This window comes from Mycobacterium colombiense, from assembly GCF_001672755.1.
Classification (GTDB): Bacteria; Actinomycetota; Actinomycetes; order Mycobacteriales; family Mycobacteriaceae; genus Mycobacterium; species Mycobacterium colombiense_C.
The window spans coordinates 1-56,173 of the sequence record NZ_LZKI01000056.1 but is presented as its reverse complement, the minus strand read 5'-3'; the positions used below and the strand labels follow the sequence as shown (position 1 = coordinate 56,173).

59 protein-coding genes and 1 pseudogene (1 of these 60 cut by a window edge) are annotated in these 56,173 nt (G+C 68.5%); 30 read left to right on the top strand and 30 right to left on the bottom strand.

Annotation, left to right across the window (positions count from 1 at the left end; all coding sequences use genetic code 11):
* The 3 genes from A5708_RS07585 to mqo all read right to left on the bottom strand — a co-directional run.
* Nucleotides 1-1,267, bottom strand: the 5' portion of a protein-coding gene (locus A5708_RS07585) for a magnesium chelatase subunit D family protein (RefSeq protein WP_065028029.1). 575 nt of this gene lie to the left of the window's left edge; the window shows 1,267 of its 1,842 coding nt (coding positions 1-1,267); the start codon lies at nt 1,265-1,267; its stop codon lies off the left edge, out of view.
* The gene (locus A5708_RS07580) at nt 1,264-1,734 is read right to left on the bottom strand and encodes a GNAT family N-acetyltransferase (RefSeq protein ID WP_064954410.1); all 471 of its coding nucleotides are present in this window, start codon (nt 1,732-1,734) and stop codon (nt 1,264-1,266) included. Before A5708_RS07580 ends, A5708_RS07585 begins: the two co-directional genes overlap by 4 nt.
* 93 nt (nt 1,735-1,827) lie before the next feature.
* Nucleotides 1,828-3,315, bottom strand: a complete 1,488-nt coding sequence (mqo, locus tag A5708_RS07575; RefSeq protein WP_065028028.1) for a malate dehydrogenase (quinone) — start codon at nt 3,313-3,315, stop codon at nt 1,828-1,830.
* Nucleotides 3,316-3,461: 146 nt separating this feature from the next.
* Here mqo and A5708_RS07570 point away from each other — a divergent pair, with 146 nt between their 5' ends.
* Nucleotides 3,462-4,475: an alpha/beta hydrolase gene (locus A5708_RS07570; RefSeq protein ID WP_065028042.1), complete on the top strand. Its 1,014-nt coding sequence runs from the start codon at nt 3,462-3,464 to the stop codon at nt 4,473-4,475.
* 4 nt (nt 4,476-4,479) lie between these two features.
* Complete coding sequence (gene mtr, locus A5708_RS07565) at nt 4,480-5,859, top strand: mycothione reductase (protein ID WP_065028027.1); 1,380 nt, start codon at nt 4,480-4,482, stop codon at nt 5,857-5,859.
* Nucleotides 5,860-5,861: 2 nt separating this feature from the next.
* On the opposite strand, the gene A5708_RS07560 is transcribed toward mtr, so the two are convergent.
* Nucleotides 5,862-6,353, bottom strand: a complete 492-nt coding sequence (locus tag A5708_RS07560) for a Fur family transcriptional regulator (protein ID WP_065028026.1) — start codon at nt 6,351-6,353, stop codon at nt 5,862-5,864.
* Nucleotides 6,354-6,510: 157 nt separating this feature from the next.
* Here A5708_RS07560 and A5708_RS07555 point away from each other — a divergent pair, with 157 nt between their 5' ends.
* The 22 genes and pseudogenes from A5708_RS07555 (at nt 6,511) to A5708_RS07455 (ending at nt 26,729) form a co-directional block, all read left to right on the top strand.
* Nucleotides 6,511-7,623 (top strand): HoxN/HupN/NixA family nickel/cobalt transporter, encoded by a 1,113-nt coding sequence (locus tag A5708_RS07555; protein WP_065028025.1) that lies wholly within the window; start codon nt 6,511-6,513, stop codon nt 7,621-7,623.
* A 102-nt stretch (nt 7,624-7,725) separates the two neighbouring features.
* Entirely contained in the window at nt 7,726-8,061 is a 336-nt protein-coding gene (locus tag A5708_RS07550; RefSeq protein WP_065028024.1) for a hydrogenase maturation nickel metallochaperone HypA, read from the top strand.
* 12 nt (nt 8,062-8,073) lie between these two features.
* Nucleotides 8,074-8,853, top strand: a complete 780-nt coding sequence (hypB, locus tag A5708_RS07545; RefSeq protein ID WP_065028023.1) for a hydrogenase nickel incorporation protein HypB — start codon at nt 8,074-8,076, stop codon at nt 8,851-8,853.
* 257 nt (nt 8,854-9,110) lie between these two features.
* Nucleotides 9,111-10,166 carry a hydrogenase expression protein HypE gene (locus tag A5708_RS07540; RefSeq protein ID WP_065028022.1) on the top strand — a complete coding sequence of 352 codons (1,056 nt, stop codon included), beginning with the start codon at nt 9,111-9,113 and terminating at the stop codon, nt 10,164-10,166.
* A 104-nt stretch (nt 10,167-10,270) separates the two neighbouring features.
* Nucleotides 10,271-12,073, top strand: coding sequence for a nickel-dependent hydrogenase large subunit (locus A5708_RS07535; RefSeq protein WP_065028021.1), 1,803 nt, complete (start codon nt 10,271-10,273; stop codon nt 12,071-12,073).
* Between the two features lie 56 nt (nt 12,074-12,129).
* Entirely contained in the window at nt 12,130-13,062 is a 933-nt protein-coding gene (locus A5708_RS07530) for a NifU family protein (RefSeq protein WP_065028020.1), read from the top strand.
* A complete protein-coding gene (locus A5708_RS07525; protein WP_065028019.1) occupies nt 13,059-13,703 on the top strand; it encodes a DUF5947 family protein in 645 nt (214 codons plus the stop codon). Before A5708_RS07530 ends, A5708_RS07525 begins: the two co-directional genes overlap by 4 nt.
* Nucleotides 13,700-14,359 (top strand): DUF6084 family protein, encoded by a 660-nt coding sequence (locus A5708_RS07520; protein ID WP_065028018.1) that lies wholly within the window; start codon nt 13,700-13,702, stop codon nt 14,357-14,359. Before A5708_RS07525 ends, A5708_RS07520 begins: the two co-directional genes overlap by 4 nt.
* A pseudogene (locus A5708_RS07515) lies at nt 14,356-15,721 on the top strand (hypothetical protein). Before A5708_RS07520 ends, A5708_RS07515 begins: the two are co-directional and overlap by 4 nt.
* Nucleotides 15,709-15,828 (top strand): DUF6893 family small protein, encoded by a 120-nt coding sequence (locus tag A5708_RS27930; RefSeq protein WP_419538309.1) that lies wholly within the window; start codon nt 15,709-15,711, stop codon nt 15,826-15,828. The pseudogene A5708_RS07515 and the gene A5708_RS27930 overlap by 13 nt, the downstream one beginning before the upstream one ends.
* Nucleotides 15,829-15,844: 16 nt before the next feature.
* Nucleotides 15,845-16,342, top strand: coding sequence for a hydrogenase maturation protease (locus tag A5708_RS07510; protein WP_065028016.1), 498 nt, complete (start codon nt 15,845-15,847; stop codon nt 16,340-16,342).
* Nucleotides 16,343-16,345: 3 nt separating this feature from the next.
* Nucleotides 16,346-16,612, top strand: coding sequence for a HypC/HybG/HupF family hydrogenase formation chaperone (locus A5708_RS07505; protein ID WP_065028015.1), 267 nt, complete (start codon nt 16,346-16,348; stop codon nt 16,610-16,612).
* Between the two features lies 1 nt (nt 16,613).
* Entirely contained in the window at nt 16,614-18,989 is a 2,376-nt protein-coding gene (hypF, locus tag A5708_RS07500) for a carbamoyltransferase HypF (RefSeq protein WP_065028014.1), read from the top strand.
* On the top strand, nt 18,986-19,705 hold the full coding sequence (locus A5708_RS07495; RefSeq protein ID WP_065028013.1) for a HypC/HybG/HupF family hydrogenase formation chaperone: 720 nt from the start codon (nt 18,986-18,988) through the stop codon (nt 19,703-19,705). The genes hypF and A5708_RS07495 overlap by 4 nt, the downstream gene beginning before the upstream one ends.
* Complete coding sequence (locus A5708_RS07490; protein WP_065028012.1) at nt 19,702-20,376, top strand: D-sedoheptulose-7-phosphate isomerase; 675 nt, start codon at nt 19,702-19,704, stop codon at nt 20,374-20,376. Before A5708_RS07495 ends, A5708_RS07490 begins: the two co-directional genes overlap by 4 nt.
* 49 nt (nt 20,377-20,425) lie before the next feature.
* Nucleotides 20,426-21,538 carry a hydrogenase expression/formation protein HypE gene (gene hypE / locus A5708_RS07485; RefSeq protein ID WP_065028011.1) on the top strand — a complete coding sequence of 371 codons (1,113 nt, stop codon included), beginning with the start codon at nt 20,426-20,428 and terminating at the stop codon, nt 21,536-21,538.
* 66 nt (nt 21,539-21,604) lie between these two features.
* Nucleotides 21,605-21,877, top strand: a complete 273-nt coding sequence (locus A5708_RS07480) for a HypC/HybG/HupF family hydrogenase formation chaperone (protein ID WP_065028010.1) — start codon at nt 21,605-21,607, stop codon at nt 21,875-21,877.
* Nucleotides 21,878-21,888: 11 nt separating this feature from the next.
* Entirely contained in the window at nt 21,889-23,028 is a 1,140-nt protein-coding gene (gene hypD, locus A5708_RS07475; RefSeq protein ID WP_065028009.1) for a hydrogenase formation protein HypD, read from the top strand.
* 3 nt (nt 23,029-23,031) lie between these two features.
* Complete coding sequence (locus tag A5708_RS07470) at nt 23,032-23,778, top strand: DUF6390 family protein (protein WP_081292852.1); 747 nt, start codon at nt 23,032-23,034, stop codon at nt 23,776-23,778.
* Nucleotides 23,779-23,799: 21 nt separating this feature from the next.
* The gene (locus A5708_RS07465) at nt 23,800-24,924 is read left to right on the top strand and encodes an alkaline phosphatase family protein (RefSeq protein ID WP_065028008.1); all 1,125 of its coding nucleotides are present in this window, start codon (nt 23,800-23,802) and stop codon (nt 24,922-24,924) included.
* 306 nt (nt 24,925-25,230) lie between these two features.
* On the top strand, nt 25,231-25,620 hold the full coding sequence (locus tag A5708_RS07460; RefSeq protein WP_231117839.1) for a hypothetical protein: 390 nt from the start codon (nt 25,231-25,233) through the stop codon (nt 25,618-25,620).
* Between the two features lie 152 nt (nt 25,621-25,772).
* The gene (locus tag A5708_RS07455; protein ID WP_065028006.1) at nt 25,773-26,729 is read left to right on the top strand and encodes a PPE family protein; all 957 of its coding nucleotides are present in this window, start codon (nt 25,773-25,775) and stop codon (nt 26,727-26,729) included.
* On the opposite strand, the gene A5708_RS07450 is transcribed toward A5708_RS07455, so the two are convergent.
* The 13 genes from A5708_RS07450 to dxr all read right to left on the bottom strand — a co-directional run bounded on the left by A5708_RS07450 (nt 26,726) and on the right by dxr (nt 41,343).
* Nucleotides 26,726-27,505, bottom strand: a complete 780-nt coding sequence (locus A5708_RS07450) for a 3-oxoacyl-ACP reductase (RefSeq protein ID WP_065028005.1) — start codon at nt 27,503-27,505, stop codon at nt 26,726-26,728. The two genes, A5708_RS07455 and A5708_RS07450, sit on opposite strands and share 4 nt — an antisense overlap.
* Nucleotides 27,506-27,508: 3 nt before the next feature.
* Nucleotides 27,509-28,873 carry an aldehyde dehydrogenase family protein gene (locus tag A5708_RS07445; protein ID WP_065028004.1) on the bottom strand — a complete coding sequence of 455 codons (1,365 nt, stop codon included), beginning with the start codon at nt 28,871-28,873 and terminating at the stop codon, nt 27,509-27,511.
* Complete coding sequence (locus tag A5708_RS07440; RefSeq protein ID WP_231117838.1) at nt 28,870-29,610, bottom strand: gamma-glutamyl-gamma-aminobutyrate hydrolase family protein; 741 nt, start codon at nt 29,608-29,610, stop codon at nt 28,870-28,872. The genes A5708_RS07445 and A5708_RS07440 overlap by 4 nt, the downstream gene beginning before the upstream one ends.
* Nucleotides 29,591-30,985 carry a glutamine synthetase family protein gene (locus A5708_RS07435; RefSeq protein ID WP_065028002.1) on the bottom strand — a complete coding sequence of 465 codons (1,395 nt, stop codon included), beginning with the start codon at nt 30,983-30,985 and terminating at the stop codon, nt 29,591-29,593. The genes A5708_RS07440 and A5708_RS07435 overlap by 20 nt, the downstream gene beginning before the upstream one ends.
* A 20-nt stretch (nt 30,986-31,005) precedes the next feature.
* The gene (locus A5708_RS07430; RefSeq protein WP_065028040.1) at nt 31,006-31,557 is read right to left on the bottom strand and encodes an alpha/beta hydrolase; all 552 of its coding nucleotides are present in this window, start codon (nt 31,555-31,557) and stop codon (nt 31,006-31,008) included.
* 129 nt (nt 31,558-31,686) lie between these two features.
* A complete protein-coding gene (locus A5708_RS07425; protein WP_065028001.1) occupies nt 31,687-33,189 on the bottom strand; it encodes a cobyric acid synthase in 1,503 nt (500 codons plus the stop codon).
* A gap of 10 nt (nt 33,190-33,199) precedes the next feature.
* Nucleotides 33,200-34,057, bottom strand: coding sequence for a type I methionyl aminopeptidase (gene map, locus A5708_RS07420; protein WP_065028000.1), 858 nt, complete (start codon nt 34,055-34,057; stop codon nt 33,200-33,202).
* A 137-nt stretch (nt 34,058-34,194) separates the two neighbouring features.
* On the bottom strand, nt 34,195-34,779 hold the full coding sequence (locus A5708_RS07415; protein ID WP_065027999.1) for a DUF1707 SHOCT-like domain-containing protein: 585 nt from the start codon (nt 34,777-34,779) through the stop codon (nt 34,195-34,197).
* A 34-nt stretch (nt 34,780-34,813) separates the two neighbouring features.
* On the bottom strand, nt 34,814-36,628 hold the full coding sequence (locus A5708_RS07410; protein WP_065027998.1) for a penicillin-binding transpeptidase domain-containing protein: 1,815 nt from the start codon (nt 36,626-36,628) through the stop codon (nt 34,814-34,816).
* 168 nt (nt 36,629-36,796) lie between these two features.
* Nucleotides 36,797-37,651, bottom strand: coding sequence for a GNAT family N-acetyltransferase (locus tag A5708_RS07405; protein ID WP_065027997.1), 855 nt, complete (start codon nt 37,649-37,651; stop codon nt 36,797-36,799).
* Between the two features lie 48 nt (nt 37,652-37,699).
* On the bottom strand, nt 37,700-38,866 hold the full coding sequence (gene ispG / locus A5708_RS07400; protein ID WP_065027996.1) for a flavodoxin-dependent (E)-4-hydroxy-3-methylbut-2-enyl-diphosphate synthase: 1,167 nt from the start codon (nt 38,864-38,866) through the stop codon (nt 37,700-37,702).
* A gap of 22 nt (nt 38,867-38,888) precedes the next feature.
* Nucleotides 38,889-40,112, bottom strand: coding sequence for a M50 family metallopeptidase (locus A5708_RS07395; protein ID WP_065027995.1), 1,224 nt, complete (start codon nt 40,110-40,112; stop codon nt 38,889-38,891).
* Nucleotides 40,113-40,131: 19 nt separating this feature from the next.
* Nucleotides 40,132-41,343, bottom strand: coding sequence for a 1-deoxy-D-xylulose-5-phosphate reductoisomerase (dxr, locus tag A5708_RS07390; RefSeq protein WP_196772559.1), 1,212 nt, complete (start codon nt 41,341-41,343; stop codon nt 40,132-40,134).
* 108 nt (nt 41,344-41,451) lie between these two features.
* On the opposite strand from dxr, the gene A5708_RS07385 reads away from it, so the two are divergent.
* A complete protein-coding gene (locus A5708_RS07385) occupies nt 41,452-41,706 on the top strand; it encodes a DUF2631 domain-containing protein (RefSeq protein WP_064877912.1) in 255 nt (84 codons plus the stop codon).
* Nucleotides 41,707-41,724: 18 nt separating this feature from the next.
* On the opposite strand, the gene A5708_RS07380 is transcribed toward A5708_RS07385, so the two are convergent.
* The 6 genes from A5708_RS07380 to pyrH all read right to left on the bottom strand — a co-directional run bounded on the left by A5708_RS07380 (nt 41,725) and on the right by pyrH (nt 46,664).
* Complete coding sequence (locus A5708_RS07380; RefSeq protein WP_065027993.1) at nt 41,725-42,585, bottom strand: cytochrome c biogenesis CcdA family protein; 861 nt, start codon at nt 42,583-42,585, stop codon at nt 41,725-41,727.
* Between the two features lies 1 nt (nt 42,586).
* Nucleotides 42,587-43,093 (bottom strand): protein disulfide oxidoreductase, encoded by a 507-nt coding sequence (locus A5708_RS07375; protein ID WP_065027992.1) that lies wholly within the window; start codon nt 43,091-43,093, stop codon nt 42,587-42,589.
* Nucleotides 43,094-43,150: 57 nt separating this feature from the next.
* Nucleotides 43,151-44,245, bottom strand: a complete 1,095-nt coding sequence (gene rlmN, locus A5708_RS07370; RefSeq protein WP_065027991.1) for a 23S rRNA (adenine(2503)-C(2))-methyltransferase RlmN — start codon at nt 44,243-44,245, stop codon at nt 43,151-43,153.
* 33 nt (nt 44,246-44,278) lie between these two features.
* Entirely contained in the window at nt 44,279-45,208 is a 930-nt protein-coding gene (locus A5708_RS07365; RefSeq protein ID WP_065027990.1) for a phosphatidate cytidylyltransferase, read from the bottom strand.
* Nucleotides 45,209-45,238: 30 nt separating this feature from the next.
* Nucleotides 45,239-45,796: a ribosome recycling factor gene (frr, locus tag A5708_RS07360; protein ID WP_007775283.1), complete on the bottom strand. Its 558-nt coding sequence runs from the start codon at nt 45,794-45,796 to the stop codon at nt 45,239-45,241.
* A gap of 64 nt (nt 45,797-45,860) precedes the next feature.
* Nucleotides 45,861-46,664 (bottom strand): UMP kinase, encoded by an 804-nt coding sequence (gene pyrH, locus A5708_RS07355; protein WP_065027989.1) that lies wholly within the window; start codon nt 46,662-46,664, stop codon nt 45,861-45,863.
* Nucleotides 46,665-47,006: 342 nt separating this feature from the next.
* Between pyrH and A5708_RS07350 the strand changes: the two genes are divergently transcribed.
* Both A5708_RS07350 and A5708_RS07345 read left to right on the top strand, forming a co-directional pair.
* Entirely contained in the window at nt 47,007-47,246 is a 240-nt protein-coding gene (locus A5708_RS07350; RefSeq protein ID WP_064954449.1) for a CsbD family protein, read from the top strand.
* A 204-nt stretch (nt 47,247-47,450) separates the two neighbouring features.
* The gene (locus tag A5708_RS07345) at nt 47,451-48,203 is read left to right on the top strand and encodes a winged helix-turn-helix domain-containing protein (protein ID WP_065027988.1); all 753 of its coding nucleotides are present in this window, start codon (nt 47,451-47,453) and stop codon (nt 48,201-48,203) included.
* A gap of 32 nt (nt 48,204-48,235) precedes the next feature.
* Here A5708_RS07345 and A5708_RS07340 read toward each other — a convergent pair whose 3' ends face one another.
* Together A5708_RS07340 and A5708_RS07335 are read right to left on the bottom strand one after the other, a co-directional pair.
* A complete protein-coding gene (locus A5708_RS07340) occupies nt 48,236-49,174 on the bottom strand; it encodes a lysophospholipid acyltransferase family protein (RefSeq protein WP_081292854.1) in 939 nt (312 codons plus the stop codon).
* A gap of 95 nt (nt 49,175-49,269) precedes the next feature.
* Entirely contained in the window at nt 49,270-49,821 is a 552-nt protein-coding gene (locus tag A5708_RS07335; protein WP_065027987.1) for an MPT63 family protein, read from the bottom strand.
* A 310-nt stretch (nt 49,822-50,131) separates the two neighbouring features.
* Here A5708_RS07335 and A5708_RS27165 point away from each other — a divergent pair, with 310 nt between their 5' ends.
* Entirely contained in the window at nt 50,132-50,308 is a 177-nt protein-coding gene (locus tag A5708_RS27165) for a hypothetical protein (protein ID WP_196772558.1), read from the top strand.
* A gap of 79 nt (nt 50,309-50,387) precedes the next feature.
* Entirely contained in the window at nt 50,388-51,227 is an 840-nt protein-coding gene (locus A5708_RS07330) for an SDR family oxidoreductase (RefSeq protein ID WP_065027986.1), read from the top strand.
* Between the two features lie 26 nt (nt 51,228-51,253).
* Here the strand turns inward: A5708_RS07330 and A5708_RS07325 are convergent, their stop codons facing one another.
* Nucleotides 51,254-51,583, bottom strand: coding sequence for a DUF2795 domain-containing protein (locus tag A5708_RS07325; protein WP_065027985.1), 330 nt, complete (start codon nt 51,581-51,583; stop codon nt 51,254-51,256).
* 118 nt (nt 51,584-51,701) lie between these two features.
* Entirely contained in the window at nt 51,702-52,115 is a 414-nt protein-coding gene (locus tag A5708_RS07320; protein WP_065027984.1) for a ChaB family protein, read from the bottom strand.
* Nucleotides 52,116-52,235: 120 nt separating this feature from the next.
* Here A5708_RS07320 and A5708_RS07315 point away from each other — a divergent pair, with 120 nt between their 5' ends.
* Nucleotides 52,236-52,655, top strand: a complete 420-nt coding sequence (locus A5708_RS07315) for a MarR family winged helix-turn-helix transcriptional regulator (protein WP_065027983.1) — start codon at nt 52,236-52,238, stop codon at nt 52,653-52,655.
* 24 nt (nt 52,656-52,679) lie between these two features.
* Here A5708_RS07315 and A5708_RS07310 read toward each other — a convergent pair whose 3' ends face one another.
* The 3 genes from A5708_RS07310 to rpsB all read right to left on the bottom strand — a co-directional run bounded on the left by A5708_RS07310 (nt 52,680) and on the right by rpsB (nt 55,839).
* Entirely contained in the window at nt 52,680-54,086 is a 1,407-nt protein-coding gene (locus tag A5708_RS07310) for an amidase (protein ID WP_065027982.1), read from the bottom strand.
* Between the two features lie 94 nt (nt 54,087-54,180).
* Complete coding sequence (gene tsf, locus A5708_RS07305) at nt 54,181-54,996, bottom strand: translation elongation factor Ts (protein WP_065027981.1); 816 nt, start codon at nt 54,994-54,996, stop codon at nt 54,181-54,183.
* A 12-nt stretch (nt 54,997-55,008) separates the two neighbouring features.
* Nucleotides 55,009-55,839 (bottom strand): 30S ribosomal protein S2, encoded by an 831-nt coding sequence (gene rpsB / locus A5708_RS07300; protein WP_065027980.1) that lies wholly within the window; start codon nt 55,837-55,839, stop codon nt 55,009-55,011.
* Nucleotides 55,840-56,173: the final 334 nt, after the last annotated feature.

The window sequence follows — 56,173 nt, the reverse complement described above, 5'->3', positions numbered from 1 at the left end:
CATCGTCGGGCTGCGGCCGCAACGGCCCGGCACCGGCGCGCTCGGCGGCCGACAGCAGGGTGGCGAACAGGTGCAGTCCGTGCCCTGCGCAACTCGTGTCGTCCGCGTCGGCGGCCGCGATGACGGTTCCGCTGGCGTTGCGGGCCCGCGACCGCCGCCCGGGCGCGCCCTCCCCGACCCCCGGAACCCTCAGCGCGCGGGTGCGGAAGGTCTTCGCCGGTGGCCCGCTGGGCCTGGTCTTCGGCGGCTGCGGCGCAGCGCCTTCGCATGAATTCTGTTGCGGCACATCCTGTTCGGATTGGATGGACTCGCCACCGCCGGGTGGGTTGGGATCGGGGTCCGGGTCGTTACCCGCCTGCGCCAGGGCCTCGTCCAGCTGGTCGCGGTCGATGCCCGGGTCGTCGAACGGGTCGCGGCGGCGCCGGTGCGGCAGCGCCAGTTCGGCGGCCACCCTGATGTCCCCTTCCTCGACGGTGCGCCCGCCGCGCCAGGCTGCGTGCGCGACCGCGGTGCGTGCGACCACCAGATCGGCGCGCATGCCGTCGACGTCGAACGCCGCGCACAGCGCCGCGATCCGGCGTAATTCGTTGTCGGGCAACACCACATCGTCGACCTGCGCACGCGCGGTGGCGATTCGCCGGGCCAGCTCCGCGTCGGCGTCCGCATAGCGCTCGGCAAAACCATCCGGGTCGGCCTCGTACGCCATCCGCTTCCGGATCACCTGCACCCGCACGTCAACGTCGCGCGAGGCGTGGACGTCGACGGTGAGCCCGAATCGGTCCAGCAGCTGCGGACGCAGTTCGCCCTCTTCGGGATTCATGGTGCCAATCAATACGAACCGGGCCTCGTGCGAATGCGAGATGCCGTCGCGCTCGATGTGTACCCGTCCCATCGCCGCAGCATCGAGCAGCACATCGACCAGGTGATCGTGCAGCAGGTTGACCTCGTCCACGTAGAGCACACCGCCGTGCGCGCGGGCCAGCAGGCCCGGCGAGAATGCGTGCTCGCCGTCGCGCAACACCCGCTGCAGGTCCAGCGAGCCGATCACCCGGTCTTCCGTTGCCCCGAGCGGCATTTCGACCAGCCCGGCGTCACTGCCGGTGGCCTCCGACAGCAATGCCGCGAGGCCGCGCACGGCCGTCGACTTGGCGGTGCCCTTCTCGCCACGGATGAGCGCGCCGCCGATCTCGGGACGCACGGCACACAGCAGCAGCGCCAGGCGCAGCTGGTCGTGCCCGACGATGGCGCTGAACGGGTAGGGCTTCACGGCTTCGCCGCCAAACCCGACCCGGGACGCAGCATGGGCACGTGCGGAACGCCGTCATCCAGGAAATCGTCGCCGTCGCGGACGAATCCGTGTTGGGCGTACATGTCCGCCAGATAGGTCTGCGCGTTGATCCGGCACGGGTAGTCACCCACCTCGGCCAGCGCCGCGCGCAGCAGCCGGGTGGTGTGACCCTGGCCGCGCGCATTGCGTTTGGTGCACAGCCGCCCGATCCGGAACACCTTCTCGCCGCCGGCGTGCTCCTCCATCAGCCGCAGCGTGGAGATCACCTCGCCGCCGGGCGTTTCCAGCCAGAAGTGCCGGGTCTCGGCGAGCAGGTCGCGCCCGTCCAGCTCCGGATACGGAATCGCCTGTTCGACGACGAACACCTCCACCCTGAGCTTGAGTAGCTCGTAGAGTGTCTGGGCGTCAAGGTCTTTGGCCCAAATACGTCGCAGTGCCTCTGTCATCGGCGCCGCTCCTCCTCATCGCTGCGCTCTGCATCGTCGACGGCGCGTGTCACTGGCGGCGCCCCTCCTCATCGCTCCCCTTGTCGGCGCGGGTCATGAGACGCCCAACCCCAGCGCCGTCGTTCCCCAGGAAAAAACCTCGTCGTACAGCGCCGGCTCATCCGACAGCGTCGCCCCCAGCGACGGAACCATCTCCTTGAGCGTGGGCAGCCACGATTGAAAGCGGTTGGCAAAGCAGCGTTCCAGCACCCCGAGCATGATCGGAACCGCCGTCGACGCCCCCGGGGAGCCACCGAGCAGCCCCGCGATGCTTCCATCGGCGTCGCCCACCACGGTGGTGTCGAAGTCGAGCACCCCGCCCTTGCGCTTGTCCCGCCGGATCACCTGCACGCGCTGACCGGCCACCGTGAGTTTCCAATCCGAACCCGTTGCGGTGGGCGCGAATTCACGTAGCATGCGCAGCCGGTCCGGTTCGGAGAGCCGCAGCTGACCCAGCAGGTATCGGAGCAGCGTCAGCTGGCTGACACCGACACCGAGCAGCGAGGCCAGGTTGTCCGGTCTCACCGAGCGGGGTAGATCGGTGAGGTGCCCGTGTTTCAAGAACTTCGGTGACCAGCCGGCGTAGGGGCCGAATACCAGCCACGACTTGCCGTTGACGTAGCGCAGATCCAGATGCAGCGCACCCAGCGGCGGCGCGCCCGGCGCCGGAGCGCCGTAGACCTTGGCCCGGTGGGTGGCGGTGAGCGCCGGGTTGGCGGCGCGCAGGAACCGGCCGCCGATCGGGAATCCGGCGAAACCCCTGACCTCCCCGATGCCGGACTTCTGCAACAGCGGCAGCGCATCACCGCCGGCCCCGACGAACACGAATTTGGCGTTCAGACGGCGCTTTTCGCCGGTGCGGCGGTTGCGGATGGACAGCGTCCAGCTGCCGTCGGACCGGCGGGACAGGTTGCGCACCTCGTGGCCGAACAGGGCCGTCGCGCCGCCGCGCACACAGAACCCGACGAGCTGTCGCGTCAGGGAACCGAAGTCGACGTCCGTGCCGTGCGCGGCCCAGTTCAGCGCGGTCGGTTCGGAGAAGTCGCGCCCGGCCGCCATGAACGGCAACCGGCGGGCGAACTCCCCTGCGTCGTCGATCAACTCGATGCCGGCGAACAGCGGGTTGGGCGCCAGGGCCCGCTGCCTTCGCCGCAGATAGTCGACACGTTGCGCGCCGCGCACGAAGCTCGCGTGCGGGATCGCGGTGAGGAAGCGGCGATCGGTGAGGATCCCGTTCTCCACTGCATAGGCCCAGAACTGGCGGGTCACCTGGAACTGCTCGTTGATGCGCACCGCTTTGGCGATGTCGATCGAGCCGTCGGCGCGCTGCGGCGTGTAGTTCAGCTCGCACAGCGCCGAATGGCCGGTGCCCGCGTTGTTCCACGGGCTGCTGCTCTCGGCGGCGACGGCGTCGAGACGCTCCACGAAAGTCATCGACCAGTCCGGCTGCAGCCGGCGCAGCAACGTTCCCAGCGTCGCGCTCATGATGCCCGCGCCCACCAGCACGACGTCGGTCGACGTGGTTCTGGCTAGCGATGACACCGGCTTGCTGGTCCTTTCCTCGACTGGGCCGATCCCAGGTTATCCCGAGGCAAAGTGGCCGCGAACGACGTGCGCCGCCCGATGCCCAGCAAAAGCTCTAAGCTGGCCTCGTGACTGGCAGGGTGACCGGCGAAGTGACCGGCTGGGTGCCCGACGTCCTCCCCGGTTACCAGCAGCGCACCATCGCGCTCGGGTCCGATCCCGCCGGTGAGGGCGACATCGTCGCGACGCTGATACGGCGCGGACCCGAACCGCACCGGGCCGGCCGCGAGACGGCGCCCGCCGGGCCCGCGGTGCTGGCGGTGCACGGCTACACCGACTACTTCTTCCACACCGAGCTGGCCGATCGTTTCGCGGCCCGCGGCTTCACCTTCTACGCGCTGGACCTCCATAAGTGCGGCCGGTCGCGGCGCGACGGCCAGACGCCGCACTTCATCACGGACCTCACCAACTACGAGGCCGAACTCGACCAGGCGCTCGCCGGCGTCGCGGAACGCGGCAAGCTGCTGCTGTACGCGCATTCCGCGGGCGGGCTGATCGTGTCGCTGTGGCTGGACCGGTTGCGCCGGCGAAATCCGGCCGCGCACGCCCGCGTTGGCGGCCTGGTGCTCAATAGCCCGTTCCTGGAGCTGCCCGGCCCACCCATCCTGCGGCATTCGGTGACCGTGGCGCTGATCGCCGGCCTGTCCCGCGTGCGGTCCAAGGGCGTGGCCCGGTCGCCGGGTGAGGGCGGCTACGGCACCACCCTGCACCGCGACTACGGCGGCGAATTCGACTACAACCTGCAGTGGAAACCCGTCGGCGGCTTCCCGATCACCTTCGGCTGGCTGCACGCCATCCGCCGCGGCCAGGCCCGGCTGCATCGCGGTCTCGACGTCGGAGTGCCGAATCTGATTCTGCGATCGGATCACAGCGTGCACGAAAGCACCGATTCCGCATCCATGCAGTGCGGCGACGCGGTTCTCGACGTCACCCAGATCGCCCGCTGGGCCGGCTGCGTCGGCAACCGCACCGCCGTGGTTCCGGTGCCCGACGCCAAGCACGACGTGTTCTTATCGCTTCCGGGACCGCGCGAAGTCGCCTATCGGGAACTGGATCTCTGGCTGGACGGCTACCTGCGCACCGACACAGATGCCTCGGCATCGCTGCGAGAGGGGTGACGGCTTGGAGACCTACGACGTCGCGATCATCGGAACCGGTTCGGGCAACAGCATTCTCGACGACCGCTTCGACGAGAAGCGGGTGGCGATCTGCGAAGAGGGCACCTTCGGTGGCACGTGCCTGAACGTCGGGTGCATCCCGACCAAGATGTTCGTCTACGCCGCCGAGGTCGCCCAGACGATCCGCGATGCGGCGCGCTTCGGCATCGACGCGCGCATCGACCGGGTGCGCTGGGACGACATCGTTTCGCGCGTCTTCGGGCGCATCGACCCGATCGGGGTCGGTGGTGAGGACTACCGCAGCTCCGCACCCAACGTCGACGTGTACAAGCAGCACACCCGGTTCGGGCCGGTCCAGTCCGACGGGCGCTACCTGTTGCGCACCGATGCCGGCGACGAGTTCACGGCCGACCAGGTAGTGATCGCCGCGGGCGCGCGGGCCGTGGTGCCCCCGGCGATCCTCGAGTGCGGCGCCCGGTACCACACCAGCGACACGATCATGCGAATCCCCGAACTGCCAGAGCATCTGGTGATCGTCGGGGGTGGTTTCGTGGCGGCCGAATTCGCCCACATCTTTTCCTCGCTGGGCTCGCGCGTCACCCTGGTGGTCCGGGGCTCCACACTGCTGCGGCATCTCGACGACGTCGTCGGCGAGCGCTTCACCCGCATCGCGTCGAGCAAATGGGAACTGCACACCCACCGCAACGTCGTGGGCGCCGAAAACCAAGGTTCGGGCGTCGCGGTGCAACTCGACGACGGTCGCACCCTGCACGCCGACGCGCTGCTGGTGGCGACAGGCCGGGTGTCCAACGCCGATCAACTCGACCTCGCGCAGGCCGGCGTCGCCGTCGAGGACGGCCTGGTGGCCGTCGACCAGTACCAGCGGACCACGGCGCGTGGGGTTTTCGCGCTCGGCGACGTCTCGTCGCCGTATGAGCTCAAACACGTGGCCAACCACGAAGCGCGCGTCGTGCAGCACAATTTGCTCTGCGACTGGGACGACACCGAGGCGATGGCCGTCACCGACCATCGCTACGTGCCCTCGGCGGTGTTCACCGATCCGCAGGTCGCCTCCGTCGGGTTGACCGAAAACGAAGCCATTGCAAAGGGTTTCAAGGTCTCGGTGAAGATCCAGGATTACGGCGACGTCGCCTACGGCTGGGCGTCGGAGGACACGACCGGAATCGTCAAGCTCGTCGCCGAGCGCGGCACCGGGCGCCTGCTGGGCGCGCACATCATGGGCCATCAGGCCTCGTCGATCATCCAGCCGCTGATCCAGGCGATGAGTTTCGGGCTCACCGCCCCGCAGATGGCCCGCGGGCAGTACTGGATCCACCCGGCGCTGGCCGAGGTGGTGGAGAACGCGCTACTGGGCCTGCGCTGACCTCAGCGCCGGCGCGGCCGCTCCGCGGACCTGCCCTCCTGGCACTGCGGGCACAGGCCGTGCAGCGTCAGCCCGGCCGCCTCCGACAGCGCGAACGAGCTACCCGCCATCGCGTGTTCGAGCGCCGAACTCAGCTGCCGGGCGGGCACCTCGATGATGGTGGCGCAGTTCGTACACACGGCGTGATGGTGCGGCGCGGTGGCCAGACCGTAGGTCGTCACGCCGCCGTCAAGCGTCAACGCGTGCAGCACCCCCTGATCGACCAGCGTCGTCACCGTGCGATAGACGGTGGCCACGTCGGGCGCGTGGGCGCCGGGCGGCAGGCACTCCCGCAGCCGCTTGTCGATCTCGGCGACCGGCAGGTGACCGTTGACGGGCTCGAGTACCGCCAGCACCTGGATGCGCGAGGCCATCCGCCGCAGCCCCCGGGCGCGCAGAAAATCGCCGATCCTCTCGGTGACCGACGCATCCAGTACCGACGGCTTGGGCGCCACCGGTTCAGTGTCGCGCCGCAGCGGCGGGATCGCCAGTCTTCGGCGCGATCAAGACACCTCAATTCCTGCGACTCACTTGCATCTGGCAAGCCGCGGTACTTACAGTCGTGCCGGTTGTTCTCAGCCGATACCGCAAGGACGCGCCGGAAGGACCCCAGTGGCCAGCACCGAGATCGACTGGCGGCCGTCACGGACGACGAGGTTTCTCGGCGCGCTGTCGCCGGCGGAGTGGTGGCGACTGGGATCGATGCTGGCGGTGATCGTCGCGCTGCACCTGCTCGGCTGGTTCACCATGGTCGTCTTCGTTGCCCCTGCCCAATACACCTTGGGGGGCAGAGCTTTTGGTGTCGGTGTCGGATTGACGGCCTACACCCTGGGCATGCGTCACGCCTTCGACGCCGACCACATCGCCGCCATCGACAACACCACCCGCAAGCTGATGAACGACGGCCAGCGCCCGCTGGCCGTCGGCTTCTTCTTCTCGCTGGGCCACTCCACCGTGGTCTTCGGGCTGGCGGTGCTGCTGGCGTGCGGGGTGAGGGCGGTGGTGGGACCGGTCAGCGACGACTCCTCGACGCTGCACCACTACACCGGACTGATCGGCACCAGCGTCTCGGGCGTCTTCCTGTACGCGATCGCGCTTCTCAACGTCATGGTCCTGGTCGGCATCCTGCGCGTGTTCGCCCGGCTGCGCCGCGGGGAATACGATCCCGACGCCGACGCGGCCGAATTGGAGCGGCACCTGGACAGCCGCGGACTGATGAACCGGTTGCTCGGCCGCGTCACCAGATCGATCACCAAGTCCTGGCACTGCTATCCCGTCGGTTTGTTGTTCGGGCTCGGCTTCGACACCGCCACCGAGATCGCGCTGCTGGTGCTGGCCGGCTCGAGCGCCGCCGCCGGCCTGCCCTGGTACGCCATCATGTGCCTGCCGGTGCTGTTCACCGCCGGGATGTGCCTGCTGGACACGATCGACGGCTCGTTCATGAATTTCGCCTACGGCTGGGCCTTCTCCAACCCGGTGCGCAAGATCTACTACAACCTCACCATCACCGCCCTGTCGGTGGCGGTCGCGCTCCTGATCGGCAGCATCGAACTCCTCGTCCTGTTCGCCGACCAGTTCGGTTGGCGCGGCGCGTTCTGGACCTGGATCGGCGGGCTGGACCTGAACACGATCGGCTATGTCGTCGTCGGCATGTTCGTGGTCACGTGGGCTGTGGCCCTGCTCGTCTGGCGCTACGGGCGCATCGAAGAGAAGTGGACCTCCTGAGCCAAGCGGCACGGGACTGACCGCAAACGGCCGTTCGGGTGTAGAACAGTGCTCATGGGCTTTTCGGCCTGCGCCCAGCTCGCGGATCGGCGGTGATCGGCGGTGCACGAGCTGTCGCTGTGCGAAGCGATCGCCGGTGTGGTCAAGGATCACGCCGACGGCCGGCACGTCGACGTGGTGCGGGTGCGGGTGGGCGCGCTTCGTCAGGTGGTGCCCGAATCGCTGTCCTTCTGCTGGACACTGGTCCGCGATGCGGAGGACATGCCGGATGCCGAGCTGGAACTCGAATGCGTCGACGCCGAGGTCCGGTGCCGTGCGTGCGGCGGGCAGTCCGAGATCACCTCGCCGTGGTCGATCTGGTGTCCCCGGTGCGACAGCTCCGACGTCGAGGTGCTGCGCGGCAACGAATTCCTGGTGACGTCATTGGATGTCTCATGAAAGGCGTTGGCGATGGGTAGATTTCATCGGCACGATGACGGAACCGTGCACACCCACTCCCACGATCACCTTCCGCACGATCACGATCACGATCACGGCGATCACAGCCGCTATCGGACCGGCAGCCAGCGCATCGACGTGCTGGAGGCGATCTTCGCCGAGAACGACCTGCTTGCCGACGCCAACCGGGCGGCCTTCGAGACCAACGGGGTGCGCACCCTCAACCTGATGAGCTCGCCGGGGTCGGGCAAGACCACCGTCCTGCAGGCAACGCTCGCCGAACTCGCCGGCGAGCTGGGCATCGGGGTGATCGAGGGCGATATCGCCACCGACCTGGACGCGGCCAAGCTCAGCGGCCGCGGCGCCCAGGTGTCGCTGCTCAATACCAGCAACGGATTTGGCGGCGAATGCCACCTCGACGCCCCCATGATCAACCGCGCACTGCCCGGGCTCGACCTCAGCGCGCTGGACCTGGTGATCATCGAGAACGTCGGAAATCTGGTCTGCCCGGCCGAGTTCGACGTCGGCGAGCACGCCAAGGCCATGGTGTATTCGGTGACCGAGGGCGAGGACAAGCCGCTGAAGTATCCGGTGATGTTCCGGTCGGTCGATGTGGTGCTGCTCAACAAGATCGACCTGGTGCCGCACCTCGACGTGGACGTCGACAGGTACATCGCGCACGTCCGCAAAGTCAATGCGGCAGCGACGATTTTGCCGGTCAGCGCGCGCACCGGCGACGGTATGGCCGCGTGGTTCGGCTGGCTGCGTCGCTTCGTCGCGGATGAAGCCTGAATCGTGCCCGATGGCGGCCACGCTCCTGCGAAACATTCGCAGGACGATGCCGCCGCGATGGTTAGCCGGACTCGACGAATCACCTAAGTGCGCCATAGCTTTTCGGTACTATGCAACACGTGCGTACCAGCAAGTGATGCCGGACCGTTGACAACGCTCGTTAGCGGGAGTAGACCCAAAAAATAGCGCTGCGCAAGTGGGCCGACGGTCGACTCCGGCGGCGCAGGAGCCCCAGCCCGGCTCCGGAAAGCTGCAGCATGCCAACAGAAGCAGCAGTCAAGGCAGAACAAACATTGATCCATGTTCTATGGATTAACGCGGGCCTCAGTTGTGACGGTGATTCGGTGGCGTTGACTGCTGCCACCCAGCCCAGCGTCGAGGAGATCGCCCTGGGAGCCCTGCCCGGACTCCCCCAGGTCGCCGTGCACTGGCCCCTGATCGACTTCGAATGCGGCCCGAACGGAGGGGCGGACGACTTTTTGGAGTGGTTCTTCAAAGCCGACCGCGGCGAGTTGGAACCGTTCGTGCTCGTGGTCGAGGGATCGATTCCGAACGAGAAGATCAAGGACGAGGGCTACTGGTGCGGCTTCGGCAACGACCCCGCCACCGGGCAGCCGATGACCACCAGCGAGTGGCTCGATCGGTTGGCGCCCAAGGCCACCGCCGTCGTGGCGGTCGGGACCTGCGCCACCTACGGGGGAATCCACGCGATGGCCGGTAACCCGACGGGGGCGATGGGCGTGCCGGACTACCTCGGCTGGGACTGGAAGAGCAAGGCGGGCATCCCGATCGTGTGCGTGCCCGGCTGCCCGATACAGCCGGACAACCTTTCGGAGACGCTGACCTACCTGCTCTACATGGCGACCGGCCAGGCACCGATGATCCCGCTCGACGACGCGCTGCGCCCGCAGTGGCTGTTCGGCAAGACCGTGCACGAGGGTTGCGACCGGGCCGGCTACTACGAGCAGGGTGACTTCGCCACCGAGTACGGGTCGCCGAAATGCATTGTGAAGCTTGGCTGCTGGGGGCCCGTCGTCAAATGCAACGTGCCCAAGCGCGGGTGGATCAACGGCGTCGGGGGTTGCCCGAACGTCGGTGGGATCTGCATCGGCTGCACGATGCCGGGGTTCCCGGACAAGTTCATGCCGTTCATGGACGAGCCGCCGGGCGGCAAGATCTCGAGCACCGCGTCGGGCTTGTACGGAGCCGTGATTCGCAGCCTGAGGGGTATCACGGAACGCACCGTCGACAAAGAGCCGCGGTGGCGCCACAACGGCGACCAACTCACCACTGGAGCGCGCCGCACCTGGTAGGCCCACCTACCCGGTCGGCGCGCTCCCCTCGCACAGTCATAGACGAAGAGCCGTCGCCGCATCAGCCAACGCTGACAGCAGCCAAAGCGGGAAGAAGTAGCGCGATGACAACCATCATTCCTGAACCCACCCATGCGAAGCGGGAGCCCGGCCAGCTGGTCGACATGGCCTGGGATCCCATCACCAGAATCGTGGGCAGCCTGGGCATCTACACCAAGATCGACTTCGAGAACCGAGAGGTCGTCGAGTGCCACAGCACCTCGTCGATCTTCCGCGGCTACTCGATCTTCATGAAGGGCAAGGACCCACGCGACGCCCACTTCATCACCAGCCGCATCTGCGGAATCTGCGGCGACAACCACGCCACCTGTTCGTGCTACACGCAGAACATGGCCTATGGCGTCAAGCCGCCACACCTGGGCGAGTGGATCGTCAACCTCGGCGAGGCCGCGGAATACATGTTCGACCACAACATCTTCCAGGAGAACCTGGTCGGCGTGGATTTCTGCGAGAAGATGGTCTCCGAGACCAACCCGAGTGTCCTCGCGCTGGCCGAGAAGACGCCCGCCCCGCACGCGGACGCCCACGGGTACAAGACGGTCGCGGACATCATGCGCTCGCTCAACCCGTTCAGCGGTGAGTTCTACCGCGAGGCGCTCGTGGTCAGCCGGTGGACCCGAGAGATGTTCTGCCTCATGGAGGGACGTCACGTGCACCCCTCGACGCTGTACCCCGGCGGCGTGGGCACCGTGGCGACCATCCAGCTGATGACCGACTACATGACGCGGTTGATGCGCTACGTCGAGTTCATGAAGAAGGTCGTGCCGATGCACGACGACCTGTTCGACTTCTTCTACACCGCGCTGCCCGGTTACGAGAACGTCGGGTTGCGCCGCACCCTGCTGGGCTGCTGGGGCTCCTTCCAGGATCCCGAGGTGTGCAACTTCGAATACAAGGACATGGAGCGCTGGGGTAACGCGATGTTCGTCACCCCGGGCGTGGTGGTCGACGGCAAGCTGGTCACCCACTCGCTGGTGGACATCAACCTCGGCATCCGGATCCTTTTGGGCAGTTCGTATTACGACGACTGGACCGACCAGGAGATGTTCGTCAAGACCGATCCGCTGGGCAACGCGGTGGACCGGCGCCACCCGTGGAACCAGCACACCAACCCGCACCCGCAGAAGCGCGACATGGAGGCGGGCGGCAAGTACAGCTGGGTGATGTCACCGCGTTGGTTCGACGGCAAGGACCACCTGGCGCTGGACACCGGCGGCGGCCCGCTGGCCCGGTTGTGGTCGACGGCGCTGGCCGGCCTGGTCGACATCGGTTACGTCAAGGCGACCGGTTCGAGCGTGAAGATCAACCTGCCCAAGACGGCGCTGAAGGGACCCGTCGAGTTGGAGTGGAAGATTCCCACATACGGCAGCAACACGATCGAACGCGACCGGGCGCGCACCTACTTCCAGGCCTACGCGGCGGCGTGCGCTCTGCACTTCGCCGAGAAGGCGCTCGAGGAGATTCGCGCCGGGCGCACCAAGACGTGGGAGAAGTTCGACGTGCCCGACGAGGCCATCGGATGCGGCTTCACCGAGGCGGTGCGTGGTGTGCTCAGCCACCACATGGTGATCCGGGACGGCAAGATCGCGAACTATCACCCGTACCCGCCGACGCCGTGGAATGCCAACCCGCGCGACAGCTTCGGCACACCGGGTCCGTACGAGGACGCGGTGCAGGGCCAGCCGATCTTCGAGGAGAACGGCCGGGACAACTTCAAGGGCATCGACGTCATGCGCACCGTGCGCAGCTTCGACCCGTGCCTGCCGTGTGGCGTGCACATGTACCTGGGGAAGGGCAAATCCCTGGACAGACTGCACACGCCGACCCAGTCACCCGCCGGGGAGTGACGATCGCAAGCGCGGCGAAGCCGGGCGCGGCGGGTCGTCACAATATTGGAGGACACATGGCGGATCGCCCGGGGAAGTCCGCGAACGACGCGCAGTGGCGTGAGGCGGGCGATCGGATCCAGACACTGCTGGATTCCTGCGCAGCAAGTGGGACCGCCGCGTATGACCGTGCGCAGCAACTGGTTCGCGAGGTAGTCGGGCTCTACGGCGCCGGGCTGGAGCGGATCATGCGGATGGCCGGCGATCCCGAACCGGACGGGGGGCTGGTCGAGCGGCTGGCCACCGACGACCTGGTGGCCAGCCTGCTCCTGGTACACGGCCTGCATCCGCACGACGTGCACCGCAGGGTCTCCGACGCCCTGGACCGGGTACGGCCCTACCTGGGTTCGCACGGCGGAGACGTCGACCTGCTCGAGGTGGTGCCGGGCGGGCACCCGCAAGAATTCACCGCCCGGCTGGCCTTCACCGGCAGCTGCAAGAGCTGCCCGTCGTCCGCGGTGACGCTGGAACTGGCCGTGCAGGACGCGGTCCGCGCGGCCGCACCGGAGATCTCCTCGATCGAGGTGGTGACGGCCGAGGCGACGACCGCACCGGCGAGCGTCATTCCGGCGGAATCGCTGCTGGCGCGCCTGCATTCGAACGGCCAGGGTCCGACCGCCTGGCACCCGGCGCCCGAGCTGGCCGAGTTGACACCGGGCGAGGTCGCGGGATTCGTGATCGACGGGGTGAGGATGCTGGCCTGCCGGGTCGGCGAAAAGACCTTCGCCTACCGCGATCACTGCCCGGTGTGTGACGACTCGCTGGCGGGTTCGCACCTGCACGGTCGAATGCTGCGCTGTGCGGGCTGCCGCACGGATTTCGACGTCGTCGGCGCGGGTGCCGCCGCGACCGAGGGCTCAGCCGCCCACCTGGATCCGATGCCACTGCTGACCCGCGACGGCGTGCTGTCGGTGGCGTTGCGGGCCGATGTGTTGGGGGCGCCGGCATGAGCACCCCGTTCGAGGTCCTGGCGCGCATCAGGAGCGACCGCCGCGCCCCCGAACAGGCGGGTGAGCGCTGCGAGATGTGCGCTGAGTCGATCGCCGACGAGCACCAGCACGTGGTCAATGTGGCCGGCCGCCAGCTCATGTGCGTCTGCCGCGCCTGCTATCTGCTGTTCACCGACACCGAAGCCGACCTGCGGTACCGCGCGGTGCCGGACCGGTATCTGTCGTTTCCCGACTTCGCGCTCGACCGCCTGGTGTGGGAGGCGCTGCAGATCCCGGTCGGGGTCGCCTTCTTCTTCACCAACTCGGCCCTCGGACACACCGTCGCCTTCTACCCGGGCCCGGCCGGGGCATGCGAATCCGAGCTGGACATGGAGGTCTGGGACACCATTCGCGGCGCCGACCCGCGGGTGAGCCTGCTGGCCGACGACGTGGAGGCGCTGCTCGTCCGGGTCACCGATAGCGCCCAGGACGGCGAATTGTCGCAGCCACAAACCTATCTGGTGCCCATCGACGCCTGCTACGAATTCGTCGGACGCTTGCGGATGGTGTGGCGTGGCTTCGACGGCGGCCAGCAAGCCCGCGAGTTCATCGACGACTTCTTCGACCGGCTCGCCACCCGAGCCATTGAGACACCGCGATGAACGCCCCGCCGATGAACGTGAGCTTCGAGGTTCTGGACGTGACCGCCGAACCGTACACGGTCAGCCCGGTGCTCACCGCCCGCGTCGGTGTCACCGCCGGCGGCGACGACCCGGTGCACGCCATCGCCCTGCGCTGTCAGGTGCGCATCGAGCCGCTGCGTCGTCCCTACTCCGACGACGAAGCGGCCGGGCTGATGGACTTGTTCGGCGGCCGCGAACGCTGGGCCAGCACCCAACGGACCTTCCTCTGGCAGCACTGCACCGCGATGGTGCCGGGCTTCACCGGCCACACCACCGCGACCCTGCCGCTGGATTGCACCTACGACTTCGAGGTCGCCGCGGCCAAATACCTGCACGCGCTGCGCGACGGGACAGTGCCCCTGCAGTTCCTGTTCAGCGGAACGATTTTCGTCAACTCCGAGCGCGGGTTCTCGGTTCAGCAGGTCTCGTGGGACTGTGAGGACAACTACGCCATGCCGGTCGCGGTCTGGCGCGACCTGATCGCACAGCACTATCCCAACAGCGGGTGGATTCGGCTGAGCCACGAGACCATCGCGGAACTGGCTGGATACAAGTCGGCCCACGGAATGCTCGACTTCGACCACGCGGTCACGTCGTTGCTGGATGCCACCGTCGATCACGAGGTGACGCGATGACATCGAGCTGGGATCGGGCCCGCGCCGTCGCCGACGCGGTGCTCTACGAGGGCTATCTGCTGTACCCGTACCGGGGGACGTCGAGCAAGAACCAATCACGTTGGCAGTTCGGTGTTTTGGGGCCGCCCGGAGCGGCCGGGGCCGGCCTGGGCGAAGACGACGCCCTGTCCGCGGATTTCCTGGTCGACGACGCCCGGGCGCTGACGCTGGTGGTGCGCTTCCTGCAGCTGCAGCGCCGGCGGGCCGAACGGGCGACGGGCGACAATGATTTCGTTCCCGTCGACGAGCTCCGCACCCCGGCCGGGTCGTGGCTGACCTGGGATGAAGCCGTGGAATGCGAGATCTCCTTCGGCCCCCTGGCGTTCGGCGATCGGCCCTGGTCGCTGCCGGTGACGGCCGGCGCCGCAACCGACATCGAAACGCTGGACGGCGGCCGGCTGGTTCGCGAACGACACGAGATCCGGGGCGAACTGACCGTCACCAGCGAGCCCGACGGTGACCTGCGCCGGGTCTCGGTGCGGGTCACCAACACCGGTGCGGCCGTAAGCGCACATGACGACAGAAATACAGTGATCGCGCGATCCATGATCGGAACGCACGTCATCGCCGAAGTGGTTGGCGGCCGGTTCATCTCGCTGCTCGAGCCGCCGCAGGCCGCGACCGATGCGGTGTCCCGCTGCGGGCGGCACCGCTGCTTCCCGGTGCTGGCCGGGACCCCGGGCACCGACGACATCCTGCTGATCTCACCGATCATCCTCTACGACCACCCCGAGGTCGCCGTACAGAGCGACACCGCCCTGTACGACTGCACGGAGATCGACGAGATCCTCACGCTGCGTGTGATGACCATGACCGACGACGAGAAGGCGCAGGCCCGGGCGACCGACCCGCGGGCCGCGCGAATCATCGACGAATGCGACGCCATGTCACCGGAGGCAATGGCGCGACTGCACGGCGTGCTGCGCGACCCGCACGGGCTCAACGTCTCCGCCGGCCTGGTGCCCGAGATCCCCGACGGCGTGGATTGGTGGGATCCACTGGCCGACAACGCCGTCCGGCCCGAGATCGACGCGGTTCTGGTGAACGGGGTCCGGATAGCGCGGGGCAGCAAGGTCCGGTTGCGGCCGCGCCGCAACGCCGACGCGCAGGACATCTTCGTCGCGGGCAAGACCGCACGCGTCACGTCGGTGCACGAGGACGTCGAGGGCAACAAGCATGTCGGCGTCGTCGTCGACGAGGACCCGGCCGCCGAGTTGCACGACTGGTACGGCCGCTACCTGTACTTCTCCCCCGACGAAGTCGAACCGCTGCAATCACAGCACAGCACAAACCTCTGAAAGGAGTTCACCATGGAAGTCCTAGGTTGGATCTTCATCGCCCTCGTCGCGCTGGTGGCCGCGATCGCCCTGGTGTTCGGCGCGATATCGTTGCCGGATGCCCGCCGCTATCTCAAGTTGAGGCGGATGTAACCACGCGAACACCACCATGACGACGCGCATCCTGGTAGCCGGGATCGGCAACATCTTCCTGGGCGACGACGGGTTCGGCTCCGAAGTGGTCCGCAACGCCGAACTGCCCCAGGACGATCCGACGGTCCAGGTCATCGACTACGGCATCCGGGGCATGCACCTGGCGTATGACCTGCTCGAAGAGTGGGACACGCTGGTCCTGGTCGACGCCGTGCCCAGCCAGGGCCATCCCGGCACGTTGCACGTCTTTCAGGCCGACCACGATTCGTCGCCCGAGACGAAGGGCCTCGATGGACACAGCATGGATCCCGCCGAGGTCTTCGCCAGCCTGCGGGCACTGGGCGGCCACCCGCCCTACACCGTGGTCGTCGGCTGCGAGGCGGGCAGCGTCCAGGAGGGCATCGGGCTGACCGAACCCGTCGCACAGGCCGTCCCGCGGGCGGCACGTGCGGTGGAGGAGATCGTCGCGGCGTTGCACGGCGCCACACCCGCGACGGCCGAAAAGGGGTGCTGAACCATGTGTTTGGGCATACCGGGTCAGGTCATCGCAATGCTGGACGGTTACGAGGGCCAACTCGCACTCGTCGACGTCACCGGTGAACAACGCAAGGTCAACGTCGGCATGTTGCCGGAGGAGACGTTCGCGCCCGGCGACTGGGTGATCATCCACATGGGCTTCGTCGTCGAGAAGACGGATCAGGCCGGGGCCGAACGGGCCATGGCCGGCCTGGAATTGATGGGACGCGGCCGCACCGACCTGACGCCCCACTCGGAGGCCGGCTGACATGACCGACACCCCCCTGCTGTTGCGGCCCGGCCCCCCTGACACTCGGCAGCGCGTCACGGTGACCGGCGTGGTACAGGGGGTCGGCTTCCGTCCGTTCGTGCATCGGATCGCAACCGAGCTGGGCCTGGCCGGATTCGTCGGTAACGACTCAGGTGCGGTCTTCCTCGAGGTGCAAGGCCGGCCCGCCCCGGTGGCGGAATTCGGGCGCCGGCTGTGTGCCGAGGCGCCGCCGCTGGCACGGATCGCCGAGGTACGGTTCGCCGACGTCGCCGCCGATCCCGCCTGCCCACCCGAATTCCACATCGTGCCAAGCAGATTGGTCGCCGGCACCACCACCCCCATCCCGCCCGACATCGCGGTGTGCGACGACTGCGTCGCCGAACTGTTCGACCCGCTCGACCGGCGTTACCGGCACCCGTTCATCACGTGCACCAACTGCGGTCCGCGGTTCACCATCATCACCGAGCTGCCCTACGACCGGCCGGCCACCACGATGTCGCCGTTCGACATGTGTGCGCGCTGCGCCACCGAATACCACGACCCGGCGGATCGCCGATTCCACGCGCAGCCGATCGCCTGCCCCGACTGCGGGCCGAGCCTGTGGTTCGCGTCGCCGGCCGGGCGGGTGAGCGGCTCGGACGCGGCGCTGACCGCCACCCAGGACGCCCTGGCATCCGGCGCCGTGGTGGCCATCAAGGGTGTCGGCGGCTACCACCTGGCCTGCGCCGTCGACGACGAGGCGGCCGTCGGCGCGTTGCGGACACGGAAAGCGCGCGGCGCCAAGCCCTTTGCCATGTTGGTGCGCGACCTCGACGTGGCGCGCCGCTACGCCCTCATCGACCCCGCCGAGGCCGCGGTGCTGTCCAGCCCGGCCCGCCCGATCGTCTTGCTGCGGCGGCGCGCCGGCGCGCCGGTCGCCGATGCCGTCGCACCGGGCAGCCCGCTGCTGGGGCTGATGCTGCCGTACTCCCCCATTCATCACCTGCTGCTGGCGCCGGTACCCGGCTGCACGAGACGGGCGCCCGACGCACTGGTGCTGACCAGCGCCAACCGCTCCGATGAGCCCATCTGCTTCACCGATGACGACGCCGCGCGCAGACTTCTGCGGCCTCCTGCCGCTCTGTGCGATGCGGTACTCGACCATGACCGGCCGATCCACGTGCCGTGCGACGACTCGGTGGTGCGCGTGGTGCGCGACGAGGAGGGTGCCCACGAGCTGCCGATCCGGCGATCCCGCGGCTACGCGCCGCTGCCGATCGACCTCAAGCTCGAGGGCCCCGCCGTGCTGGCCGTGGGCGGTGAGTTGAAGAACACCTTCTGCCTCACCGACGGCCGCCGGGCCTACCTGTCCGGACACATCGGCGACATGGCCACCTGGGAGACGCTGCGCGCGTTCGAGCGGGCGGTGAGCCAGCTCAGCGAAATTCGTGGCCGGCCGGGGCGGCTGGCCGCCGACCTGCATCCCGGCTATCACACGCGGAGCTGGGCGGAGCGTCACGCGGACGAGCGTCCGCTGGATCTGGTCCAGCACCATCACGCCCACGTGGTGTCGCTGCTGGCCGAACACGGGCGCCTCGGCGAGCCCATCGTCGGGGTCTCCTTCGACGGCACCGGTTACGGCTGCGACGAAACCATTTGGGGCGGCGAGATTCTCACCCTCGACACCCGGAGTCATCGTTTCGTTCGGGCCGGCCACCTGTCGGCGGTACCGCTGCCCGGTGGCGACGCGGCCGTGCGCAATCCGTGGCGAATGGCGCTGTCCCAGCTCTGGACGGCCGACATCGACTGGACCCCCGGCCTGGCGCCGGTGGCCGCCGCGACCGCCGACGAACTGCGGCTCATCCGTTCACAATTGGAGACCGGGGCGGGCTGCGTGCCCTGTTCGAGCATGGGCCGCCTGTTCGACGCGGTCGCCTCCCTGCTCGGGGTGCGGCACCGCATCGACTACGAAGGGCAGGCCGCGATCGAACTCGAGGCGCTGGCGCAGTCGGCCGGGGAAACCCGCACGCGGCCGTCGTTGCCGCTGGCGGTGAGTTCCGACGGGGTGATCGATCCGGGCCCGATGGTGCAGACGATGGTCGCGGCGCTGTACGCCGGAACACGACCGGCGTTGCTGGCCGCGGCGTTTCACCAAGCCGTCGCCGTCGCCGTCGCCGAGGTCGTCACCCAGGTGGCGGACGGCACCACGCTGGTGGGCCTCACCGGCGGGGTGTTCCAGAACGTCCTGTTGCTGGACGCCTGCCGTACGCAGCTGCGGCAGAACGGGTTTGAAGTGCTCACGCATCACATCGTGCCACCGAACGACGGCGGGCTGGCCCTGGGACAGGCCGCGGTGTCGGTGCTGACCGCACAGGAGGAGGGGTTGACGCGATGATCACCACCGCCATCGATCGCGGGCTGAGCGCCGAACTGGCCGAAGACCTCGCCGCTACCGCCCTGACGCTGGCCAAGCGATTCGCCGCGGGCGCAACCATGTGGTCCATCGCGCCGTCGTGGGAACCCCATGCGCTGCACATCGCGGTCGAATTCGTCCACCCGGTGATCATGGGCAAGCGCGCCCTGCCGGCCGTGGCGTTGACCGGGCCCGATCTGGTGGACCTGGCGCGGGTGTCGGTGCGCCCCGGCGACATCGTGGTCGCGATCTCCGGTGCGGACAACGCGGACGTGCGCTCGGTGATGCGCCGCGCCCCGGCCTGGGGCGCCACCACGATCTGGATCGGCAGCGGCGATGCACCCCCGGCCGCCGCGGCCGATCACGTGCTGTGGCTGGACGATCCCGACCCGCGCGTGCCCGCCACCGGAGGCTTCGTGCTGTTCTACCACCTGCTGTGGGAGCTGACCCACGTGTGCTTCGAACACTCAGGGCTGCTCAAACCCAAACCCGACGACGAGGTCTGCGTCACGTGCAGCGACGAGGGCCGGCTCGGCGAAGTGGTGAGTGCTTCGGTCGACGGACAGGCCCGGGTCCGCACCGCCCGGGGGGTCGAGGACGTGGTCACCACGCTCGTCGACCCGGTCGCCGCCGGCGAGTTGGTACTGGTACACGCCGGAACGGCGATCAGCCGCGTGCATGAGGAGGACGCTTCATGAGTCCCACCGACGAGCCCACCAACTTCTTGTACCCGTTCATCGACGCCGAAGAGGACGACCCGTCGGCGCTGCTCGCCGACCTCGCGGCGTCCGCGCAGGCCAAGGCGTCCGAAAGCCTCGCGCTGCGCCGCTCCACCCTGGAAGCCAACGCCGACCTGCTGGCGGCCGCCGGCGCCGAACTGGCGCGCCGATTCGCCTCCGGCGGAAGGATGTTCACCTTCGGCAACGGCGGCAGCTGCACCGACTGCACCACGCTGGCCGGACTGTTCGCGCGCCCACCGCTCGGCAATCCCCTGCCGGCCTGGTCGCTGACCGCCGACCAGGCGATCCTGACCGCACTGGGCAACGACGTCGGGTTCGAGCTGGTGTTCGCCCGGCAGCTGATCGCCCGCGCGCGCGACGGCGACATCGCGATCGCGATGTCCACCAGCGGCAATTCGCCCAACCTGCTGGCGGCGCTTGCCGAGGCGCACAAGCGCGGCCTGTACACCATCGGATTCTCCGGCTACGACGGTGGCGCCTTCGTGAACAACCCGAACGTGGACGCCTGCTTTGTCGTTCGTTCGCAGAGCGTGCACCGCATTCAGGAATCCCAAGCGCTGGTCGGCTACCAGTTGTGGCTGGCGGTCCACGATTGCCTTGGCACGGCTCAAGATTGGGGAGCGGCATGATGAACACGCCCGCGACGATGCAGAGCGAAGCGATGAGGAGGAGCGGCGCATGAACAAGTCGGCGGGCGACTATCTGTCGTCGGGGCCGCGGTTCGGCGAAGGCGACGTGATCGAGCGGATCGAGTCGTTCCGCCGTCGCCGCCCCCGGCTGCTCGACGATCATGTGACCCTGGCCCACGGTGCCGGCGGCAAGGCGTCGGCGGCGCTGGTGGACGCGGTGTTCGTGGAGGCGTTTCGTAATCCGCTGCTCGAGTCGCTGGGCGACGGGGCCGTCCTGGCGCTGCCCAGCGGCGAGCGGGTCGCGATGTCGACGGATTCCTTTGTGGTGCAACCCCGCCGGTTCCCCGGCGGGTCCATCGGTCAACTCGCCATCCACGGCACCTGCAACGACCTCGCGGTGGCCGGCGCCGTGCCGTCCTGGATCTCGGCGGCGTTCGTGCTCGAAGAGGGTTTCCCGATCGCCGAATTGAAAGAGATCGTCGCCGACATGGCCGCCGCGGCCGCGGCCGCCGGCGTGCAGGTCGTCACCGGCGACACCAAGGTGGTACCCAGGGGCGCGGCCGACGGCCTGTTCATCACCACCGCCGGAACCGGCGTCATCCCCGCGGGCCGCGTGCTGTCGGCGCAGTCGGTACGCGCCGGAGACAAGGTGCTGCTGTCCGGGTCGATGGGCGATCACGGCATGGCGGTGATGCTCGCCCGGGGCGACCTGGCCATCGAGGCCGACATCGCCTCCGACACAGCGTCGGTCAGCCCGTTGGTCGAGTTGTTGATGGCGGCCGCCCCGTCCGCCCGGTGGATGCGCGACGCGACCCGCGGCGGGGTCGGCACGGTGTGCAACGAATTGGCCCAGGCCTGCGGCCTCGGGGTGCTGCTCGAAGAGGAACGACTTCCGGTGGCGCCCATGGTCAATGGCGCCTGCGAACTGCTCGGCATCGACCCGCTCTATGTCGCCAACGAGGGCAAGTTCGTCGCCGTCGTCGCACCGGACGAGGCCGAGGCCGGGCTGGCCGCATTACGGTCGCACCCCCTGGGCGCGCAGGCGGCCGAGGTCGGGGAAATCGTCACCGAACCCGCGGAAAGCGTGGTGTTGCGCACCGGATTCGGGGGGACCCGGATCGTCGACATGCTGGTCGGCGACCCGCTGCCCCGGATCTGCTGACGTGGCGATCGCAAGCGCGGCGAAGCCGGGCGCAGCGGGTCGCCACGAGACGAAAGGAGCAGAAAGATGTGTCTGGGAATTCCGGGCCGGATCGTGGAGATCACCGATCCCGCCAACTGCCTGGCCAAAGTTGACGTCAGCGGAGTGCAACGGACGATCAGCGTCCGGCTGCTGGAGAACGACATGCCCGCACCGGACGACTGGGTGCTGGTGCACGTCGGTTTCGCGATGGCCAAGATCGACGAGACCGAGGCGCTGCTCACTCTGGCCGCCATCAAGAAACTCGGCGACACCTACACGACCGAAATGCAGGCCTTCGATTCGTCGGCCATCGTTTGACAGGAGCGGCAATGAAATTCGTTGACGAATTCCGCGACCCGGCCGCGGCGCGCAAGCTGTTGACGGCCATCGAGCACCTGGCCGGGAACGGCGGTGAGAACTTCAAGTTCATGGAGGTGTGCGGCGGGCACACGCACACCATCTACCGGCACGGCATCGAACACCTGCTGCCCGACAACGTCGAACTGGTGCACGGCCCGGGTTGTCCCGTCTGCGTGATCCCGATGGGACGCATCGACGATGCGATGTGGCTGGCCGGCCAACCCGACGTGATCTTCACCTGCTTCGGGGACATGATGCGGGTGCCCGGCTCGCACGGCAGTCTGCTGGACGCCAAGGCTCGCGGGGCCGACGTGCGGTTCGTCTACTCGCCGCTGGACGCGCTGAAGATCGCGGTCGACAACCCCGGCAGGCAAGTGGTGTTCTTCGCCATCGGTTTCGAGACCACCGCGCCCTCGACCGCGGTCACTCTGGTGCGGGCGCGCGAATTGGGCCTGCCCAACTTCAGTGTGTTCTGCAATCACGTCACCATCGTGCCGCCGATCAGGGCCATCCTGGAGTCACCGGACCTGCGGTTGTCGGGTTTCATCGGCCCCGGGCACGTGTCCACCGTGGTGGGCAACCGGCCCTACCGGTTCGTCCCGGAGGTGTATCGAAAGCCGTTGGTGGTGGCCGGTTTCGAGCCGCTGGACATCCTGGCCTCGGTCGCGATGCTGCTGCGTCAGATCCGCGAGGGTCGCTGTGAGGTGGAGAACCAGTACAAGCGGGTGGTGCCCGAGCACGGCAACCCCGCGGCGCTGGCGTTGATGGGCAAGGTGTTCGCGCTGCGTCCGCACTTCGAATGGCGTGGGCTGGGCTTCATCTCGCAGAGCGCGCTGCGGCTGCACGACGATTTCGCCGAGTTCGACGCCGAGCTGCGGTTCGCGATGCCCGGCGTGCGGGTCGCCGACCCGAAGGCCTGCCAGTGCGGTGAGGTGCTCAAGGGTGTGCTCAAGCCTTGGGAATGCAAGGTTTTCGGCACCGCCTGCACACCGGAGACACCGATCGGAACCTGCATGGTGTCGCCGGAGGGCGCGTGTGCGGCCTACTACAACTTCGGCCGCATGCACCGCGACGCCGTCAAGCTGGTGGGCCAGGCCGGTCGGGGGTGATCCTTGGCCGATCCGGACAGCCGCGACGCGGGCGCCGAGATGTTCGCCCGCTACGCCTACGCGCCCAACGCGCTCGGCTACTGCGGTCCGCCGTTGGGGGCCACCCTGCGCGACGGGTCGGTCGCGGACGTGCGCAGGGCGGCGACCAAGTTCTCCGGCGCGTGGCCGTACCTGCGGGTGCTGTCGAAACTGACCGGCATCGCCGACCCGCTGGATTACCGCCTGGTCGAATCGTATTGGCTCGGCGGCGGCGTCGCCGCCGGCCTGGACCCGCAGGAATTCTTCGACGCGCTGCTCGCGATCATCGGCCCGCAGGCAGGCCACTACTGGTCGCACCTGACCGCGGATCTGGCGTGCGAGGCCGCCGGCAACCACTGCTTCCACGTGTTCGGGGTGTATCCGTGGACGCGGTTCCTCGGCCGGGGTATGGACGAGCAGCCGCTGAGCGTGCTGGATAACTGCCGAATCACCTCCGGGACAGTGCTTTCCCGCGACGCCGACCGCGTCGAGGTGTTGTGCCGAAGGCTGGCCTGGGACGGCCGGGCGCTGGCCCTGTCGAAACCGTCGGCGCGCGTGCTCGAGGTGTGGGCCGACGGGTACAGCGCCGTGCCCGACGTGGCCGCCGGTGATGTGGTGGCGATGCACTGGGGCCGGTTGTGCGGCCGGCTGTCGCCGGCGCAGCTCTGTGCGCTGAGCGACAGCACGAATCGGCAGCTGCTGGCCACCGGGCACCGACTGGCGCGCGTCTGACTTCACCGCCAGACTGGCCCCGTGCCTGGTTCGCTGTGCGACGTGCTGCCCGCCGCGGCCGCCCTGCTCGGGGTCCCGGATGCGGTTGACAACCTGGCGGTGGCGGACTGGGCCGGCGCCGACCGGATCGACCGGGTGCTCGTCGTGCTGGTCGACGGGCTGGGCTGGCACCTGCTTCCGCGGCTGGCCGGCGGCGCGCCGGTGCTCGCCTCCGTGCTGGCCGGTTCCACCGGGCGGCTGACCCGGCTGGACTGCACGTTCCCATCGACGACGCCGACCAGCCTGGTGTCACTGGGCACCGGTGCGCTCCCGGGCGAGCACGGAATCCTGGGCTTCACGCTCAAGATGCCCGGCACGGACCGGGTGCTCCACCACGTCCGGTGGCGCGACGACCCACCCCCGGCCATCTGGCAGCCGGTGCCGACCTGGTTCGAACGGCTCAAAAACGCCGGCGTGAGCGCACGCGCCGTGCTGCCGGCCGCGTTCCTCGGCAGCGGACTGACGGAGGCCGCGTACCGCGGCGCCGAATTCCACCCGGCCGGCCCCACCGACGACTACGCGCGGCTGCTGGCCGACGAGCTGCGCGCGGCGCCCGGGCTGGTCTACGGCTACACCGCGGAGCTCGACACCGCCGCCCACGTCTTCGGCATCGGCTCCGAGCAGTGGCATACCGCGGCGACCAACATCGACGCGCTGCTGTCGCGCCTGCTCGACGCGCTGCCCGCGAACGCGGCGGTGCTGGTGACCGCCGACCACGGCGGCATCAACGTCCCAGCGGAAGCGCGCATCGACCTCGACACCGATCCCCGGCTGGCCGAGGGAATCCGGGTGGTGGCCGGCGAGCCGCGGGTGCGGTATCTGCACACCGAGCCGGGCGCCGCCGCCGACGTGCAGGCCGCCTGGGGCGAGCTGCTGGACGGCTGCGCCACCGTGTACAGCCGCGAGCAGGCGGTGGCCACCGGGATGTTCGGGCCGGTCGATTCCCGGAACCTGTCGCGCCTCGGCGACGTGGTGGTCGTCTGTTCCGGCGACGCCGCGGTGCTGGCCAGCGCGCACGAGCCCCCGGAAACGGCCCGCCTGGTCGGCTTTCACGGCGGAGCCACCCCGGCGGAGATGGCGATCCCGCTCCTCGCTTACCGGCCGTAGCGCCTGTCGTTGGCCGGTGCTACCGGCAGTTCAATTAGGTCGCCGATTCGGGCCGGCCCGGTTCACGCTCGCCATTCACGGCGTCGCCGACTTCAACGAGCTCATCGATCCCCGGGGTCAGATCGCTGATTGGTGGGCGCCAGCCGCACCACCTGCGCAAACCCACATCGGACTCGGATCGAGTTCACAGCTCGCTGGGACCGTTCACCGATTTTCGCGCGGTACATTCGGTGCACTGTGGTTTTCCGGGGCGTTGGCGTAACTCGGCGATGGCAGCTGGCCATCGCGGTTACCGCGGCACTTGGGGTGTTCACCGCCCTGGTCACGGGCTCGTGGGTGCGGCCCAACTTCGCCGCGGCGGCGCCGCCGGAGCCGGCGGCATGGTCAGCGGCAACCGTCGGCACCCAGGCCGGGTTGACGCATGAGCGTCCCGTCGCCATCGGCCAGGCTGCCCCGGCCGCCGCGCGGTCTTTCGCACCGGCGAACAAGACCCACACGAAGCCGTTCCGCAGCGCGTGGATGACCAAGGAACGACCCCTGACGTGGAACCGGTTGTCACCGCAGTCGGTGCGGACGCCGGCGCCGTTGTCCTTCACCCCGATAAGGCTTGCGCCCGGCGGCACCCAACCCCGCGCGCCCGCGGCCATCGCGCCCGAACGAGATATCTTGACCCGGATCTGCGTCGCCCGCCGCTGATCGTCGCGTCCGGGCTGGGCGTGTTTCGCCGCCGCACGGTGTGCGCGCGACACGTGAGCCCCACGGCTTGTAACCCCCGTGTCTATCTCGTGAAAGAAGACCCTCATGTTTTCGGGCACCACTTGTACCGCCACAGGCAGGCGGAGGTCGTAATGAATTTCGCGGCGCTACCTCCGGAGATCAGCTCCGGGCTGATGTATTCGGGTCCCGGCGCGGGATCGATGATGCGCGCCGCGGCGGCGTGGGAAGCGTTGGCCGCACGGCTCTTCAGCGCGGCGGCCGACTACCGGGAGGTGACCGCACGGCTGGCGGCGGACGGCGAGGGCGCGGCGCTCAGCCAAGCCGCGGCACGCTACGTGGCCTGGCTCGACGCGGTCGCGGCCCGCAGCGAGCACGCGGCCGCCCAGCTCACGGCGGCGGCCGGCGCGCATCAGTCGGCCTTCACGGCGACGGTGCCGCCACCGGAGATCGCCGGCAACCGGACGCGACGAATGTCGCTGGTGTCAACGAACTGCCTGGGCCAGCGGAGCGCGGCGATCGCGAACGTCGACGCCGAGTACGACGCGATGTGGGCGCGAAACGCCGACGCCATGCATGCCTACGCCGAGGCCGCGGCCGGTGCCGCGACGATGGCCCCCTTCCCCGCTCCTCCCGGCAATCCCGCTGTGACGAAACGCAATTGGGCTCTGCAGTCCGCGCCGGACGTCATATCCGCCGGCTGTGAACTGATGTCGGCGATACCCGACGCCCTCAAAGGACTGTCGTCGTCACCGCTGAGCACGCTCGAAGCGTCTCTCGCCGCGGTCACCCCATCGCTGTCGAAACTGAATTCGGTGACCGCGCCATCGGACTTCGCAATCGGCCACCTCAATTCGCTGAACAAGACCGCGGCCCTGCAATCGCTGTTCCCCAAGCCCGCTGTCACCAACGGCGTGGACGCCGGCCTGGGCCGCGGGACGCCGGTCGGTGTGCTGTCGGTGCCGCGCGCCTGGGCGGCCGCCGCCCCGACGATGGAGCGGCTGCGCGAGGACCGGGCCGGCGAGCCCATCCGACTGGTCGCGATCAGCGAGCATCCCGGGTCACATGCGGCCGATAAGTACGGCGGTTAGAGCGGGGTGACGTAGGCGGCGCTGATCCCGCCGTCGACCATGAACGTCGAAGCGGTGATGAATGACGCGTCATCGCTGGCCAAAAACGCTACCGCCGAAGCTATTTCGTCGGGGTTGGCGAATCGTCCCACCGGGACGTGCACCAGCCGGCGGGCGGCCCGCTCGGGGTCCTTGGCGAAAAGCTCTTGCAGCAGCGGGGTGTTGACCGGCCCGGGGCACAGCGCGTTCACCCGGATGCCCTGCCGGGCGAACTGCACGCCCAGTTCGCGCGACATGGCCAGCACCCCGCCCTTGGAGGCGGTGTAGGAGATCTGCGACGTCGCCGAGCCCAGGACGGCGACGAACGACGCCGTGTTGATGATCGAGCCCTTCTGCGCGGGAACCATGTGCCGCAACGCCGCCCGGCAACACAGGTACACCGACTTCAGGTTGACGTCTTGGACGCGTTGCCACGCCGGCAGTTCCGTGTTCTCGATGAGATCGTCGTCGGGCGGCGAGATACCGGCGTTGTTGAACGCGATGTCGACGCGCCCGTGGGCCAGCGCCGCAGTGTCGAAAAGCGCGTTGACCGCGGCCTCGTCGGACACGTCGGTGGACACGAACAAGCCGGACAATTCGTCGGCCGCCGCGCCGCCGGCGTCGGCGTCGATGTCGCCGACAACGATCGTGGCGCCCTCGGCATGCATCCGCCGCGCCGCGGCCAGACCGATGCCCCCGCCGGCGCCGGTGACGACGGCCACGCGGCCCGCCAATCGTTGGGTGAGATCGACCGCCACCGCCTAGTCCTCTCTGATCGCGATGAACACGTTCTTGGTCTCGGTGAAGTGAAGCGGCGCGTCCGGGCCCAGCTCACGGCCCAGCCCGGACTGCTTGAACCCGCCGAACGGCGTGCTGTACCGCACCGACGAGTGCGAATTCACCGATAGATTGCCGGATTCGATCGCCCGGGACACGCGCAGCGCGCGGGATAGGTCGTCGGTCCAGACCGATCCGGACAGCCCGTAGCTGGTGTCATTGGCCAACCCGATGGCGTCGTGCTCGTCGTCGAAGGCCAGCACCGTGACGACCGGGCCGAAGATCTCGTCGGTGGCGCTGCGGTCGGTGCGCTGCGGAGTCAGAACCGTTGGCGGGAACCAGAATCCGCGGCCGGCCGGCGCGGTGCCGCGGAAGGCGACGGGGGCGTCGTCGGGCACATACGAGGCGACCTTGTCGCGATGTGCGGCCGACACCAGCGGACCCATCTCGGTGTCCCGGGACGCCGGGTCGCCGACGACGACGCCGGTGACGGCGGGCTCGAGCAGCTCCATGAACCGGTCATAGACGCTGCGCTGCACCAGGATTCGGCTGCGGGCGCAGCAGTCCTGCCCAGCGTTGTCGAACACCCCGGCCGGTGCGGTCGCCGCGGCGCGCTCGAGGTCGCAGTCGGCGAACACGATGTTGGCGCTCTTGCCGCCGAGTTCCAGGGTCACCCGCTTCACCTGAGCGGCCGCGCCGGACATCACCCGCTTGCCGACGTCGGTGGACCCGGTGAACACGATCTTGCGGATGTCGGGGTGGGTGACGAACCGCTCCCCCACCACCGCGCCCGGACCCGGCAGCACCTGCAGCAGGTCCGCGTCAAGGCCGGCTTGCACCGCGAGCTCACCGAGCCGGAGGGTGGTCAGCGGCGTCGCCTCGGCGGGTTTGATCAGCACCGCGTTGCCCGCGGCCAGGGCCGGTGCGAAACCCCACGACGCGATGGGCATCGGGAAGTTCCACGGCGTGATCACACCGACCACGCCCATCGGCTCGTTGAACGTGACGTCCAGGCCACCGGCCACGGGAATTTGCTTGCCGGACAAGCGTTCCGGACTAGCAGCGTAAAAGTTCAGCACGTCGCGGACGTGACCGGCCTCCCATTCGGCCGACGCGATGGGATGCCCGGAGTTGGCGACCTCGAGCGCGGCGAGCTCGCCGAGATGGGCGTCGACGGCGGCGGCGAAGTCCCGCAGGCCGGTGGCCCGTTCGGCCGGGGACAGCCGCGCCCACCGCCGCTGGGCCGCCCGCGCCCGGCCCACCGCGTCGTCGACCGCGGCGGCGTCGGCGTGTTCGACCGAGCGCAGCACCTCCTCGGTCGCCGGGTTGATCAGCCGCGCGGCGCTCAACTCGCGCGCCCCGCGTAGGACCGGGCCGCGTCGACGATCGCGGCGAACAACCGCAGGTCTTCCAGCGACTGTTCCGGATGCCATTGCACCGCAAGCACAAACCTGTCGCCGGGCAACTCCAACGCCTCGACGACTCCGTCGGCGTCCCGCGCGCTGACCACCAGGCCGTCCGCCACCCGGTCGACGGCCTGGTGGTGATAGCTCGGCGCATCGGCGGACTCCCCGACCAGCGCGGCCAGCCGAGTGCCCGCCACGGTGCGAACCGGCAGCCTGGTGAACACCCCGCTGCCCGCCCGATGCCCGCTGTGGCCGAGGACGTCAGGCAGGTGCTGGTGCAGCGTGCCGCCCAGCGCGACGTTGAGCACCTGTGCGCCGCGGCAGATTCCCAGCACCGGCAGGCCACGGCGCAGCGCTCCTTGCAACAGCGCGAATTCCCAGGCGTCGCGGTCTTTGCGGGGTGCGTCGGTGGTCGGGTGCGGCTGCTGACCGTAGCTGGCGGGGTCCAGGTCGTATCCCCCGGTGATGACTAATCCGTGCAGGCCATCCAGTACCGCGTCGACGATCTCGGCGTCCACCGGCTGCGGTGGCAGCAACACCGCGATCCCGCCGGCCAGGATGACGCCTTCGAAGTACTCGGAAGGTAGGTACCCGGCACGGATGTTCCAGATGCCGGTCTGCACCTGTTCCAGATACGTCGTCAGGCCGACCACCGGGCGGCTAAAGGCGTTCAAACCCACGCATCCTCTCCCAGTCGGTGACCGCCGCGTTGAACGCCGCCAGCTCCACCCGGGCGTAGTTCAGATAGTGGGCGACCACGTCGTCGCCGAACACGTCCCGCGCGAGCGTCGAGTGCTCGAACACCGAGGCCGCCTCGGCCAGCGTGACGGGCAACCGCTCGACGCCGGGAGCCTGGTAGGCGTTTCCCGCGCAGGGCTCCGGTAGCTCGAGGCCCCGTTCGATACCGTACAGCCCGCCGGCGACCATCGCCGCCACCGCCAGGTAGGGGTTGACGTCGCCGCCGGGGACCCGGCACTCGACCCGGGTGTTGGGCCCGTGGCCGACCACCCGCAGCGCGCAGGTGCGGTTGTCCAATCCCCACGCCAGCGCGGTGGGCGCGAAGCTGCCGTCGGCGAATCGCTTGTAGGAGTTGATGTTCGGCGCATAGAAGAGTGTGAGGTCGCGCAGGGTGGCCAGCAGACCGGCCAAGAAACCGCAGAACGCCGACGACATGCCGTGCGGGCGGCTGGGGTCGGCGAACACCGCGCCGCCCTGCGGATCGCGCAGCGAGAGGTGAACGTGACAGCTGTTCCCTTCTCGCTCATCGTATTTGGCCATGAACGTCAGGCTCTTGCCGTGCTGGTCGGCGATTTCCTTGGCGCCGTTCTTGTAGATGACGTGGTTGTCGCAGGTGACCAGCGCGTCGGCGTACCGGAAGCCGATTTCCTGCTGCCCCCTGTTGCATTCGCCCTTGACGGCCTCGAATCGCAGGCCGGCGCCGACCATTCCCCGACGAATGTCGCGCAGCAGCGGCTCCATGCGCGACGACGCCGAGATCGCGTAGTCGATGTTGTAGTCGCTGGCCGGGGTCAGCCCGCGGTACCCGTTGGCCCAGGCCTGGCGGTAGGGCTCGTCGAACACGATGAATTCCAGCTCAGTCGCTACGTCGGCGGCCAGGCCCCGGTCGGCCAGCCGGTCCAGCTGGCGGCGCAGGATCGCCCGTGGCGACACGGCCACCGGGCTGCCGTCGGCCCAGCCCACGTCGGCGATCGCCAACGCCGTGCCGGGCAGCCAGGGAATGCGCCGCAGGGTGGACAGGTCGGGCCTGGCCACCGTGTCGCCGTACCCGGTGTCCCAGCTCGACATCGCGTACCCGCCCACGGTGTTCATGTCGACATCGACGGCGAGCAGATAACCACAGCACTCGGCGCCGTGGGCGGCCACCTGGTCGACGAACAGCCGCGCGTCGATCCGCTTCCCGACCAGCCGGCCCTGCATGTCGGCGAACGCGACGATGACGGTGTCCACCTCGCCGGTGCCCACGAGTCGTTCGAGCGCGGACAGCGACAACATCGCCGCGTTCGGATCGGTCACAGCACTTTCTTCACTGGCCATGACCGTCAGTCAACCAGGCGCTACCAGGTGCTGGTGCGCAAAATGATCTCGGCGGCCAGCTGGGCCGTCGACTCCTGCACGGTGCGCCGTCCCAGGTGCACCACCCGGTAATCGGCGTAGACGAAGCGCTGGCTGGCCTCGGCCACCGCCCGGGCGGCCGGCGAGCTGACCAACACGGTGGTGCCGATCTCGACCGGCGGGCAGTGTCCGTCGGTGATGGCGCCCTCGTAGTTGCTGGCCCGCGGGTGGCCGCGGTCGATCACCACCAGCCCGACGAACCGGCCCAGCTTGGTGGCGGTCAGCTCCCAGGCGAGTTCGCCGCCGGCGCGGTCGCCCATCACCACGGCCCACCCGATGCCCAGCGCGTCGAGGATGCCGATCATCGACTTGGGGGTCAGGCGCGGATCGAAGCCGACCACGACCGTCCGAAGCGACGCGGTGTGCAGCCGCTCGCAGACAGCGTCGTAGGCGGCCGGGGCGCGATCCTCGTCGCCCAGTATGACGACGACGACGCCGTTCTCCGGACCGCCCACAACCACCGGGACGGGGAACCCGTCCAGAGTGGTCATCATCGAGGACACCCAAGCACGCTACAGCCAAGCGGCATGCGAGCGCGACGATTCTGGGCATCTGGTACGCAAATTAGGTATTTTTACTATAGCGTCAACGGCAGCGTTCATACCGCTCGTGCACCGAATGCCCTACGGCGACAAGCGACTTGAGAGGACCGGTCGCCGCGGCGGACCATCAAGCAGCCTGAGAACACCCTCGATGTCGAGATGAGACGCCAGCAGGTCGGCGGCGAGATCGAGCTGGGCATCGCGGCGCGCGGCGACGTTGACGTCGCCGACCACGAAACCGCCGCGCCCGGCCGCATCGGCGACCCGGCGCAGCCACCCGCGCCGGAAATCGTCGTTGTCGAGCAGGCCGTGCCAGTGGGTTCCGAAGACCGCGCCGCGCATCACACCCTGCGGACGCTGGTCCGCATCGGCCGTGAACCAACCCCGCTCGGCACAGCGGGCGACCCGTCCATGATGGATCTCGTACCCGACGAGGGGCCGCTGCCAACGGCGCAGGGTCTTCTCGGGATCGAAGACGATGTCGGCGTCGAGCAGACCCAGGCCGGGCACGCCCGCGGTCCCGGATTCCACCGGATCGTCTAGGCGACTGCACAGCATTTGAAATCCCCCGCAGATCCCCAGCACCGGCTTGCCGGCGCCGGCGTGCGCGGTGATCGCGTCGGCCAGGCCGCGATCGCGCAGCCAAGACAGGTCGGAGACAGTGGCTTTGCTGCCGGGGATGACGATCAGGTCGGTGTCGGTGATGTCGGCGGGGTCGGTGACCCAGCGCACCAGCACGCCCGGCTCGCACGCCAGCGCCTCGACGTCGGTGGAGTTGGAGATCCGTGGCAGCCGGATCGCGGCCACCCGCAGCCAGTCCTGCCCGCGCGGAGGTGCGGGCGTGCCGACGACGCGGTGCGCGACCACCGACAGCGAGTCCTCGGCGTCCAGCCACAGCTCGTCGGCGTATGGCAGCACGCCATAGGTCGGGCGGCCCGTCATGTCGTGCAGCTGACGCAACCCGGGCTCGAGCAGCGCGGGGTCGCCGCGGAATTTGTTGACGATGAAGCCGGCGATCAGTGCCTGGTCGTCGGGTTCGAGCACCGCGACAGTCCCGAACAGATGCGCCAGCAGACCGCCGCGGTCGATGTCCCCGACCAGCAGCACCGGCAACTGCGCGGCCCGGGCCAGCCCCATGTTGGCCAGATCGGTGGCGCGCAGGTTGATCTCAGCCGGCGAGCCGGCCCCCTCGCAGATCACCACATCGAAATCGTCACGCAGGCAGGTCAATTCGTCGAGGACGACGGAGGCCAGCCGATCACGATGCCGCACATAGCTTTTGGCGCTGACAGAGTCGGCGACCCGACCCTTGATCACCAGCTGGGAGGTGCGGTCGCTGCCCGGCTTGAGCAGGATCGGGTTGAACCGCACGCTGGGTTCCAGCCCCGCCGCGCGCGCCTGGATCGCCTGGGCGCGGCCGATCTCGCCACCCTCGACGGTCACCACGGAGTTGTTGGACATGTTCTGCGCCTTGAACGGGGCGACCCGCACCCCGCGGCGGGCCAACAACCGGCACAGGCCGGCCACCACCACCGATTTCCCGGCGTCGGAGCTGGTGCCGGCCACCAGCAGCGCTCCGGTCATCCGGCAAACGTCATGGCAGGGTGAGGATTTCGACGCCGGTGTCGGTCACCAGCAGGGTGTGCTCGAACTGCGCGGTCCACTTGCGGTCGCGGGTGACCACGGTCCAGCCGTCGTCCCAGATCTCGTAGTCCAGGGCGCCGAGGTTGATCATCGGTTCGATGGTGAACGTCATACCCGGTTGCATGACGGTGGACACCGACGGCTGATCATAGTGCAGGACGACCAGGCCGTTGTGGAACGTGGTGCCGATGCCGTGCCCGGTGAAGTCGCGAACGACGTTGTAGCCGAACCGGTTTGCGTACGACTCGATGACGCGGCCGACGACCGAGAGGGCACGCCCGGGCTTGACGGCGTTGATGGCGCGCATCGTCGCCTCCCGGGTGCGCTCCACCAGCAGCCGGTGTTCCTCGGAGACGTCGCCGGCCAGGAAGGTCGCGTTGGTGTCGCCGTGCACACCGTCGATGTAGGCGGTGACATCGATGTTGACGATGTCACCGTCCTCGATCACGGTCGAGTCGGGGATCCCGTGGCAGATGACCTCGTTGAGCGACGTGCAGCACGACTTCGGGTAGCCCTTGTAACCCAGCGTGGAGGGGTAGGCGCCGTGGTCGACCATGTACTCGTGGGCGACGCGGTCCAGTTCGTCGGTGGTCACCCCGGGTGCGACGGCCTTGCCCGCCTCCACCAGCGCGGCGGCCGCGATCTGGCCGGCGACGCGCATCTTCTCGATCACCTCGGGTGTCTGCACCCATGGTTCGCTGCCCTCTTGGGCCGTGGACTTGCCGACGTATTCGGGCCGCGGGATGCGGCCAGGCACCGGCAGAGTCGGGGACAACTCTCCGGGGGAAAGCGCGGTGCGAGCAGGCATGCGACCAGCTTAACCGCGGTCCGGCGCGGCCCGACTGGGCGTCGAATGTGCGTCAGTGGCGCTGATTGTGTCTGTAGGGCGGGAATTCGCGAGTTTGCCCGCCCTCATCGCACACTCACCGAAGGGCGGCCAAGCGATCAGGGCCGAGGGCGGCGCAACAGCGCCCGGCGCGGTCCCCGGATGTTGACCGAGCCGCCCACCACCCGGCCGGTCAGCACCACGTGCGGCCTGCCCTCACCCGGCGGGTCTTTGCGCCGGTCGCTGGCGCTGCCCACATAGACCTCGACGTCGTCGATCGACGCGCTGGCCCCGTCGGGCAATCGAATCTCCACCGATCCGAGTCTCATGTCGAGTTCGATGACCACCACCGGGCCCGCGAACCGCGCCTTGGTGAGGTCGAGTTCCACCGAGCCCAGGCGGCGGACCAGGGCCAGGCGGGTGGGCACCGTCCACTCGCCGTGGCGCTTCAGCGAACCCGCCCAGCCGCGCAGTTCCACCCGGTCGGCCGCGGAGGTGACGATGGCGCCCGGTCCCGGCAGGTCGCCGACCACCCCGTCCAGCTCGCCGCGGGTGCGCGCGTAGGACACCTGCGACGAGCGCTGCTCGAACTCGTCGATGTCGATCAGCCCGAGCGCGACGGCGTTGTGCAGTCGCCGCATCGTGCCGTTGCGGTCGGCGTCGGACACCCGCAAGGCCACCATGTCGCCGCCGGTATCGGTCATGTTCGCAATTTACCGCTGATGCGGGCCCGGGGCGCTAGGCCAGGAAGTTGGGCGGCAGCGCCTCGAACATGAACTTGGTCATCCGCACCGCCCACTCGGAGCTGCCGCCTCCGACGATCAGCGAGGCGAAGGCCAGGTCGCCGCGGTACCCGGCGAACCAGGAGTGCGATCCGCCCGGGAATTCGGCCTCACCGGTCTTCCCGTAGATCTCGCCGCAGCCGGCGATCTCCTTGGCGGTCCCGTTGGTCACCACCAGGCGCATCATCGGCCGCAGCGCATCGATCATCTTCGGGCTGATCGGCGTCGTGTCCCCCTGGACCGCCGTCTGCCGCCCCACGATCAGTTGGGGCACGGGTGTCTTGCCGGCGGCGACCGTCGCCGCCACCAGGGCCATGCCGAACGGGCTGGCCAGCACCTTGCCCTGGCCGAAACCGTCCTCCGTGCGTTCGGCCAGGTCCACCGTCGGGGGCACCGACCCCGTCACGGTGGTGACGCCGTCCACCGTGTAATCGAGGCCGATGCCGTATTGCGCGGCCGTCTGGGTCAGGCCGCGCGGCGGCATCCGGCTGCTCAACTCCGCGAAGGTGGTGTTGCACGAACTGGCGAACGCGCGCGACAGCGACACGACGCCGAGGTCGAAGCCGCCGTAGTTGGGCACGGTGCGATGCCCGATGTCGAGGTGGCCCGGGCAGCCGAGCATCGAGTTCGGCGTGGCCATGTCGCGGTCGACGGCCGCGCCGGCGGTGATCATCTTGAAGGTCGACCCGGGTGGGAACAGGCCGTTGGTGGCGGGCAGACCGTCCGCGTCGGCCCCGCCGTTCTGCGCGATCGCCAGGATCTCCCCTGTCGACGGCTTGATCACCACGATCATCGCCTTGCCGCCCTTGTTGTCGACAGCGCGCTGGGCGGCGTTCTGCACGACCCGGTCCAGAGTGATCGACACCGACGGCGCCGGCGACCCTTCGACCTCGTGCAGCACCTCGACCTCGACGCCGTTCTGGTTGACGCTCACCACCCGCCAGCCCGCCTGGCCGTCGAGTTGGTCGACTACGGCCTTCTTCACCGCGGCGATGGCCGCAGGCGCGAAATGCGGGTCGGTGGGCAGCATTTCGGGTTGGGGGGTGACCACGACGCCGGGCAGATGCCCGACCAGCGGGGACACCTTGTCGTTGTCGTCGGGGTGCAGCGTCACGCCCAGGTCCACCGGGTGAGGCGTCGAGCTGGCCTGCTCGGCGAGCAGCTGCGGGTCGTTGAGGGCCCCGTTGAAGGGGTGCAGCACGTCGACGATCGCGTGGGCCGTGCCGAACAGGGCCGGTCCGGCCTGCGTGGCGTCCAGCGTGTAGTGGTACAGGTAGCCGGGCACCAGCACATCGCTGCCGCCGAGTTCGTTCACCGACGCGCGGTGCGGCCGGTCGGCCCGCAGCGCGAAGGTCTGGTGCTCGCCCAACTTGGCGTGCAGCGCGGTGGTGGTCCACCGCACCGCCCAGTGCCCCTCGTCGCGCGCCATCCGCAGCTGGCCGTCGTAGGTCCAGGTCCGGTTCTTGGGCAGGTGCCAGGTGAAGCGGTAGCCGACGGTGCCGCTGTCCTCGGCGTACTTGGCGTTGAGGATCTGCGCGTCAAGATGCGATGCCTGCAGGCCGGACCAGGCCGCGTTGAGCGCCTCGCGGGCCTCATTGGGGCTGTCGCTGAGTTGCGCGGCCGTTGCGGTGTCGCCAATGGCCAGGGCGCGGAAGAACTTCTCCGCCGCCGGGCCAGGCCCGTCGGGCCGCGGTGTGCATCCGGACAGGACGATGACCGCGAGCAGCAGCAAGCCTGAGGCGGATGAGGCCATTGTGGTTCTAGTTGCCATCGTTGCAAATGTTAAGAACTGCGGCCTGAACAGGGGCGCCGACACACCGAGACCCAACCGTTATGTCACGCAGGAGATCGCTCGAGTTCGAGCGCCCGGCCAGCCGGGCAGCCACAGCCCAGCGCCCGGCCAGCCGGGCGCTGGCCGGGCGGAGGCAGGCCGCGGCCGCTAGTCGAGCAGCACCGTCGCGAAGGTGCCGATCTCGGTGAACCCCACTCGGGCGTAAGCGGCGCGGGCCACCGTGTTGAAGTCGTTGACGTAGAGGCTGGCGGTGCGCCCGGTGCCGACGATCACCGCGGCGACCGTCGCGGTGCCGGCGGTGCCCAGGCCCAGCCCGCGCCACTCCGGGTGCACCCACACCCCCTGGATCTGGCCCACCCCCGGGGACTGCGAGCCCACCTCGGCCTTGAAGACGACCTGGCCGTGCTCGAACCGCGCCCAGGCCCGCCCGGCCGTGATCAGGCTGGCCACCCGCCGCCGGTAGCCTCGGCCGCCGTCGCCGAGCCGCGGGTCGACGCCCACTTCGCCGATGAACATGTCGACGGCGGCCACCAGGTAGGCGTCCAGCTCCTCGGGCCGCACCTGCCGCACACCGGGGTCCAGCTCGCAGCTGGGGTGGGTGGACAACGCCAGCAGCGGCTGGTGGTCGCGCACGTCACGGGCCGGGCCCCAGGCCGCCTCGAGCCGCTCCCACATCGGCATCACCAAATCGGCCCTGCCGACCAGCGAAGAGCAGCGCCGCGTTCCGCGCATGGCCTCGTCGGCGAACGCGCTCAGGTCGGCCGGCGCGCCGCGCAGCGGGATCAGGTTGGCGCCGGCGAAGCACAGCGATTCGTCGGCACCGCGCAGCGTCCACAGTTCGCCGCCGATCGAATTGGGGTCGATGCCGTGGTCGGCCACGCGGGCGGCGACCATGCAGGACGCGACGGGATCGCCGTCGAGCACCCGCCAGACCGCGGCCGCGTCACGCACCACGGACACCCGTCGCTCACCGACAAGGCGGAACAGGGGCGGAGCCGACATATGGCGAACTCTCTGTGGTGCGAACTCTTAGACCGGCGCTGGCGTTTATCAGCTTACGGTGACAACAGGTGAACCGCTGGATGTTGTTTCCGGCCCGTTACCACTGTTCATCTCCGAGGCGATCCGCATTGCCTCTTCGATCAACGTTTCGACAATCTGCGCTTCGGGCACGGTCTTGATGACTTCGCCGCGAACGAAGATCTGGCCCTTGCCATTTCCCGACGCGACACCGAGGTCGGCCTCGCGGGCCTCCCCCGGACCGTTGACGACGCACCCCATCACGGCGACGCGCAGCGGCACGTCCAGACCGTCCAGGCCGGCGGTCACCGCGTTGGCCAACGTGTACACGTCGACCTGGGCGCGACCGCACGACGGGCACGACACGATCTCCAGCCCGCGCGGCCGCAGGTTCAGCGACTCGAGGATCTGGATGCCGACCTTGACTTCCTCGACCGGCGGCGCCGACAGCGACACCCGGATGGTGTCGCCGATGCCGCGCGACAGCAGCGCGCCGAAGGCGACCGCGGACTTGATGGTGCCCTGGAAGGCCGGACCGGCCTCGGTGACCCCGAGATGCAGTGGGTAATCGCACTGCGCGGCCAGCTGTTCGTAGGCGGCGACCATCACCACCGGGTCGTTGTGCTTGACGCTGATCTTGATGTTGCCGAAGCCGTGCTCCTCGAACAGCGAGGCCTCCCACAGCGCGGACTCGACCAGCGCCTCGGGGGTGGCCTTGCCGTACTTCTCCATGAACCGCTTGTCCAGCGAGCCGGCGTTGACGCCGATGCGGATCGGGATGTCCGCCGCTGCGGCCGCTTTGGCGACCTCGCCGACCCGGCCGTCGAATTCCTTGATGTTGCCGGGGTTTACCCGCACCGCGGCGCACCCCGCGTCGATGGCGGCGAAGATGTACTTGGGCTGGAAGTGGATGTCGGCGATGACCGGGATCTGGCTGTGCCGGGCGATCTCGGCCAGCGCGTCGGCGTCCTCCTGACGCGGGCAGGCCACCCGGACGATGTCGCAGCCGGCTGCGGTCAGCTCGGCGATCTGCTGCAGCGTCGTGTTGACGTCATGCGTCTTGGTGGTGCACATCGACTGCACCGAAATCGGATACTCGCTGCCAACCCCGACGTCGCGGACCATCAGTTGGCGCGTGGTACGCCGGGGAGCGAGCGTGGGCGCCGGAGTCGGCGGCATGCCCAGGCCAATGGTCACTGTGTTGATTCCTTCGGTTTCGTCATTGGAAGAGCCTGATCGGGTTGACCAGATCGGCGGTCACGGTCAGCAGCATGTAGCCGACCACGAACACCAGCACGACGTACGTCGCGGGCATGAGTTTGAGGTAGTTCACCGGCGCGGCCGCGACCATGCCGCGGGCCGACCGGACGAGGTTGCGGATCTTCTCGAACACCGCGATGGCGATGTGGCCGCCGTCGAAGGGCAGCAGCGGCACCAGGTTGATCGCACCCAGGATGAGGTTCAGCTGGGCCAGGAAGAACCAGAACGCCACCCACAACCCGTGGTCGACGGTGTCGCCGCCGATGATGCTGGCGCCGACGACGCTCATCGGCGTCTGCGGGTCGCGCTGCCCGCCGCCGATGGCGTGCACCAGCGCGCCGACCTTTGTGGGGATCGCGACGAGCGCCTTGCCCACTTCGCCGGTGAGGTCACCGGCGAAGGCGACGGTGGCAGGGATCGCCGTGAACACCCCGTAGTGCGTGGGCGCGACCTTGACGGCGCCGACGCCGATGGCGCCGACCGTCGAGGGTTGCTGCTGGCCGCCCTGCCCGTTGGTCCCGGCGGTCAGGTAGCGCTGGGTGGTGGTGACGTCGACGTAGGTGGTGATCGTGGCGCCGTTGCGCTCGGCGACGATCGGGACGTTGCCATGCGCCTTACGGATGGCGGCGGCCATGTCCTCGAAGGTCGACACCGGGGTGTCGCCCACCTTGACGATGACGTCACCCGGCCGGATTCCGGCGAGCGCCGCCGGACCGGGCCCGGTGCAGTCCGCGATCTTGCCGGGCGCCACTTCCGGTGCCACACAAGCGGTTTCGCCGACAACCGCCTGGGTCGGCGGATGCAGGTTCGGCAGCCCCCAGATCAGCGCTATGCCGTAGAGCAGCACCAGGCAGATGATGAAGTTCGCGGCGGGGCCGGCGAACAGCACCGCGACCCGCTTCCAGACCTTCTGCTTGAACATGGCGCGCTCGGTCTCGTCGGGCGCCAGCTCCTCCACCGAGGTCATGCCGGCGATGTCGCAGAAGCCGCCCAGCGGAACGGCCTTGAGGCCGTACTCGGTTTCACCGCGCCGGGTCGACCACAGGGTGGGCCCGAAGCCGACGAAATAGCGCCGCACCTTCATGCCGGTTGCGCGCGCGACCCACATGTGCCCGCACTCGTGCAGGGCCACCGAGATCAGGATGGCCAGTGCGAACAGCACAATGCCGATGACGAACATCATTTGGCTGCGAGGACCTTTCTCACACCACTCCGGAGGCTTTTGCTGACACCTTGGCGGGCTGGGCTTGCGCGACGGCACGCTGCGCCCGGTCACGTGCCCAGCGCTGCGCGTCGAGTACCTCATCCACGTTAGCGGGTGAAACGGCCCATTGGTCGGCGGCGTGCAGCACGTCGGCGATGGTTTTGACAATCGCGGGGAACCCGACCCGGCCCGCGAGGAACGCCTCCGCCGCCTCCTCGTTGGCCGCGTTGTAGACGGCGGTCATGCAGCCACCGGTCTGCCCGGCGTACCGGGCCAGCTCGACGGCGGGGAAAACGTCGTCGTCCAGCGGCTCGAATTCCCAGCTAGAAGCCGTGCTGAAGTCACAGCTGGCGGCCGCGCCGGGGACCCGCTGCGGCCAGCCCAGGGCCAACGAGATCGGCAGTTTCATGTCCGGCGGGCTGGCCTGGGCAAGGGTCGAGCCGTCCACGAACGTGACCATCGAATGAACAATCGACTGAGGGTGCACGACCACCTCGATGCGGTCGTACGGGATGCCGAACAGCAGGTGGGTCTCGATCAACTCCAGCCCCTTGTTGACCAGCGAGGCCGAGTTCAGCGTGTTCATCGGGCCCATCGACCACGTCGGGTGGGCGCCCGCCTGCTCCGGGGTGACGTCCTCGAGCTGGGCGGCCGTCCAGCCACGGAACGGGCCGCCGGATGCGGTCAGCACCAGCTTGGCGACTTCGTCGGGGCCCCCGCCGCGCAGGCACTGCGCCAGCGCGGAGTGTTCGGAGTCGACCGGAACGATCTGCCCCGGCTCGGCGGCCCGCAGCACCAGCGGACCACCGGCGATCAGCGATTCCTTATTGGCCAGGGCCAGCCGGGCGCCCGATTCCAGCGCGGCCAGCGTGGGCCGCAGCCCCAACGCCCCCACCAGCGCGTTGAGCACGACGTCGGCCTCGGTCTCCTGCACCAGCCGCGTCGCCGCTTCGGGACCGGCAAACGGGACGTCGCCGGCCCGCCGCGCCGCGCCCTCGTCGGCGACCGCGATGTTGGTCACACCGGTCTCGGCGCGCTGCCGCAACAACGTGTCCAGGTTGGCGCCGCCCGCGGCCAGACCGACCACCTCGAAACGGTCCGGGTTGGCGGCGATGACGTCCAGCGCCTGGGTGCCGATGGAGCCGGTGCTGCCCAGCACCAGCACGCGCAGGCGGTCCCGCGTTCGCCCATCGATCGTCAGGTTGGTCACCCACTCATTGTGCCGCCCGGCGCCGACGCGGGCCATGCCCCGCAAGCCCGCCGGCGGTATGCCAGAATTTGGGTTCGACAAGCCAATCCGATCCGAAGGGGATTCGCCGTGGCCAGTACCGAGGTGGAGCGCTTCAACGGCGTCGACGACGTCGAGGTGCCGTCGGCAGCGTGGGGCTGGAGCAGGATCAACCACCGGACCTGGCACATTGCCGGCCTGATCGGCTTCGGATTCCTGCTGGCGATGCTGCGCGGCAACCACGTCGGCCACATCGAGAACTGGTTCCTGATCGGGTTCGCGGCGCTGATCCTCGTCGCGCTGATCCGCGACCTGTGGGGCCGCCGCCGCGGCTGGATCAGGTAGCCGCCACCCCGTCTTGCCCTAGCGGTGGGCCCGGCGATGCCAGGCGCCGCCGATCACGACGACCGCCAGCGCGACCACGGCGATCACCCACGGCCACACCCCGTGCTGATGCACCCAGCCGGCCACCGCGCCCTGCAGCCGCCCGGCCGCGCTGATCACCGCGTCCTGCGGGTTGCCGTTCGCGCCGAACAGGCGCACCTCGTAGCTGCCGTAATAGGCCACATACAGCCCGACCAGCACCAGCAACGCGCCGCTGATCCGGTTGCCGAACGGGAGCATGCGGCGCAGCCTTTCCACCATCGCCGAGCTCGCAGTCGCCGCAGCGACCGCGAGCACCCCGACCACCAGCGTCAGCCCCGCACTGTAGGCGAGGTAGATCGCCACCTCGGTGGCGATCGATCCCCCGCGCAGGCCGGCGGCGGTGACGGCCAGAAACGGGCCGACGGTGCATGACAGCGAGGCGAGCGCGTAGCTGATGCCATAGCCGTACATGGAGCCCAGTCGGGCGGTGGGAGCCCACCGCGGCCCCAACGATCGCGGGGTCAGCGCCGACAGCGCACGGCCCGACAGGAGCCACACCCCGAGCCCGATCAGGACCACGCCGACGACCACGGTGGCGTAGGGCAGGTATCGCTGCACGGTCGTGGCCGCCGAGACGGTCAGGGCGCCGAACACGCCGAACACCGTCAGGAAGCCCAGCGCCATCCCGACAGTGGCCGCCAGCGCCCGCCCGGCGGCCGCCACCCCCGACGACGCCCCGGCACGCTGGCCGCGCACCACCAGCAGGAGATAGGCGGGCAGCATCGCGAATCCGCACGGGTTCAGCGCGGCGACCAATCCGGCGGCGAAGGCCAGGCCGACCAGACCCTGGTCCGCCAAGTCAGGACCTCAGGGCGGAGACCCGATCGGAGAGCTCCTGCTGCGACATCGCCGAGGTCGGGTTGTTGACGAACGTCGAGCTGCCGTCCGCGCGGTAGAACACGTACGCGGGCTGCCAGGGGACGTTGTAGCGGGCCCAGATGGATCCGTCGGCGTCGTTGAGGTTGGTGAAATTCAGGCCGTACTTGGAGACGAAGGTCTGTTCGGCGCCGACGTCCGAGTGCCCGGCCACCCCGACGAACGTGACGCCTGGATTGGCGGCCGCCACCCGGCTGACGCCGGGGGCTTCGGCGTTGCAGAACGGGCAGAACGGCGCCCAGAACCACAGCACCGCGGGCTTGCCCTGCAAACCGGCGCCGTTGAACGGCGCACCGCTCAGCGTTGTCCCGGTGAACTGCAGCCGGTCGTCGGCGGCCAGCGCGCGTGGCGCGCCGCCCAGCACGACGATCAACGCCACGGCGAGAACCGCCGCGGCAAACAACCTGAGCGGAGAGAACAGGCGAATCATGGCGCACCCCCGTTTGCTGGCGTTATGCCTTTAAGACGTGCGCGTCGCCGTCCCGGTTCATCCGCGCTCGGCGGCCAGCTGCCCGCAGGCGGCGCTGATCTCACGTCCGCGGGTGTCGCGCACGGTGCATGACACCCCTTTGGCGCGGACCCGTCGGACGAACTCCCGCTCGACCGGCTTGGGGCTCGCGTCCCACGCACTTCCCGGCGTCGGGTTGAGCGGAATCAGGTTGACGTGCACCAGCGGCCCCAGCGCACGATGCAGCCGCTGCCCCAAAAGGTCCGCGCGCCAAGGCTGGTCGTTGACATCTCGGATCAACGCGTACTCCACCGACACCCGCCGCCCGGTGACGTCGGCGTAATACCGCGCGGCGTCGAGGGCCTCGGTGATCTTCCACCGGTTGTTGACCGGCACCAGCGTGTCGCGCAGTTCGTCGTCGGGCGCGTGCAGCGACAGCGCCAGCGTGACGCCGAGCCGTTCGTCGGCGAGTTTGCGGATGGCGGGGGCAAGGCCCACCGTCGACACCGTCACCGAGCGGGCCGAGATGCCGAAACCGTGCGGCGGCGCGGCGATGATGCGCCGCACCGCGGCGAGCACGCGGGCATAGTTGGCCAGTGGCTCCCCCATGCCCATGAACACCACGTTGGACAGCCGGTCCCCGAAGTCGTCGCGCAGCGCTGCGGCGCCGGCGCGCACCTGCTCGAGGATCTCGGCCGTCGACAGGTTGCGGGTCAGCCCGCCCTGGCCCGTCGCGCAGAACGGACAGGCCATGCCGCAGCCGGCCTGCGACGAGATGCACACGGTGTTGCGTTGCGGATAGCGCATCAGCACCGACTCGACGGTGACCCCATCGAGGGCCCGCCACAACGTCTTTCGGGTCTGGCCCGCATCGCAGGTCACCTCGGAGGCCGCGGTGAGCAGGATCGGGAACATCGTCTCGGCGATGGCGTCGCGCAAGCCCGCGGGAAGGTCGGTCATTTGCCGCGGATCGGCGATCAGCCGGCCGTAGTACTGATGCGCCAGCTGCTTGGCGCGAAACGCCGGCAGGCCCAGCTCCGCGACGGCGGACGCGCGGCCGTCCTCATCGAGGTCGGCCAGATGCCGCGGCGGCTTGCCGCGCCGCGGCTCGGAGAACACCAATTGTTGAACCATGACCTGTCCAGTATCGGTCACGTTCGGGACTGCCTAGGGAACGAGTGTCAGCACCGTCCAGGCGGCGACCGCCGACGGCAGGACGCCATCGAGCCGATCCATCAGGCCGCCGTGGCCGGGTAGCAGCCGGCCCATGTCCTTGATGCCCAGGTCGCGCTTGACCTGCGACTCCACCAGATCGCCAAGGGTGCAGGTCAGCACCAGGACGACGCCCAGCAGCGCGCCGATCCACCACGGTTTGCCGGCCAGGAAGGTCGCCGTCAGCGTCGCCGCGGTGATGCCGAACACCAGGGAACCCACGAATCCCTCCCAGGACTTCTTGGGGCTGATCGCGGGCACCATCGGGTGCTTGCCGAAGAGCGCCCCCACGGCATATCCGCCGGTATCGGAGGCGACGACGGTGATCATCAGACAGAACACCCGCCCGGCGCCGTCGTGCGGGTAGACCAGCAGCACGCCGAAGGACGCGAACAGCGGCACCCACGCGGCCAGGAACACGGTGGCCGAGGCGTCCCTGAGGTAGTTAGCCGACGGCGAGCCGTCGAACGGCTCGGGCCGTTTGCGGTTGTCCTGCATGAACAGCCGCCACACGTTGCAGACCACCACGGTGACGCCGAAGCCGGCCAGTGCGCCCGCGGCGTGGAACGGCCAGGTCAGCCAGACGGTGAGCTGGCCCCCGGCCAGCAGCGGGATGACGGGTATGACGTAGCCGGCTTCACGCAACCGCCGAACCACTTCGTGGGTGGCCACCACGATGGCCAGGGCGACGATGGGAACCCAGAAGCGCGGCGCGAACACCAGCGTCACGACCAGGACGCCGCCGATACCGGTGCCCACCGCGATGGCGGCGCCCAGGTTACGTCCGGCGCGCGACGTCTTCTTGGCCGGCTGCTGGATCGTCTCCTTGGCGGCGCGCGACGAATTCTCGGGCGGATCGCCTGCGCCGGGTTCTGGGGTTGCCACTGGCCTGGATGAACTTCGCTGCTGAGGTCACTAGACCTCCAGCAGTTCGCCTTCTTTGTGCTTGACCAGCTCTTCGATCTGGGTGGTGTATTGATGCGTGGTCTTGTCCAGGTCCTTTTCGGCCCGGCCGACCTCGTCCTCGCCGGCCTCGCCGTCCTTGCGGATGCGATGCAGCTCCTCCATCGCCTTGCGGCGGATGTTGCGCACCGAGACCTTGGCGTCCTCACCCTTGCTCTTGGCCTGCTTGACCAGCTCACGGCGACGTTCCTCGGTGAGCTGCGGCACGGCCACCCGGATCAGGGTGCCGTCGTTGGTGGGATTGACGCCGAGGTCGGAATTGCGGATCGCGGTCTCGATCGCGCCCACCTGGCTGGCTTCGTAGGGCTTGATGACGACGAGACGCGCCTCGGGCACGTTGATGCTGGCCAGCTGCGTGATAGGCGTGGCCGTGCCGTAGTAGTCGATCACGATCCGCGAGAACATGCCCGGGTTGGCGCGCCCGGTCCGGATGGTCGACAAGTCGTCCCGGGCGACCGCCACGGCCTTCTCCATTTTCTCTTCCGCGTCGAAGAGAGCCTCGTCGATCATGTGCGCCGCTCCTCCTCATTGCTGCGCTGCGCATCCTCGCACGCGCAAGTCATCGCGTTTCCGCTCAGGTGGTGACCAGAGTCCCGATTTTCTCACCAGCGACCGCCCGGGCGATATTGCCATTGGTCAGCAGGTTGAACACCAGGATCGGCATGCCATTGTCCATGCACAGGCTGAACGCGGTGGCATCGGCCACTCGTAGCCCGCGGTCGATCACCTCACGGTGACTGATCGCGGCGATCAATTCGGCATCGGGGTGCTGCCGCGGATCCGCGTCGAACACGCCGTCGACCGCTTTGGCCATCAAGACCACCTCGGCACCGATCTCCAGGGCCCGCTGCGCGGCGGTGGTGTCGGTGGAGAAGTAGGGCAGCCCCATGCCGGCCCCGAAGATCACCACCCGCCCCTTCTCCAGGTGACGTACGGCACGCAACGGCAGATAGGGCTCGGCCACCTGGCCCATGGTGATCGCGGTCTGGACCCGGGTGACGATGCCTTCCTTCTCCAGGAAGTCTTGCAGCGCGAGGCTGTTCATCACGGTTCCCAGCATGCCCATGTAGTCCGACCGGGTGCGTTCCATACCGCGCTGCTGAAGCTGCGCGCCCCGGAAGAAGTTGCCCCCGCCGATCACCACGGCGACCTGGACACCGTCGCGGACCACCTCGGCGATCTGCCGCGCCACCCGCGCCACGACATCGGGATCCAGGCCGACCTGGCCGCCGCCGAACATCTCGCCGCCGAGCTTGAGCAACACTCGCGAATACCTGGCGCGGCTCAGTGGCTGGCCGGATACGCCGTTGCTGCTGGTTGTCGGCTCCGGGTTCGGAGCCGCCGAGCCGGCGACTTGGGGCTCCCTGGACTCCGTCATCAGACTCCTCGCATGAGAGTGCCATCCCAGGCGATCAAGATCCCGGAACGGCATTTCACATCCTGCCTCATCGCAGCACAATGCGACGTCGGCGGGGTGCATTATGCGCATAGTTGGCTCACCGGACCAATTTTCGAGTCTCCCGGTACCGGAATAGAGTGGCCAGTGTGCCTCCTCGCACCCGCGTTTGAGCGACGGGCGGCATGGGAACACGGATCAACGCGGCAGAAATATGCGGTCTTAAGCAATAAGGACCGGCCTCGCCGTATGACCGGATCGATCGCACGCGATCGCCGTTGAGCGGGAATCGCTCGCAGTACGCCAACGAGGAGGAGTACTTCCATGGCTGAAGAAAACAAGTCGGGACCTGCCGAAGCTGTGAAGGGCGTCGTCGAGGACGTCAAAGGCAAGGCCAAGGAGGCCGTAGGCGCGGTGGCCGGTCGTGATGACCTCACCCGTGAGGGCCAGGCGCAGCAGGACAAGGCCGACGCGCAGCGCGACGCGGCCAAGAAGGAAGCCGAAGCGGAAGCCGCGCGCGGTGGCGCCAAGGCGGCCGAAGAGCGCCAGAAGAACAATCAGTAGCGCGCTGTAATCGGTGGGCCCGGTCCGTGGAAACGGGCCGGGCCCACCGCTTTTCTCACGTTTCTCGGCGCGCGCAACCAGTCTGCTTAATTTCGAACAGGACGGGTATCCAGGCGTAGCGCTGTAAGACATCTGTAAGACATCTCCGCAGAGGTGCCTACGGACCGGGGGGAAGCAGGGACGTCGCGAGTTTGGAGTTAGTCGTTGGACGTGGTGGTGCTCACCGATGAGGACGATTTCGAATCGGCCCTACCGGATTTGGCGACGTTCGCGCAGCCGATGCGCCGCATCACCTTGGCGACCGAACCCGACGGGCATTTCGCCACGGCCGACATCGCGATCATCGACGCGCGCAGCAATATGGCGGTGGCACAGGCCGTCAGCCATCGACTGATGACCGACAACCCCGGCACCGCGGTGGTGGCCCTGGTTGCCCCGGCGGATTGTGCGGCCGTCGATGTCGACTGCAATTTCGATGACGTGATGCTGCCCGGCACCGGTGCCGAAGAACTGCAGGCACGCATGCGCCTTGCCATCGGACGCAGGCGCAGCGTGGGCGACGGCACTGTGAAATTCGGCGGCCTCCTGCTGCATCCGGCCAGTTTCACCGCGACACTCGACGGCAACGACCTTGGCCTGACCCTCACCGAGTTCAAATTGCTGAATTTCCTTGTCCAGCATGCCGGTCAGGCATTCACCCGGACCCGGTTGATGCGGGAGGCGTGGGGCTACGACACCACCGGCAAGGTCCGCACGGTCGACGTGCACATTCGGCGGCTGCGCGCCAAGCTGGGCGCCCGCCACCAGTTTCTGGTGGACACCGTCCGGGGCGTCGGCTACCGGGCGGCGCCCCCGCAACCGGAATGGGTGGCCGCCGACTCGACGCTGACTCCGATCTGGGCCTCGACCACAACGCCCGCGCCGAGTCGCCCGGACCCGGAGGTCTCGGGCACCTAAACCCTTTGGGCCACAACGCTTTTGGTGTGTCGCTAGCCGAACAACGGGAATGCACGTCTGCGCGCGAGCGCATCCATTCCTTCCTGGATGGCATCCTGCACCTCGCGGTATTTGCGGTCGACGTATTGGTCGTCGTCGGCCCGCGCGGGATCGTTGTCGAGTTCGACGGCGGGCATGAACCGGGTTCTGATCTTGGCCGGCAGGGGCAGCTGCGGCAGCGCCGCCGGCGCGATCCCCCACGGCAGCGAAACAGCCAATGGAAACACCTTGAGCCGCAGGATGCGGTCCAGGCGTAGCGCCTTCGACAGCCGGTCGCCACGGATCAATACCGGCATCGCGTCGGCGCCGCCGACTGTGGCGATCGGCACGATCGGCACACCCGCACGAATCGCCATCTTGACGAAGCCGGTCCGCCCCGCCAGGTTGGCCTGATCGCGCTCCGTCCACGGGCGCAGTGAGTCCACTTCCCCACCGGGCCACAGCGCCACGTCACGCCCCTCGGCCAGCGCGGTGGCAATGGCGTCTGGGGCCGCCGGCAGCACCCCCATCGACCGGAAGTACCTTCCGAACAGCGGAATCGCCATCAGCGCATCGTGCGCGGTGCCGTGCAGGGTGCGCTCCTGGCCGAACCGCCGCCACCATTGCAGGCCGACGGTCCAGGCATCCCAGACAAACGGGGCCCCGGAGTGAATCCCCACCAGCAGCGCGGGTGGGGACTCCGGGATGTTCTCCCAGCCGTCGATCTCCATCCGAAACCAATAGTCCACCAGCACATTCCACAGATACTTCTGTCGCTGCAGGGCGGTCTCGTCCTGGCCGGAGAGATCCCACTTCGCGGCCCGCTCGGCCACCCAGCCGCTCAGCCCGCCGCTCAGCTTGCTGCGACGTTCCTCTATTGCCTCGCGGGCATCTTCGGCGTGCCGCTTCGCTTGAGCGCGTATCGGCGCCGCTCTGTGATCCGGATTACTCATGCCCTGTCGCATACCCGATTCGGGCGCCCACGATTCGCCCAGACGCAAATCGCCCCGCGGCACGTGGCGTGGCGCGGGGCGATTTCACGACCGGTTTAGGCCTGGGCCGGCGCAGGCGCCGGCGGGGCACCCGGTGCCGGGCTGCTCGGCGCGCCGGGCGCCGAGCCACCCTGCGCGTTGGACGTCCACATCAGGATGTCCTGCATGCCGTCGTTGTAGACGACGCCGTTCGGCGGCGCACCGGTCACATCGAAGTACAGCGTGCCGGTTGACTCGTTGCCCTGCGCGATGGGTGCCGGGTTGAGCCCGTTCGGGGCCCCAACCTTGTCGATCACCCGGTAGTTCTGGCCGTTGGGGCCGCGGGCGATGAAGTCGTTGACCATCGGGGTGACGAGCCCGCCGTCCGACCTGGCGGTGATGTCAGCCTGGTACAGCGTCCCCTTCGGCGTGTAGCCGGGGATAGCGACGTTGCTGGGCTGCAAGTTGCTCACCGTGTAGTTGGTGACGAGCGGCCCGTCGACGAGTTGCTCGCTGGCGCCGAAGCCCTGAATGTTGGGCGCAGCAGATGCGGGCGTCGCCGCGAATACGCTTGCGGCCGCTATACCCCCGGCAGCGGCAGCCGTCGCAGCGAACTTGGTGACCTTCATTGTTCATTCCTTTCGTGTAGAACAATTGCCCCCCGAAGGGCAGACACATATATGCAGCAAATAGCCATCCGACCAACGCTTCAAACATTTGTGGGCTCCGAAGCGGCTATATCGCCCGGTTAGCCACCGAAATGGATTGCATTCTTGGACAGCACCTTTCGCACCAGTAGATAACACCTGTACCAATACTCACAGCCGATCGTCGTCGATTAAGTGGTGTGCGGGCGGGTAGTCGGTGCGGTGAGGCCTTCACCTGGCAATCGGCATGTCAGCGTGGGCAAGCCGAGACAGCCGCAGAGGGGGCAGTCAGGTGGAACGTGGAAACTCCAAGCACGGGGCACGCGAGGACGACGCGCTCAAGGGAGAATTGGAAGGCACGATCCGCGGAAATCGTTCCAGCCGCAGCGAGGAATGGCGTGACCCGGAGCCGCCGGCCGACGACGACCCGGATGCCCCGACGGCCGGCCCGGCGCCGCGCGAATCGTAAAGCGGTGGCCGGAAAGGGCGGCCATGTGCCCGGCTCGGCCAAATTATGAATCACCCGAACAATCCGTAGAGGAAATCGCATGGGCTTTGTGGCGCAACAACAATCCGTCCCCGGCGTGCAGGCGCAGATGGACCCGATTCCGGACTGTGGTGAAAACAGTTACCAGGGCTCGGGCAAACTGCTGGGCAAAAAGGCGATCATCACCGGCGGGGACAGCGGCATCGGGCGCGCGGTTGCGATCGCGTTCGCACGGGAGGGCGCCGACGTCCTGATCGCCTACCTCAACGAGGACGACGACGCGCGCGAGGTCGCCCGCTACGTCGCCAACGCCGGCCGCACATGCGTCCTCGTGCCCGGCGACCTTTCCGACCCTGCGCACTGCCGCGCGGTCGTCGACCGGGCAGTGCAGGAATTGGGCGGAGTGGACATCCTGGTCAACAACTCCGCCTACCAGATGATGCGCAAAAGTCTCGACGAGATCAGCGACGAGGAGTGGGAGTACACGTTCCGCCTCAACATCGGCGCGTATTTCTACCTTGCGAAGGCGGCCGTGCCGCACATGAGACCGGGCTCGTCGATCATCGGCAGCTCGTCGGTCAATTCCGATACACCCAATCCCACCCTTGCGCCGTATGCGGCGACGAAGGCGGCCATCGCCAATTTCTCGGCCAGCCTGGCACAGCTGTTGGGCGACAAGGGTATTCGCGTTAACAGTGTGGCACCCGGGCCGATATGGACACCGTTGATCCCGTCGACCATGCCGCCGGACAGCGTGGAATCATTCGGCGACAACGTTCCGCTGGGACGCGCCGGGCAGCCGGCCGAGCTCGCGCCGGTCTACGTGCTGTTGGCCTCCGACGACGCGAGTTACATCTCTGGGGCGCGGGTGGCCGTGACCGGCGGACGACCGATACTCTAGCGAAAGCCGTTATCCCGCAGCGGTACTCACGAGCCGCGATTTTCGCCCAACTCGTCGACGATCGAGCTCTGGGTGGGGATGTCCTTCGCGCTTTCGGCCCGGCCGGGCTGGGTGTGGGTGCGACGCACCGCGCCTTTGGTCCGGTCGGAGACGTCGCGGTCGTCGGCGATGGTGACCGACGCCGCGACCTGGGCGACGTTGGCGTAGGTCTCCGGCGGAACCGCACGCAGGGCGCGGACGGTCTCGCCGTCGCACCCGTTGCGCTCGGCCGCGCTGAGCAGGTCTTCTCTGTTCGCCGGGAAGTCCACATCGCTGAGGCACTGGCGAAGTTGGCTGGGAGTCGTGGACGCAACCATGGCAGGCGGGGTGCCCGGTAACCCGGCGCCTAAACCGCCCCCGCCGCGGAAATGCCGGAAGCGGCCGGCGAGCCGAAAGCTGCGCAGCCGACAGCGGTTTCGCAGTGCCACGCGACCCTCAGCGACCCCGCACCCGACGGTTGTGCTTCTTGATCGCGTCAACCAACTCCGACTTGTTCATGGTGGAACGGCCGGCGATGTCGAGGCGGCGGGCCAGGTCCAGCAGGTGCTTCTTGCTGGCGTTGGCATCGACACCCTCGGCCGACTCCCCGGTTGGCCGCAGGCCCCCGATCTCGGCCCGCTCGTCGGATGGGCCTTTCTCGTCCTTGGCCTCCCAATGGTCGCCGACCTTTTCGAAACTGTGCTTGACCGCGGCATAGGCGACCCGGTGGGCGCGCTCCTCGCTGCCGTACTCGTCGGCGGCCGCGTCGTGGGTTTTCGCGAACGTGCGTTGGGCCTTGGCGCTGGAACGTTGCAGGGTGCTGGGCAATTCGCTCTTCTTCGCCGCGCCGCCTTTCGTCGTCTTCGGCATCGAACCTCCTCGTGTGCGCAACGCTGCGGGTAACCGGTCGGTTACCCCGTTGCGGCGCGGACAATCACGGTCTGAACAATGTGCGCAACGGCACGGCGGAAATATGTCAATATCGTTGACATGATTCAGGCCGACGATGCTCCGCTGGGTTACCTGCTCTATCGGGTGGGAGCGGTGCTGCGACCGGAAGTTGCCACCGCGCTGGGCCCGCTGGGCCTGACCCTGCCCGAATTCGTTTGCCTGCGCATACTTTCGACGTTCCCGGGCATGTCGAGCGCCGAGCTGTCCCGTCACACCAACGTCACTCCGCAGGCGATGAACACGGTGCTGCGCAAGCTCGAAGATTTCGGAGCGGTGGCACGCCCGTCGTCGGTGTCCTCGGGGCGCGCGCTCCCGGCCAACCTGACCGGCCAGGGCCGCGCCCTGCTCAAGCGCGCCGAAGGAGCGGTCCGCGGCGCCGACGCCCGCATCCTGGCCAAGCTCACCGAACCTCAGCAGCGCGAATTCAAAAGGATGCTCGAGAAACTCGGCTCCGACTAGCCGCGAGCGCGCCCCTCGGTCCGATCACCCGGCGGCGTGAATGCGCGCCCACGGCTGGGCATCTTCGAGCTCATAGGCCAATTCGAGCAGCAGGGACTCCTGGCCCACGTCGGCCGACAGCATCATGCCCACCGGCATACCGTCGGCGGACCGCGCCAGCGGCAGCGAGATGGCGGGCTCGCCAGTGACGTTGTGCAGCGGGGTGAAGGAGACCCAGTCGATCAGCCGACTGATCACCTGCTGGTAATCGGTGGGCGCCAGGAACCCGATGCGGGGTGTCTCGTCGGCGAGGGTCGGCGTGAGCACGGCGTCGTAGGTGCGGAAGAACCGCGCGGTGCGCCTGCGCGCCCGCCGCAGGCGCACGATCGCCATCGGAAGGCGATGGAGGTTGCGGCTGGTGTGCCCCAGCAGGCCCAGGGTCAGGCTGTCCAGCTTGCTGCGATCGAATGTCGCGCCGAACATGTGCCGCCCGCCGCGCACCTGGGCCAGCGCCAGAAATCCCCAGTACATGACGAAGTCGTCGACGAAACTGCCGGCGACCGGGGGCTGGTCGATGTGTTCGACGCGGTGGCCCAGCTCCTCGAGCAGGCCCGCGGACTTCAGCGTCAACTCCCGCACCTGAGGACTGCTTTCGCGCTGTATCGACCGGGTGAGCACCGCGATCCGCAACCGCTGCCGGCCGGGCGTGGTGACGTCCCCGATGGGCGCCAGTTTGGGGTTGCGCCAGATCCGCTCGGCCTCGCGGTAGAAGGCCGCGGTGTCGCGCACCGAACGGCTCACCACCCCATTTGCTACGACGCCGACCGGCATCCGGCGCAGCGTCGGGTCCAGCGGCAGCCGCCCACGCGACGGTTTGAGCCCGACCAACCCGTTGCAGGCGGCCGGAATCCGGATCGAACCGCCGCCGTCGTTGGCGTGCGCCATGGGCACCACACCGGCGGCGACGAACGCGCCCGAACCCGACGACGACGCGCCGGCGGTGTAGTCGGTGTCCCACGGGTTGCGGACCGGGCCCAGCCGCGGATGCTCGGCCGACGCGCTGAACCCGAACTCGGACAGCTGCGTCTTGCCGATGGGGGTCAGCCCGGTGGCCAGGAACAGGTCGGTGAAGACGCTGTCCGCGACGGCATTCCAGCTCGTCCACGCGTCCGTGCCGTGCATCGTGGGCTGCCCGGCGACGTCGACGTTGTCCTTCATGAACGTGGGGACGCCGGCGAAGTAACCGCTCGGAGGGTCCGCCGCGGCCGCCCGCGCCTGCTCGAAAGCGGCGTACGCCAACCCGTTCAGCAGCGGGTCGACGGCCTCGGTGCGCGCGATCGCGGCCTCGACCACCTCGGCCCTGCCGACCTGGCCGGACTTGAGGGCATCGGCCAGGCCGACCGCGTCCAGATCGCCAAGGGCATCGTCGCCGAACGCGTGCACGTGTCGCATGGCACTGACGCTAACCCGCGGACCCGTGCCATCGGGAGGTTTCCCGCCTTGCTCGCGGCCCGGGCCGCATCGGTGCCGGGCGGTCAGGCCTGAATCAGGCCTGACCCACCTCGAAGCGGACGAACCGCGTCACGGTGACGCCGGCGTCGCCGAGCAGCGCCTTGACCGTCTTCTTGCTGTCGGACACCGACGGCTGCTCGAGCAGCACCGCGTCCTTGAAGAAGCCGTTCAGCCGGCCCTCGACGATCTTGGGCAGGGCCTGCTCCGGCTTGCCCTCCGCCTTGGCGGTCTCCTCGGCGATGCGGCGCTCGCTGGCCACCACGTCGTCGGGCACGTCGTCGCGGGACAGGTAGCGGGCCTTGAGCGCGGCGATCTGCAGCGCGACCGCGTGGGCGGCCTCGGTGTCCGCGCCCTGATACTCGACCAGCACGCCGACCGCGGGGGGCAGGTCGGCCGCCCGCCGGTGCAGGTAGGTCTCGACGGTGCCGTCGAAGTTCGCCACGCGACGCAGCTCCAACTTCTCGCCGATCTTGGCCGACAGCTCCGCGATCGCCTGCTCGACGGTCTTGTCACCGACGGTGGCGGCCTTGAGCTCGTCGACGTCCTCGGCCTTCGACGACACGGCCGCGGCCACGATCTGGTCGGCCAGCGCCTGGAACTCCGCGTTCTTGGCGACGAAGTCGGTCTCGCTGTTCAGCTCGATCAGCGCGCCGCCCTGGGCCGCGACCAGACCCTCGGCCGTCGCGCGCTCGGCGCGCTTACCGACGTCCTTGGCTCCCTTGATGCGCAGCGCCTCGACGGCCTTGTCGAAGTCGCCGTCGTTCTCGGCCAGCGCGTTCTTGCAGTCGAGCATGCCGGCACCGGTGAGTTCCCGAAGCCGCTTGACGTCGGCAGCGGTGAAGTTCGCCAATGGTCAGCCTTCCTATGAGGATTCAGTGGTTGGTTCGGGGGTGCCCGCAGCGGCTTCGGTGGGGGCGGTGGTGGTAGCGGCGGCCAGCAGCTCCTGCTCCCATTCGGCCAGCGGCTCGGCGGCCTCGGCCTCGGGCTTGTCGCCGCGGCCGACTCCGGCGCGGGCCTGCAGGCCCTCGGCGACCGCCGAGGCGATCACCTTGGTGAGCAACGCGGCCGAACGGATCGCGTCGTCGTTGCCCGGGATCGGGTAGTCGACCTCGTCGGGGTCGCAGTTGGTGTCCAGGATCGCGATGACCGGGATACCGAGCTTGCGGGCCTCGCCGACGGCGATGTGCTCCTTGTTGGTGTCGACGACCCAGATGGCCGACGGCACCTTGGCCATGTCGCGGATACCGCCGAGGCTGCGGTCCAGCTTGTTCTTCTCGCGGGTCAGCATCAAGATTTCCTTCTTGGTGCGGCCCTCGAAGCCACCGGTCTGCTCCATCGCCTCGAGCTCCTTGAGGCGCTGCAGGCGCTTGTGCACGGTGGAGAAGTTGGTCAGCATGCCACCCAGCCAGCGCTGGTTCACGTACGGCATGCCGACGCGGGTCGCCTCGGCGGCGACGGACTCCTGCGCCTGCTTCTTGGTGCCGACGAACAGCACGCTGCCGCCGTGGGCGACGGTCTCCTTGACGAACTCGTACGCCTGATCGATGAAGGTCAGGGTCTGCTGCAGGTCGATGATGTAGATGCCGTTGCGGTCGGTGAAGATGAACCGCTTCATCTTGGGATTCCAGCGACGGGTCTGGTGCCCGAAGTGGGTGCCGCTGTCGAGCAGCTGCTTCATGGTTACGACGGCCATGGTTGTGCCTTACTTGTGTCGGTTGTCGCCTGGCATCGGGTTGAGGCCGGGCCCTGGCGGCTGCTGCGATGCCGGACCCGTCGTTGGACGGGACCGCCCGGCATACGATTGCGTTCTCCTAGTGGAACCAGAGACGCGATGCAGACGCGCGAAGTCAGCCCGCGAACGAGCTGCGACCAGCAGTTTACACCGCTTCAGCAGGTGGTTTTGCCACGCTTCCCCAGCCGGTGCGCTCGTCCACAAAAACCGGCGAGACCGAGTGGCCGGGCGACAGGCGGCGCGCTGACCAGGCACGCACACAACAGCACCGCCGTCCACCGCATCCAGGCAGCTC

Bases quoted from the DNA above. Each gene is read 5' to 3' on its own strand.
- A5708_RS07580 (WP_064954410.1), bottom strand. From the start codon at position 1,734: ATGACAGAGGCACTGCGACGTATTTGGGCCAAAGACCTTGACGCCCAG.
- hypB (WP_065028023.1), top strand. From the start codon at position 8,074: ATGGGTAGATTTCATCGGCACGATGACGGAACCGTGCACACCCACTCC.
- A5708_RS07540 (WP_065028022.1), top strand. From the start codon at position 9,111: ATGCCAACAGAAGCAGCAGTCAAGGCAGAACAAACATTGATCCATGTT.
- A5708_RS07535 (WP_065028021.1), top strand. From the start codon at position 10,271: ATGACAACCATCATTCCTGAACCCACCCATGCGAAGCGGGAGCCCGGC.
- A5708_RS07530 (WP_065028020.1), top strand. From the start codon at position 12,130: ATGGCGGATCGCCCGGGGAAGTCCGCGAACGACGCGCAGTGGCGTGAG.
- A5708_RS07525 (WP_065028019.1), top strand. From the start codon at position 13,059: ATGAGCACCCCGTTCGAGGTCCTGGCGCGCATCAGGAGCGACCGCCGC.
- A5708_RS07520 (WP_065028018.1), top strand. From the start codon at position 13,700: ATGAACGCCCCGCCGATGAACGTGAGCTTCGAGGTTCTGGACGTGACC.
- A5708_RS27930 (WP_419538309.1), top strand. From the start codon at position 15,709: ATGGAAGTCCTAGGTTGGATCTTCATCGCCCTCGTCGCGCTGGTGGCC.
- A5708_RS07510 (WP_065028016.1), top strand. From the start codon at position 15,845: ATGACGACGCGCATCCTGGTAGCCGGGATCGGCAACATCTTCCTGGGC.
- A5708_RS07505 (WP_065028015.1), top strand. From the start codon at position 16,346: ATGTGTTTGGGCATACCGGGTCAGGTCATCGCAATGCTGGACGGTTAC.
- hypF (WP_065028014.1), top strand. From the start codon at position 16,614: ATGACCGACACCCCCCTGCTGTTGCGGCCCGGCCCCCCTGACACTCGG.
- A5708_RS07495 (WP_065028013.1), top strand. From the start codon at position 18,986: ATGATCACCACCGCCATCGATCGCGGGCTGAGCGCCGAACTGGCCGAA.
- A5708_RS07490 (WP_065028012.1), top strand. From the start codon at position 19,702: ATGAGTCCCACCGACGAGCCCACCAACTTCTTGTACCCGTTCATCGAC.
- hypE (WP_065028011.1), top strand. From the start codon at position 20,426: ATGAACAAGTCGGCGGGCGACTATCTGTCGTCGGGGCCGCGGTTCGGC.
- A5708_RS07480 (WP_065028010.1), top strand. From the start codon at position 21,605: ATGTGTCTGGGAATTCCGGGCCGGATCGTGGAGATCACCGATCCCGCC.
- hypD (WP_065028009.1), top strand. From the start codon at position 21,889: ATGAAATTCGTTGACGAATTCCGCGACCCGGCCGCGGCGCGCAAGCTG.
- A5708_RS07455 (WP_065028006.1), top strand. From the start codon at position 25,773: ATGAATTTCGCGGCGCTACCTCCGGAGATCAGCTCCGGGCTGATGTAT.
- A5708_RS07435 (WP_065028002.1), bottom strand. From the start codon at position 30,985: ATGGCCAGTGAAGAAAGTGCTGTGACCGATCCGAACGCGGCGATGTTG.
- A5708_RS07430 (WP_065028040.1), bottom strand. From the start codon at position 31,557: ATGATGACCACTCTGGACGGGTTCCCCGTCCCGGTGGTTGTGGGCGGT.
- A5708_RS07425 (WP_065028001.1), bottom strand. From the start codon at position 33,189: ATGACCGGAGCGCTGCTGGTGGCCGGCACCAGCTCCGACGCCGGGAAA.
- map (WP_065028000.1), bottom strand. From the start codon at position 34,057: ATGCCTGCTCGCACCGCGCTTTCCCCCGGAGAGTTGTCCCCGACTCTG.
- A5708_RS07415 (WP_065027999.1), bottom strand. From the start codon at position 34,779: ATGACCGATACCGGCGGCGACATGGTGGCCTTGCGGGTGTCCGACGCC.
- A5708_RS07410 (WP_065027998.1), bottom strand. From the start codon at position 36,628: ATGGCAACTAGAACCACAATGGCCTCATCCGCCTCAGGCTTGCTGCTG.
- A5708_RS07405 (WP_065027997.1), bottom strand. From the start codon at position 37,651: ATGTCGGCTCCGCCCCTGTTCCGCCTTGTCGGTGAGCGACGGGTGTCC.
- A5708_RS07395 (WP_065027995.1), bottom strand. From the start codon at position 40,112: ATGATGTTCGTCATCGGCATTGTGCTGTTCGCACTGGCCATCCTGATC.
- A5708_RS07375 (WP_065027992.1), bottom strand. From the start codon at position 43,093: ATGATTCGCCTGTTCTCTCCGCTCAGGTTGTTTGCCGCGGCGGTTCTC.
- rlmN (WP_065027991.1), bottom strand. From the start codon at position 44,245: ATGGTTCAACAATTGGTGTTCTCCGAGCCGCGGCGCGGCAAGCCGCCG.
- frr (WP_007775283.1), bottom strand. From the start codon at position 45,796: ATGATCGACGAGGCTCTCTTCGACGCGGAAGAGAAAATGGAGAAGGCC.
- pyrH (WP_065027989.1), bottom strand. From the start codon at position 46,664: ATGACGGAGTCCAGGGAGCCCCAAGTCGCCGGCTCGGCGGCTCCGAAC.
- A5708_RS07350 (WP_064954449.1), top strand. From the start codon at position 47,007: ATGGCTGAAGAAAACAAGTCGGGACCTGCCGAAGCTGTGAAGGGCGTC.
- A5708_RS07340 (WP_081292854.1), bottom strand. From the start codon at position 49,174: ATGAGTAATCCGGATCACAGAGCGGCGCCGATACGCGCTCAAGCGAAG.
- A5708_RS07335 (WP_065027987.1), bottom strand. From the start codon at position 49,821: ATGAAGGTCACCAAGTTCGCTGCGACGGCTGCCGCTGCCGGGGGTATA.
- A5708_RS07330 (WP_065027986.1), top strand. From the start codon at position 50,388: ATGGGCTTTGTGGCGCAACAACAATCCGTCCCCGGCGTGCAGGCGCAG.
- A5708_RS07325 (WP_065027985.1), bottom strand. From the start codon at position 51,583: ATGGTTGCGTCCACGACTCCCAGCCAACTTCGCCAGTGCCTCAGCGAT.
- A5708_RS07320 (WP_065027984.1), bottom strand. From the start codon at position 52,115: ATGCCGAAGACGACGAAAGGCGGCGCGGCGAAGAAGAGCGAATTGCCC.
- A5708_RS07315 (WP_065027983.1), top strand. From the start codon at position 52,236: ATGATTCAGGCCGACGATGCTCCGCTGGGTTACCTGCTCTATCGGGTG.
- A5708_RS07310 (WP_065027982.1), bottom strand. From the start codon at position 54,086: ATGCGACACGTGCACGCGTTCGGCGACGATGCCCTTGGCGATCTGGAC.
- rpsB (WP_065027980.1), bottom strand. From the start codon at position 55,839: ATGGCCGTCGTAACCATGAAGCAGCTGCTCGACAGCGGCACCCACTTC.